This window comes from Achromobacter agilis (genome assembly GCF_900496965.1).
Lineage (GTDB): Bacteria > Pseudomonadota > Gammaproteobacteria > Burkholderiales > Burkholderiaceae_B > Achromobacter > Achromobacter agilis.
The window spans coordinates 1-54530 of record NZ_UFQB01000012.1; the positions used below are offsets into that span (position 1 = coordinate 1).

At 68.3% G+C, this 54530-nt stretch carries 56 protein-coding genes (1 of these 56 running past the window's edge); 31 read left to right on the forward strand and 25 right to left on the reverse strand.

Annotation, left to right across the window (positions count from 1 at the left end):
* Positions 1-152: 152 nt before the first annotated feature.
* On the reverse strand, positions 153-1001 hold the full coding sequence (locus tag AGI3411_RS15235) for an IclR family transcriptional regulator (RefSeq protein ID WP_129528209.1): 849 nt from the start codon (positions 999-1001) through the stop codon (positions 153-155).
* Positions 1002-1195: 194 nt separating this feature from the next.
* On the opposite strand from AGI3411_RS15235, the gene AGI3411_RS15240 reads away from it, so the two are divergent.
* Positions 1196-2833 (forward strand): GMC family oxidoreductase, encoded by a 1638-nt coding sequence (locus AGI3411_RS15240; protein WP_129528210.1) that lies wholly within the window; start codon positions 1196-1198, stop codon positions 2831-2833.
* 57 nt (positions 2834-2890) lie between these two features.
* A complete protein-coding gene (locus AGI3411_RS15245) occupies positions 2891-4225 on the forward strand; it encodes an MFS transporter (RefSeq protein ID WP_129528211.1) in 1335 nt (444 codons plus the stop codon).
* Between the two features lie 56 nt (positions 4226-4281).
* Here AGI3411_RS15245 and AGI3411_RS15250 read toward each other — a convergent pair whose 3' ends face one another.
* The 3 genes from AGI3411_RS15250 to AGI3411_RS15260 form a co-directional block, all read right to left on the reverse strand.
* Positions 4282-5292, reverse strand: coding sequence for an aldo/keto reductase (locus AGI3411_RS15250; RefSeq protein ID WP_129528212.1), 1011 nt, complete (start codon positions 5290-5292; stop codon positions 4282-4284).
* Between the two features lie 314 nt (positions 5293-5606).
* Positions 5607-6659, reverse strand: a complete 1053-nt coding sequence (locus AGI3411_RS15255; protein WP_129528213.1) for a serine hydrolase domain-containing protein — start codon at positions 6657-6659, stop codon at positions 5607-5609.
* Positions 6660-6768: 109 nt separating this feature from the next.
* Positions 6769-7944, reverse strand: a complete 1176-nt coding sequence (locus AGI3411_RS15260) for a pyridoxal-phosphate-dependent aminotransferase family protein (protein WP_129528214.1) — start codon at positions 7942-7944, stop codon at positions 6769-6771.
* Positions 7945-8143: 199 nt separating this feature from the next.
* Between AGI3411_RS15260 and AGI3411_RS15265 the strand changes: the two genes are divergently transcribed.
* From AGI3411_RS15265 to AGI3411_RS15295, 7 genes are all read left to right on the forward strand, one after another.
* Positions 8144-8878 (forward strand): GntR family transcriptional regulator, encoded by a 735-nt coding sequence (locus AGI3411_RS15265; RefSeq protein ID WP_129528215.1) that lies wholly within the window; start codon positions 8144-8146, stop codon positions 8876-8878.
* Positions 8879-9018: 140 nt separating this feature from the next.
* Positions 9019-10521: an ABC transporter substrate-binding protein gene (locus AGI3411_RS15270; RefSeq protein WP_244240365.1), complete on the forward strand. Its 1503-nt coding sequence runs from the start codon at positions 9019-9021 to the stop codon at positions 10519-10521.
* Positions 10522-10584: 63 nt separating this feature from the next.
* Positions 10585-11502 carry an ABC transporter permease gene (locus tag AGI3411_RS15275; protein ID WP_129528217.1) on the forward strand — a complete coding sequence of 306 codons (918 nt, stop codon included), beginning with the start codon at positions 10585-10587 and terminating at the stop codon, positions 11500-11502.
* Between the two features lies 1 nt (position 11503).
* The gene (locus AGI3411_RS15280) at positions 11504-12421 is read left to right on the forward strand and encodes an ABC transporter permease (protein ID WP_129528218.1); all 918 of its coding nucleotides are present in this window, start codon (positions 11504-11506) and stop codon (positions 12419-12421) included.
* A 2-nt stretch (positions 12422-12423) separates the two neighbouring features.
* Positions 12424-13413: an ABC transporter ATP-binding protein gene (locus AGI3411_RS15285; protein ID WP_129528219.1), complete on the forward strand. Its 990-nt coding sequence runs from the start codon at positions 12424-12426 to the stop codon at positions 13411-13413.
* Positions 13410-14399 (forward strand): ABC transporter ATP-binding protein, encoded by a 990-nt coding sequence (locus AGI3411_RS15290; RefSeq protein WP_129528220.1) that lies wholly within the window; start codon positions 13410-13412, stop codon positions 14397-14399. The genes AGI3411_RS15285 and AGI3411_RS15290 overlap by 4 nt, the downstream gene beginning before the upstream one ends.
* Positions 14396-15790 carry a M20 family metallopeptidase gene (locus AGI3411_RS15295; RefSeq protein WP_129528221.1) on the forward strand — a complete coding sequence of 465 codons (1395 nt, stop codon included), beginning with the start codon at positions 14396-14398 and terminating at the stop codon, positions 15788-15790. Before AGI3411_RS15290 ends, AGI3411_RS15295 begins: the two co-directional genes overlap by 4 nt.
* A gap of 72 nt (positions 15791-15862) precedes the next feature.
* On the opposite strand, the gene AGI3411_RS15300 is transcribed toward AGI3411_RS15295, so the two are convergent.
* A complete protein-coding gene (locus AGI3411_RS15300; protein ID WP_341867915.1) occupies positions 15863-16423 on the reverse strand; it encodes a TetR/AcrR family transcriptional regulator in 561 nt (186 codons plus the stop codon).
* 137 nt (positions 16424-16560) lie between these two features.
* On the opposite strand from AGI3411_RS15300, the gene AGI3411_RS15305 reads away from it, so the two are divergent.
* From AGI3411_RS15305 to AGI3411_RS15315, 3 genes are all read left to right on the forward strand, one after another.
* The gene (locus AGI3411_RS15305; RefSeq protein WP_129528222.1) at positions 16561-17013 is read left to right on the forward strand and encodes a carboxypeptidase regulatory-like domain-containing protein; all 453 of its coding nucleotides are present in this window, start codon (positions 16561-16563) and stop codon (positions 17011-17013) included.
* A gap of 118 nt (positions 17014-17131) precedes the next feature.
* Positions 17132-17665, forward strand: coding sequence for a hypothetical protein (locus tag AGI3411_RS15310; RefSeq protein ID WP_129528223.1), 534 nt, complete (start codon positions 17132-17134; stop codon positions 17663-17665).
* Between the two features lie 257 nt (positions 17666-17922).
* Positions 17923-18900, forward strand: a complete 978-nt coding sequence (locus AGI3411_RS15315; protein WP_129528224.1) for a Bug family tripartite tricarboxylate transporter substrate binding protein — start codon at positions 17923-17925, stop codon at positions 18898-18900.
* A 21-nt stretch (positions 18901-18921) separates the two neighbouring features.
* Here the strand turns inward: AGI3411_RS15315 and AGI3411_RS15320 are convergent, their stop codons facing one another.
* The 3 genes from AGI3411_RS15320 to AGI3411_RS15330 are packed head-to-tail and all read right to left on the reverse strand — an operon-like array spanning position 18922 to position 20041.
* Complete coding sequence (locus tag AGI3411_RS15320) at positions 18922-19236, reverse strand: hypothetical protein (protein WP_129528225.1); 315 nt, start codon at positions 19234-19236, stop codon at positions 18922-18924.
* The gene (locus tag AGI3411_RS15325; RefSeq protein WP_129528226.1) at positions 19226-19732 is read right to left on the reverse strand and encodes a 2-thiouracil desulfurase family protein; all 507 of its coding nucleotides are present in this window, start codon (positions 19730-19732) and stop codon (positions 19226-19228) included. Before AGI3411_RS15325 ends, AGI3411_RS15320 begins: the two co-directional genes overlap by 11 nt.
* A 42-nt stretch (positions 19733-19774) precedes the next feature.
* Positions 19775-20041: a hypothetical protein gene (locus AGI3411_RS15330; protein ID WP_043547935.1), complete on the reverse strand. Its 267-nt coding sequence runs from the start codon at positions 20039-20041 to the stop codon at positions 19775-19777.
* 94 nt (positions 20042-20135) lie between these two features.
* On the opposite strand from AGI3411_RS15330, the gene AGI3411_RS15335 reads away from it, so the two are divergent.
* On the forward strand, positions 20136-20960 hold the full coding sequence (locus tag AGI3411_RS15335; protein WP_129528227.1) for an AraC family transcriptional regulator: 825 nt from the start codon (positions 20136-20138) through the stop codon (positions 20958-20960).
* Between the two features lie 36 nt (positions 20961-20996).
* On the opposite strand, the gene AGI3411_RS15340 is transcribed toward AGI3411_RS15335, so the two are convergent.
* A complete protein-coding gene (locus AGI3411_RS15340; protein ID WP_129528228.1) occupies positions 20997-22664 on the reverse strand; it encodes an NYN domain-containing protein in 1668 nt (555 codons plus the stop codon).
* 103 nt (positions 22665-22767) lie between these two features.
* Here AGI3411_RS15340 and AGI3411_RS15345 point away from each other — a divergent pair, with 103 nt between their 5' ends.
* The 3 genes from AGI3411_RS15345 to AGI3411_RS15355 all read left to right on the forward strand — a co-directional run bounded on the left by AGI3411_RS15345 (position 22768) and on the right by AGI3411_RS15355 (position 25344).
* Positions 22768-23346 carry a GNAT family N-acetyltransferase gene (locus AGI3411_RS15345; protein WP_129528229.1) on the forward strand — a complete coding sequence of 193 codons (579 nt, stop codon included), beginning with the start codon at positions 22768-22770 and terminating at the stop codon, positions 23344-23346.
* Between the two features lie 172 nt (positions 23347-23518).
* Positions 23519-24394 carry a motility protein A gene (locus AGI3411_RS15350; protein WP_129528230.1) on the forward strand — a complete coding sequence of 292 codons (876 nt, stop codon included), beginning with the start codon at positions 23519-23521 and terminating at the stop codon, positions 24392-24394.
* The gene (locus AGI3411_RS15355; protein ID WP_129528231.1) at positions 24391-25344 is read left to right on the forward strand and encodes an OmpA/MotB family protein; all 954 of its coding nucleotides are present in this window, start codon (positions 24391-24393) and stop codon (positions 25342-25344) included. The genes AGI3411_RS15350 and AGI3411_RS15355 overlap by 4 nt, the downstream gene beginning before the upstream one ends.
* A 13-nt stretch (positions 25345-25357) precedes the next feature.
* On the opposite strand, the gene AGI3411_RS15360 is transcribed toward AGI3411_RS15355, so the two are convergent.
* Positions 25358-25702, reverse strand: a complete 345-nt coding sequence (locus tag AGI3411_RS15360; protein ID WP_129528232.1) for a glycine zipper 2TM domain-containing protein — start codon at positions 25700-25702, stop codon at positions 25358-25360.
* A gap of 192 nt (positions 25703-25894) precedes the next feature.
* On the opposite strand from AGI3411_RS15360, the gene AGI3411_RS15365 reads away from it, so the two are divergent.
* Together AGI3411_RS15365 and AGI3411_RS15370 are read left to right on the forward strand one after the other, a co-directional pair.
* Positions 25895-26437, forward strand: coding sequence for a helix-turn-helix domain-containing protein (locus AGI3411_RS15365; RefSeq protein ID WP_129528233.1), 543 nt, complete (start codon positions 25895-25897; stop codon positions 26435-26437).
* Positions 26434-26850, forward strand: a complete 417-nt coding sequence (locus AGI3411_RS15370; protein ID WP_129528234.1) for a VOC family protein — start codon at positions 26434-26436, stop codon at positions 26848-26850. The genes AGI3411_RS15365 and AGI3411_RS15370 overlap by 4 nt, the downstream gene beginning before the upstream one ends.
* Before the next feature lie 21 nt (positions 26851-26871).
* Here AGI3411_RS15370 and AGI3411_RS15375 read toward each other — a convergent pair whose 3' ends face one another.
* Both AGI3411_RS15375 and AGI3411_RS15380 read right to left on the reverse strand, forming a co-directional pair.
* On the reverse strand, positions 26872-27759 hold the full coding sequence (locus AGI3411_RS15375; protein WP_129528235.1) for a DMT family transporter: 888 nt from the start codon (positions 27757-27759) through the stop codon (positions 26872-26874).
* A 46-nt stretch (positions 27760-27805) separates the two neighbouring features.
* Positions 27806-28729 carry a bifunctional helix-turn-helix transcriptional regulator/GNAT family N-acetyltransferase gene (locus tag AGI3411_RS15380; protein ID WP_129528236.1) on the reverse strand — a complete coding sequence of 308 codons (924 nt, stop codon included), beginning with the start codon at positions 28727-28729 and terminating at the stop codon, positions 27806-27808.
* Positions 28730-28923: 194 nt separating this feature from the next.
* On the opposite strand from AGI3411_RS15380, the gene AGI3411_RS15385 reads away from it, so the two are divergent.
* Positions 28924-29277 (forward strand): YciI family protein, encoded by a 354-nt coding sequence (locus AGI3411_RS15385; RefSeq protein WP_129528237.1) that lies wholly within the window; start codon positions 28924-28926, stop codon positions 29275-29277.
* Positions 29278-29327: 50 nt separating this feature from the next.
* On the opposite strand, the gene AGI3411_RS30125 is transcribed toward AGI3411_RS15385, so the two are convergent.
* Positions 29328-29480: a hypothetical protein gene (locus AGI3411_RS30125; protein ID WP_165359185.1), complete on the reverse strand. Its 153-nt coding sequence runs from the start codon at positions 29478-29480 to the stop codon at positions 29328-29330.
* Between the two features lie 235 nt (positions 29481-29715).
* Between AGI3411_RS30125 and AGI3411_RS15390 the strand changes: the two genes are divergently transcribed.
* The 5 genes from AGI3411_RS15390 (at position 29716) to AGI3411_RS15410 (ending at position 33856) form a co-directional block, all read left to right on the forward strand.
* Entirely contained in the window at positions 29716-30126 is a 411-nt protein-coding gene (locus tag AGI3411_RS15390) for a YciI family protein (RefSeq protein ID WP_129528238.1), read from the forward strand.
* A gap of 73 nt (positions 30127-30199) precedes the next feature.
* On the forward strand, positions 30200-30607 hold the full coding sequence (locus AGI3411_RS15395; RefSeq protein ID WP_129528239.1) for a VOC family protein: 408 nt from the start codon (positions 30200-30202) through the stop codon (positions 30605-30607).
* Entirely contained in the window at positions 30604-31887 is a 1284-nt protein-coding gene (locus AGI3411_RS15400) for an RNA polymerase sigma factor (protein ID WP_129528240.1), read from the forward strand. Before AGI3411_RS15395 ends, AGI3411_RS15400 begins: the two co-directional genes overlap by 4 nt.
* Before the next feature lie 101 nt (positions 31888-31988).
* Complete coding sequence (locus AGI3411_RS15405; RefSeq protein WP_129528241.1) at positions 31989-32813, forward strand: AraC family transcriptional regulator; 825 nt, start codon at positions 31989-31991, stop codon at positions 32811-32813.
* Positions 32814-32893: 80 nt separating this feature from the next.
* Positions 32894-33856 (forward strand): DMT family transporter, encoded by a 963-nt coding sequence (locus AGI3411_RS15410; RefSeq protein ID WP_129528242.1) that lies wholly within the window; start codon positions 32894-32896, stop codon positions 33854-33856.
* A gap of 1 nt (position 33857) precedes the next feature.
* Here the strand turns inward: AGI3411_RS15410 and AGI3411_RS15415 are convergent, their stop codons facing one another.
* Both AGI3411_RS15415 and AGI3411_RS15420 read right to left on the reverse strand, forming a co-directional pair.
* Positions 33858-34526: an HAD family hydrolase gene (locus tag AGI3411_RS15415; RefSeq protein WP_129528243.1), complete on the reverse strand. Its 669-nt coding sequence runs from the start codon at positions 34524-34526 to the stop codon at positions 33858-33860.
* Positions 34527-34596: 70 nt separating this feature from the next.
* Positions 34597-35775: an MFS transporter gene (locus AGI3411_RS15420; protein WP_129528244.1), complete on the reverse strand. Its 1179-nt coding sequence runs from the start codon at positions 35773-35775 to the stop codon at positions 34597-34599.
* Positions 35776-35882: 107 nt separating this feature from the next.
* Here AGI3411_RS15420 and AGI3411_RS15425 point away from each other — a divergent pair, with 107 nt between their 5' ends.
* Entirely contained in the window at positions 35883-36791 is a 909-nt protein-coding gene (locus tag AGI3411_RS15425; protein ID WP_129528245.1) for a LysR family transcriptional regulator, read from the forward strand.
* Here the strand turns inward: AGI3411_RS15425 and AGI3411_RS15430 are convergent.
* Entirely contained in the window at positions 36788-37573 is a 786-nt protein-coding gene (locus AGI3411_RS15430; protein WP_129528246.1) for a DUF169 domain-containing protein, read from the reverse strand. The genes AGI3411_RS15425 and AGI3411_RS15430 overlap by 4 nt on opposite strands.
* Before the next feature lie 153 nt (positions 37574-37726).
* Between AGI3411_RS15430 and AGI3411_RS15435 the strand changes: the two genes are divergently transcribed.
* Positions 37727-38221, forward strand: a complete 495-nt coding sequence (locus AGI3411_RS15435) for a GNAT family N-acetyltransferase (RefSeq protein WP_129528247.1) — start codon at positions 37727-37729, stop codon at positions 38219-38221.
* Positions 38222-38227: 6 nt separating this feature from the next.
* Here AGI3411_RS15435 and AGI3411_RS15440 read toward each other — a convergent pair whose 3' ends face one another.
* From AGI3411_RS15440 to AGI3411_RS15460, 5 genes are all read right to left on the reverse strand, one after another.
* Positions 38228-39121 (reverse strand): alpha/beta hydrolase, encoded by an 894-nt coding sequence (locus AGI3411_RS15440; RefSeq protein WP_129528248.1) that lies wholly within the window; start codon positions 39119-39121, stop codon positions 38228-38230.
* Positions 39118-40977 (reverse strand): caspase family protein, encoded by a 1860-nt coding sequence (locus AGI3411_RS15445; protein ID WP_129528249.1) that lies wholly within the window; start codon positions 40975-40977, stop codon positions 39118-39120. Before AGI3411_RS15445 ends, AGI3411_RS15440 begins: the two co-directional genes overlap by 4 nt.
* Before the next feature lie 177 nt (positions 40978-41154).
* Positions 41155-43119, reverse strand: coding sequence for a TRAP transporter large permease (locus AGI3411_RS15450; RefSeq protein ID WP_129528250.1), 1965 nt, complete (start codon positions 43117-43119; stop codon positions 41155-41157).
* Positions 43116-43739: a TRAP transporter small permease subunit gene (locus tag AGI3411_RS15455; RefSeq protein ID WP_129528251.1), complete on the reverse strand. Its 624-nt coding sequence runs from the start codon at positions 43737-43739 to the stop codon at positions 43116-43118. The genes AGI3411_RS15450 and AGI3411_RS15455 overlap by 4 nt, the downstream gene beginning before the upstream one ends.
* A gap of 247 nt (positions 43740-43986) precedes the next feature.
* On the reverse strand, positions 43987-45108 hold the full coding sequence (locus tag AGI3411_RS15460) for a TRAP transporter substrate-binding protein (RefSeq protein WP_129528252.1): 1122 nt from the start codon (positions 45106-45108) through the stop codon (positions 43987-43989).
* A gap of 243 nt (positions 45109-45351) precedes the next feature.
* On the opposite strand from AGI3411_RS15460, the gene AGI3411_RS15465 reads away from it, so the two are divergent.
* On the forward strand, positions 45352-46086 hold the full coding sequence (locus tag AGI3411_RS15465) for a hypothetical protein (RefSeq protein WP_129528253.1): 735 nt from the start codon (positions 45352-45354) through the stop codon (positions 46084-46086).
* A gap of 40 nt (positions 46087-46126) precedes the next feature.
* Here the strand turns inward: AGI3411_RS15465 and AGI3411_RS15470 are convergent, their stop codons facing one another.
* The 4 genes from AGI3411_RS15470 to AGI3411_RS15485 all read right to left on the reverse strand — a co-directional run bounded on the left by AGI3411_RS15470 (position 46127) and on the right by AGI3411_RS15485 (position 50163).
* Positions 46127-46792, reverse strand: coding sequence for a Vgb family protein (locus tag AGI3411_RS15470; protein WP_129528254.1), 666 nt, complete (start codon positions 46790-46792; stop codon positions 46127-46129).
* A gap of 30 nt (positions 46793-46822) precedes the next feature.
* A complete protein-coding gene (locus AGI3411_RS15475) occupies positions 46823-48052 on the reverse strand; it encodes a helix-turn-helix domain-containing protein (protein ID WP_129528255.1) in 1230 nt (409 codons plus the stop codon).
* Positions 48053-48145: 93 nt separating this feature from the next.
* Positions 48146-49504 carry an ATP-binding protein gene (locus AGI3411_RS15480; protein ID WP_129528256.1) on the reverse strand — a complete coding sequence of 453 codons (1359 nt, stop codon included), beginning with the start codon at positions 49502-49504 and terminating at the stop codon, positions 48146-48148.
* The gene (locus tag AGI3411_RS15485) at positions 49501-50163 is read right to left on the reverse strand and encodes a response regulator transcription factor (RefSeq protein WP_129528257.1); all 663 of its coding nucleotides are present in this window, start codon (positions 50161-50163) and stop codon (positions 49501-49503) included. The genes AGI3411_RS15480 and AGI3411_RS15485 overlap by 4 nt, the downstream gene beginning before the upstream one ends.
* Before the next feature lie 137 nt (positions 50164-50300).
* On the opposite strand from AGI3411_RS15485, the gene AGI3411_RS15490 reads away from it, so the two are divergent.
* The 4 genes from AGI3411_RS15490 to AGI3411_RS15505 form a co-directional block, all read left to right on the forward strand.
* Positions 50301-51077, forward strand: coding sequence for a MipA/OmpV family protein (locus tag AGI3411_RS15490; protein WP_129528258.1), 777 nt, complete (start codon positions 50301-50303; stop codon positions 51075-51077).
* A 40-nt stretch (positions 51078-51117) separates the two neighbouring features.
* Positions 51118-52026 (forward strand): LysR family transcriptional regulator, encoded by a 909-nt coding sequence (locus AGI3411_RS15495; protein ID WP_129528259.1) that lies wholly within the window; start codon positions 51118-51120, stop codon positions 52024-52026.
* Positions 52027-52197: 171 nt separating this feature from the next.
* Entirely contained in the window at positions 52198-52974 is a 777-nt protein-coding gene (locus AGI3411_RS15500; RefSeq protein ID WP_129528260.1) for a DUF3348 domain-containing protein, read from the forward strand.
* Positions 52975-52988: 14 nt separating this feature from the next.
* Positions 52989-54530: the start of a DUF802 domain-containing protein gene (locus AGI3411_RS15505; RefSeq protein WP_129528261.1), read on the forward strand. The gene runs 2061 nt beyond the window's last position; the window shows 1542 of its 3603 coding nt (coding positions 1-1542); it begins with the start codon at positions 52989-52991; the stop codon falls past the right edge of the window.

Below are 54530 nucleotides of genomic sequence, written 5' to 3' on the forward strand. Positions count from 1 at the left end.
AACACCGGGGCATCCTCGACGCCACCCTCGCCCGCGACGCCGGCCGCGCCTGCGACCTGCTCGCCAGCCACATCCGGTTCACCTACGACGCCGTCGCCAGGCTGCCACCCGAGCTGTTCAAGCCTTCCGCCTGAAGCGCCCGCGGGCCGCGCTCAGCCCGCGCCCGCACGGTGCTGCGCCAGCACCTCGCGCATGGATTGCGCCGCGCGCTCCAGGATGGGCACCGCGCGCAGCAGGTCGTCGAGCATCACGCGGGCCGTGGGCGCATGGCAGGCTACCGCCGCCACGACGCGGTCGTCCGCGTCGCGCACCGGCACCGCCACCGCACTCATGCCGCGCACGAACTCTTCGTTGTCGATGCCGATGCCTCTTGCGGCCAGGCGCTCCAGTTCCGCTTCCAGGCTGGCCGGGTCCGTCAGCGTGCGCGGCGTATTGCGCGTGAGCGGCAGCCGCGCCAACACCCGGCCGCGCTCCAGGCGGCTCATGGACGCCAGGAACAGCTTGCCGCTGGCGGTGCAATGCATGGGCACGTGGCTACCCACCGCGAAAAACAGCCGCAAGGGCTCGGCGGTCTCCACGCGCTCCATGTAGACCACGCGGTCGCCATCGGGCGCGGTGAGGTTGCAGGTTTCGCCCAGCGTGCCGACCAATTGCGCAAGCACGGCGCGGCAGGCGCGCGTGAAGGCGGACGCGCGCAGCGTGGCCAGGGCGAGCATCGAGGCTTGCGGGCCCGGCACGTAGCCGTTCTCGGTAGGCGTGGCGGCGACGAAGCCCGCGCGCTGCATGGGCGCCAGAAGACGCATCAAGGTGGTCTTCGGCATGTCCAGCCGCTGCGCCAGCTGGGCCAGCGTGGGTGGATGCTGGGCGCGCGCCAGGTGTTCCAGCACCACCAGCGCGCGCAGCGAACGCGACGCTTCCTGCGTCTCGCCGGCCGCGCCGTCCATCGTTGGTTCCGATGCTGCACTGCGATTTTGAAACCGAATCTGCATATTCTGTTCCACTTTCCCGCCCTTGCGCTTGTTGTGCTTTGTTCCGCGCGACCGCTACCTAGAATCGCCACAAATGCACGAAGGCCCGCACAGTGTCGGACCCTCGATCCAGTATATAAGTGCGCCCCACAACGACAAGCAGGGTAAACGCGCCATCGGCTTTCGACCAGGCGCGCGGCGCCCTGGTGCAGGGAGAGCTCTCGGACATGTCCGATACCGTGGATTACATCGTGGTAGGCGCCGGCTCGGCCGGATGCGTCATGGCCAACCGGCTGAGCGCCAGCGGCAAACATGCCGTCTGCCTGCTGGAAGCCGGCCCCAAGGACAGCTATCCGTGGATCCATATCCCCATCGGGTATGGCAAGACGATGTTTCACAAGGTGGTGAACTGGGGCTACTACACGGATCCCGACCCCAACATGCTGGATCGGCGCATCTATTGGCCGCGCGGCCGCACGCTGGGCGGCTCCAGCGCCATCAACGGCCTGATCTACATCCGCGGCCAGCAGCGCGACTACGACGCGTGGGCCGCCGCGGGCAACCCCGGCTGGAGCTGGGACGATTGCCTGCCCTACTTCCGCAAGCTGGAGAACAATGACCTGGGCCCCGGCCCCACGCGCGGCACCGAAGGCCCGCTCAACGCCACCTCCATCAAGACGCCGCATCCGCTCGTTCAGGGCCTGATCGCCGCCGCGGAAAGCCTTGGCATTCCCCACGTGGACGACTTCAATACCGGCGACCAGGAAGGCGTGGGCTACTACCAGCTCACCACCCGCAACGGCCGCCGCTGCTCCACCGCGGTCGCCTACCTGCGGCCCGCCCAGAGGCGCCCCAACCTGCGCGTGGAGACCGACGCGCACGCGATGGCCGTCCTGTTCGAGGGCACCCGCGCCTGCGGCGTGCGTTACCGGCAGCACGGGCAGGTGCGCACGGTGCGCGCCCGCCGCGAGGTAGTGCTGTGCGCCGGCGCGCTGCAGTCGCCCCAGCTGCTGCAGCTATCCGGCGTGGGCCCCGCCGCGCTGCTGCGCCAGTTCGGCATCGGCATCGTGCGCGACCTGCCCGGCGTGGGCGAAAACCTCCAGGACCACCTGCAGATCCGGCTGATCTACGAGACCGCCCGGCCCATCACCACCAACGACCAGCTGCGCACGCTGTCCGGCCGCGCCCGCATCGGCCTGGAGTGGCTGCTGTTCCGTAGCGGCCCGCTGGCCGTGGGCATCAACCAGGGCGGACTGTTCTGCCGCGTGGATCCCGCCAGCCGCACGCCCGACACCCAGTTCCATTTCGCGACGCTGTCGGCCGACATGGCCGGCGGCAAGGTCCATCCGTTTTCAGGATGCACCTATTCGGTGTGCCAGCTGCGGCCGTCCTCGCGCGGCCACGTGCGCCTGCGCAGCGCGGACCCGTTCGAGGCGCCGTCGATGCAGCCGAACTACCTGTCGACGGAGCTGGACCAGCGCATGACGGTGGCCGCCGTCAAGTACGCACGCAAGGTCGCCTCCACCCCGCCGCTGGCCGGCATGATGAAGCGCGAATTCCGCCCGGGGCCCGACGTGCGCACGGACGACGAGATCCTGCACTTCTGCCGTGAGTACGGGGCCACGATCTTCCACCCGTCGGGCACCGCCAGGATGGGGCCGGCCAGCGATCCCATGGCGGTCGTGGACGAGCGTCTGCGCGTGCACGGCGTGACGGGGCTGCGCGTCGTCGATTGCTCGATCATGCCGACGCTCGTGTCCGGCAACACCAACGTGCCCGTGGTGATGCTGGCCGAACGCGCGGCCGATTTCATCTTGCAGGACCTCCGGCAGGACATCAGGCAGACGCAGCAGGTCGCCGCCTGACCCCCACGGCGCAGGACAACGCAGATTGGCCCGCCACTACACCAAAGGAGGCTAGACATGGCCAAGCAGAACGAAGCCGCGGTGCGCAGAGTCGTCGCCGCGTCGCTGATCGGCGCCACCATCGAGTGGTACGACTTTTTCTTGTATGGCGTCGTCGCGGGCATTGTGTTCAACAAGCTGTACTTCCCCGCCGGCGACCCGGTGATCTCCACCATGCTGGCCTACACCACCTTCGCGGTGGGCTTCATCACCCGGCCGCTGGGCGGGCTGATCTTCGGCCACTTCGGCGACCGCATCGGCAGGAAGAGCATGCTGGTGATGACGCTGATGATCATGGGCGTGGCCACCTTCCTGATCGGCCTGGTGCCCACCTACGCCAGCATCGGCATCTGGGCGCCCATTCTCCTGCTGCTCCTGCGCGTGTTCCAGGGCATCGGGCTGGGCGGCGAATGGGGAGGCGCGGTGCTGATGGCCTACGAGTACGCTCCACCCGGCAAGAAAGGGTTCTACGCGTCGCTGCCGCAGATCGGGCTGGCGATCGGGCTGTGCCTGGCGTCCGGCACGGTGGCGCTGCTGTCCACCCTGCTGACCGACGCGCAGTTCATGGCCTGGGGCTGGCGGATCGCCTTCCTCGTATCCGCGGTCATGGTGGCGGTCGGCATGTACATCCGGCTGAACATCAAGGAAACGCCGGAATTCGCGGCGGTCAAGAAGAACAACGCCGAAAGCCGCATTCCCTTTGCCGACATGTTCAAGCGCTACCCGGGCAACGTCTTCAAGGGCATGGGCGCGCGCTACATCGACGGAGTGTTCTTCAATGTGTTCGGCGTGTTCTCGATTTCGTATCTTACGCAGACCGTGCAGATCACGCGCACCGAGGCGCTCATCGGCGTAATGGCCGCGGCCCTGGTCATGTGCTTTTTCATTCCGTTCTTCGGCCGCCTGTCCGACCGCGTCGGGCGCACGCGAGTCTATTTCTGGGGCTCGCTCATTACCGCCTTGGCGTCCTTCCCAGGCTTCTGGCTGATGCTCAACAGCCAGGGCAGCGTCATGCTGATCTGGCTGGCCATCATCGTGCCCTTCGGCATCCTGTACGCGGCCGTGTACGGGCCGGAAGCCGCGCTGTTCTGCGAGCTGTTCGACGCCAAGGTGCGCTACACCGGCATTTCCTTCGTCTACCAGTTCTCGGGGATCTTCGCCTCGGGCATCACGCCCATCATCGCGACCGCGCTGCTCAAGACGGGCGGAGGCGAGCCCTGGCTGATCTGCCTGTACGTGCTGTTCTCGGGCGTGGTGTCGGCGGCGTGCGCCTGGCTGATCGGGCGCGGGGGGCAGCCCGCCGAGGCGGACGCCGCCGCGCCCCTGCCGCCGGCGAGCCTGCGCAAGGCATGACGCATGCGGCATGGGCCGCGACGCCCGCGATCGGGTTGGCGGCGGCGCGGCCCGCCTCAGGCGGCCGCGACGGGCCGGCCGTAGAAGGGATAGTTCGGGTCGTTGTAGCCATGCGAGGACGCATGGCCGGGAATGACCCAGCCGTTCACGACGGCTTCGTCCTCGGCCGTGATGGCGACGTCCAGCGCGGCATAGTAGTCGTCCATCTGCGCCAGGGTGCGAGGCCCGGCGATAACGGCAGTGACGACGGGATTGGCCAGCACCCAGGCCGTGGCGAAGTGCCCGGGCTGCACGCCGCGCGCCGCGCTGTGCGCCACCAGCTTCTGGGCGACCTGCAGCGATTCCTCGCGGAACTCGGTCGCCAGGATGCGGGCATCGCCGCGCCCGGCACGCGTGTCCGCCGCCGGCGCCTGGCCCGGCAGGTACTTGCCGGTCAACACCCCGCGCGCGATCGGACTGTAGGGCACCACGCCCAGGCCGTAGTGGCGGCAGGCCGGCAGGATTTCCACTTCGGGGCCGCGGTTGAGCATGTTGTAGTAAGGCTGGCACACCACCGGCTGCGGCACGCCCATCTTCTCGCACAGGCGCATCACTTCGGCGATGCGCCAGCCGCGGAAATTCGACAGGCCGAAGCTGCGCAGCTTGCCCGCGCGGATCAGGTCGCCCAGCGCCCACAGCGCCTCTTCCAGGTTCTCCTCGTGGAAGTCGCGGTGCAGGTAAAGGATGTCCATGAAATCGGTGTCCAGCCGCGACAGGCTGGTCTCTACCCCGCGGATCAGCCATTGGCGCGAATAGTGCGACAGGTTCGGGCCCTTGCCTACCGGATTGCCGATCTTGCTGGCGAGCACCCAGTCGTGGCGCTGGCCCTTCAGCAGCTTGCCCACCACTTCTTCGGAACGGCCGCCGTTGTAGACGTCGGCGGTGTCGATGAAATTCAGGCCGTGGTCGCGCGCCGACGCGACAATGCGCGCGGCTTCGTCGTCGGGCGTCTGTTCCCCGAACATCATGGTGCCCAGGCAGAGGGGCGATACCCGGAGATTGCTGCGGCCCAGTCGGCGGTAGTTCATGGCTAGCTTCCTCTCATTCACAGAAATGGATTAGACGCGAGCATGCAACGGCAAGCCCGCGCCCGTCAAATGCCGCGCCTTCGGCTTGCTGCCCCCCAAGGGGGCGTTTTGCCTTGGGGCGGCCCGGCGGCAAAAACACCATCGCATTAGGCCGCTGTCAGCCGAGGACCCCGGAGCCATCCGAAGCGCAGCCCCACCGGGGCGAGCATCGGAATGGCGCAGGGCAACCTCGGCGGTTTAGAACCCCGACATCCGCAAGCTCGAAGCCTCCCACATCCTAGATCCTGAACTTCAGAAGCCAAGCCAAAAACGCTCTAGACGCCCGCGTCCACCGCCGCCAGGATCTTGCCGAACAGCGCATCCGCATGGGCCGAGTCCAGCCAGCGCACGATCACGACCATCTTGCGTTCGGGCTCGACCCAGGTGAACGAACTGCCCGCGCCCACGCCGAAGAAGCTGGAGGCCGGCACGCTGGGGAACACCCGGCCTTCGTGGTTCAGCCAGATCAAATAGCCGTAGTACGGCGCGATCTCGCAAGGCGTTCGCATGGCCTGAATCCATTCGCTGGACAGGACCTGACGGCCGTTGGCCTGCCCGCCGTTCAGCAGCATCTGGCCGATCAGCGCCTGATCGCGGGCGCTGATGGACATGCCGCCGCCCCAATGCGAACCGCCCGGCACGGACGGCATGCGCTGGCCGTCGATCTCGACCCAGGCGTTGTCGTAGCCCACCCATTGCCAGTCTTCGCTGGCACCGATCGGGCGCGTGACGGCTTCACGGAAGACCTCGGGCAAGGGTTTGCGGAACAGGTGCAGCAGCGCATACGACAGCTGGTTGATGCGCACGTCGTTGTATTCCCAGTACGTGCCGGGGCGCTGCAGGGGCCGCGCATCGCCCTTCTTGCCGTCGGGCGGCACGCCGAAGGTGACGGCGCGGTAGCGGTCGGCCTGGTCGGACACGCCGAAGCGCTCGCCTTCCCATTCGCTCGTCTGCTGCAGCAGGTGGCGCCAGGTGATGTCGGCGTTCTGGCCGCTGTCGAAGCCGATGCCGGGCACGCGCTTGACGACCGGTTCATCCACGTCCGGCAGCAGGCCGCTATCGTGCGCCACGCCCGCCAGGATCGCCAGGTACAGCTTGGCGACGCTGAACGTCAGGTCGGCGCGATCGGGCTCGCCCCAGGAGGCGATGGTCTTGCCGTCGACGGCCACCACGCCCGACACCGGGCCGCGGTCGTGGATGGGGCCAAGAAGCCGGTTCCAGGGCGGCGGATCGTTCAGGTGCACGCCAAAATTGCCCTTGACGCTGCGGTCCCAGGCGGATTCATGGTCATTGGCGAACTGGATCGCCTGCTGCATGAGCGTATTCATTCGTTTTCCTCGTCATCATTACTGCGTGTTTTCAATCGGGGCGCCGCGGATCCAGCCCTGCCGGTGCCGCCCCCTTGGGGGCCCGCGCAAGCGGGTTGGAGGGGGCCCTCTACCCCTTCAGGAATTCCATCGCCGCGCGCACGCCGCCCGGGCGATGGGGCACGCCTGCCGCGGCCAGCCCCATTTCCACGCCCGCCAGCGTGCCGCACAGCGTCAGGTCGTTGAAATGGCCCAGGTGGCCGATGCGGAACACCCGGTCGGCCAGCTTGCCCAGGCCCTGCCCCAGCGACATGTCGAAGCGGTCCAGCACCACCTTGCGGAAGGCGTCGGCGCTGTGGCCGGCCGGCATCACCACGGCGGTCAGGGCCGGGCTGTGCGCGGCCGGATCCAGGCTCAGCAGTTCCAGCCCCCAGCCCTCCACCGCCAGCCGGGTGGCGTGGCCGTGGCGGGAATGGCGCGCGTATACCTGCGGCAGGCCTTCCTCCTGCAGCATGGCCAGGGCCTCGTGCAGCCCGTAAAGCAGATTGGTCGAAGGGGTGTAGGGGAAATAGCCGCGCTCGTTCGCCGCCAGCATTTCGCGCCAGTCCCAGTAGGAACGCGGCAGGCGCGCGCCGTCGGCCGCGGCCAGCGCCTTTGCGCTGACGGCGTTGAAGGCCAGGCCAGGCGGCAGCATCAAGCCCTTCTGCGAGCCGGCCACCGTCACGTCCACGCCCCATTCGTCGTGGCGGTAGTCGATCGACCCCAGGGACGAGATCGTGTCCACCATCAGCAGCGCGGGATGCCCCGCGCCATCGATCGCCCTGCGCACGGCCGCGATATCGCTAGTCACCCCAGTGGAGGTTTCGTTGTGCACCACGCACACGGCCTTGATCGCGCGCCCGGCGTCTTGCGCCAGCCGCGCGCCGATCGCCGCCGCGTCCACCGGATGGCGCCAGTCGCCTTCCAGGAAGTCCACCTCCAGGCCCAGCCGCCCGGCCAGCTTGCGCCAGAGGCTGGCGAAATGGCCGGTCTCCACCATGAGCACCCGGTCGCCGGGCGACAGCGTATTGACCAGCGCGGCCTCCCAGGCGCCCGTGCCGGACGAGGGAAAGATCACCACGGGCGATTGCGTCTGGAACACCTGCTTGATGCCGCCCAGCACCGCCAGCCCCAGCGCGCCGAATACCGGTCCGCGGTGATCGATGGTGGGCTGGTCGATGGCGCGCAGGACGCGGTCGGGCACATTGGTAGGCCCCGGAATCTGCAGAAAATGCCGGCCGGACGGATGGTTGTTCAGGGTAAGCATGCGTAGCCCCAAAGTGGAATTTTTTTGTATACCAATGGGAGGTGCCGGCAGACAAACAGCGTTTACCCGGCATTCGGACTTGCAGCATACGTCACTCTATCCCATTGTTTTTACGTAAATAACCTAGGGTATACACCCATCAGACCACGCGCCATCCAGGTTTATAGTTCCGCAAAACATGGGGAATATTTGTATACCAATGAGCAGCGTTCCTAGCCTGATGCCCGAGGCCGCGCCCACTGGCGGCGTGACCGAGGCCCGCGCCGGCGGCAGCCGCACGCTGCCGGCCACGGTGGCCGGGCAATTGCGCGAGCACATCATCCAGGGGGAATTCCCGCCCGGCTCGCGGCTGAACGAACGCGCGCTCTGCGACCTACTGGGGGTGTCCCGCACGCCCTTGCGCGAAGCGTTCCGCCTGCTGGCCGCCGAAGGCCTGGTGCAGATCGAGCCGAACCGGGGCGCTCAGGTGGTGGCGCTGTCCGAGGCCAACATCCGCGAGGCCTTCGAGGTCATCGGCGGCCTGGAAGCCATGTCCTGCCGGCTGGCCTGCGAACGGGCCACGGACCAGGAGATCGCCGAGATCCGGGCGCTTACCTACGAAATGATGGCCAGCCACGCGCGCCGCGACCTGCCCACCTACTTCCAGACCAACCGCGAGATCCACGAACGCATCAGCCTGGCCTCGCACAACAGCCTGCTCAAGCAGCTGTACGACGCCCAGAACGCGCGGATCCAGAACCTGCGGTTCGTGTCGAACGAGAACCGCCAGAAATGGGATCTGGCGATGCGCGAGCACATCGAAATGGCCGAGGCCCTGGAGGCGCGCGACGCCGACAGGCTGGCCGGCATCATGCGCCAGCATTTGCAGCGCAAGTGCGACGCCGCGCTCAAGACCCTGAGCCACGCGCTCGCCCCGCCCTCCGATTCAGACTGACACCCCTTACCCGCCCGACGGATACGCAGTAGATACGCAGTACGTGCAGTGACTTCCACAGGAGCCTCGCCATGGCCGATTGCCGCGTCCCCCCCGTATCATCCCCGCCTTTCCTCCGCCGCTTCCCCCCGCTGAAAGTCTTGGCCGCCGCCGTGCTGACCTGCGCCGCCGTGGCGTCCCAGCCGGCCCTGGCCGGCAAAAAGGACGACACGCTGCGCATGGCCTACGACCAGGCGCCCGAAAGCGTGGACCCCTACTACAACAACGTGCGGATCGGCGTCATCATCGCCGCCAACGTCTGGGACACCTTGCTCTACCGCGACCCGGTCACCAATGAGTACAAGGGGCAGCTCGCCAAGAGCTGGAAGCAGATCGACGACAAGACCATGGAGTTCGAGCTGCGCCAGGGCGTCAAATTCCACAACGGCGAGGAATTCGACGCCGACTCGGTGGTGTACACGCTGAACTACGTCGCGGATCCCAAGAACAAGGCCGTGACGCAGCAGAACGTGGCCTGGATCGACAAGGTCGAGAAGATCGACAAGTACAAGGTCCGCTTGACCACCAAGGAGCCCTTCCCCGGCGCCAAGGAATACCTGTCCACCACCGCTGCCATCCATCCCGCCAAGTACTACAAGGAGGTCGGCCCCAAGGGCATGAACGCCAAGCCGGTGGGCTCGGGCCCGTACAAGGTCGTGGATTACCAGCCCGGCAAATCCATCACGCTGGAACGCAACGCCGATTACTTCAAGGATTCGCCCAAGGCGCAGCCCAAGATCGGCAAGGTCGTCATCCGCTTCATCCCCGACCGCCAGACGCAGATGGCCGAGGTCATCTCGGGCGGCGAAGACCTGATCATGAGCGTGCCCAAGGACCAGGCCGAACAGCTCGGCGCGATGCCCTCGCTGCAGATGGTCACGGGCAACACGATGCGCATCGTCTTCATGCAGATGAACATCCTGGAAGGCACGCCCGCGCCGCAGCTCAAGGACGAACGCGTGCGCCGCGCCATCATCCACGCGATCGACCGCGAGTCCATGCTCAAGAACATCGTGGGCGAAGGCGGCGGCCTCATCAACACCATCTGCACGCCGTCGCAGGTGGGCTGCACCCAGGAAGGCGCCCCCGTCTACAAGTACGACCCGGCGCAGGCGAAGAAGCTGCTGGCCGAGGCCGGCTACCCGAACGGCTTCGACATCGACATCGTGGCCTACCGCGAGCGCAACCAGACCGAAGCCATCATCAACTACCTGCAGGCGGTCGGCATCCGCGCCAAGCTGAACTTCCTGCAGTACGCGGCCATGCGCGACATGATCCGCGCCAACAAGGCCTCGCTCACGCACCAGACCTGGGGCTCGAACCTGGTGAACGACGTGTCCGCCTCCACGCCGGTGTATTTCGCCTTCGGCAACGACGACATCACCCGCGACCCGCAAGTGCGGGACCTGCTCAACAAGGGCGACCACACGATCGAAAGCGGCGCGCGCAAGGCCGCCTACAAGCAGGCGCTGGACCTGATCGCGCAGAAGGCCTACGCGGTGCCCCTGTGGACACTGCCGGCCTATTACGTCGCCACCAAGGACGTGAACTTCAAGCCCTACTCGGACGAACTTGTGCGCTTCTGGGACATGAGCTGGAAGTAAGGCGCAGGCTGCGCCGGGCCGGCCGCGCGCCGGCCCGGCGCAGCGCAACGGAGAGGAAGTCCTATGCTTTACTTCACGATCAGGCGCCTGGGCCTGGCGGTGCTGGTGGCGCTGACCGTCTCGATCCTGGCGTTCCTGCTGCTGCACCTTTCGGGCGACCCGGCGCTGGCCCTGGCCGGCGAAGGCGCGCGGCAGGCCGATATCGAAATGATCCGCAAGACCTACGGCCTGGACCGGCCGCTGGCGGTGCAATACGCCGACTGGCTCTGGCATATCCTGCAGGGTGATTTCGGCACCTCGGTGTATTTCAAGACCGAAGCCGGGCCGCTGATCCTGTCCAAGCTCACGACCACGCTGATGCTGGGCCTGGCCGCCCTGGGCTTCGCGCTGCTGATCTCCATTCCGCTGGGCGTGCTGGCCGCGCTGTACAAGGGCAGCCTGATCGACCGCATCTGCCTGGCCATCGCGGTGCTGGGGCAGGCCCTGCCCAACTTCTTCTTCGCGCTGATCCTGATCATGCTGTTCTCGATCTCGCTGCGCCTGCTGCCGGTATCGGGCAGCGGCACTTGGCAGCATTTCGTGATGCCGGCGATCGCGCTGGGCTACTACGTAGCGCCCGCCTTCATGCGGCTGATCCGCGCGGGCATGATCGAGGTGCTGGCGGCCGACTACATCCGCACCGCCCGGGCCAAGGGCCTGCCGGCGCGCAAGGTCGTCTTCAAGCACGCGTTGCGTAACGCCATCGTGCCGGTGGTGGCGCTGGCGGCCGTGCAGCTGGGCTATCTGCTGGGCGGCTCGGTCGTCATCGAGACCATCTTCGCGCTGGACGGCCTGGGCTACCTGGCCTACCAGAGCATCACCTACAAGGACTACCCCGTGATGCAGCTGATCGTGCTGCTGCTGTCGGTGCTCTACGTGCTCCTGACCCTCGCCTCCGATATCGCCAACGCGTGGCTCGATCCTCGCATCCGGGTGTCCTGACATGACCACGCCCACCCTCACCCCGCCCGTGCCCGGCACGCCCTCGCAGGCGCCGCTGGAAATCTCCGCCTCCGCCCTGCGCTGGCGGCGCCTGCGGCGTAACAAAGCGCTGCTGGCCGGCGGCGGCATCCTGCTCGCCATCGTGCTGGTGGCGCTGTTCGCGCCCTGGATCTCGCCGCATGACCCCTACTTCCAGGACCTGGCGTACCGCACCGCGCCGCCCGTCTGGTACGCCAAGGGAACCTGGCTGCATCCGCTGGGCACCGACCAGCTGGGCCGCGACTATCTGTCGCGCCTGTTCTACGGCGCCCGCATCTCGCTGCTGATCGGCGTCAGTGTGGCGCTGATCTCCGGCCTGATCGGCACGGCCATGGGCATGGCGGCCGGCTACTTCGGCGGCAAGATCGACATGGCCGTCTCCTTCCTGGTTACCACGCGCCTGTCGATGCCCGTGATCCTGGTGGCGCTGGCCACGGTGGCCATCGTGGGCGGCTCGCTCTGGGTCGTCATCCTGGTGCTGGGGCTGCTCAAGTGGGACCGCTATGCGGTCGTCATGCGCAGCGCCACCCAGCAGGTGCGTTCGCTGGAATACGTGGCCGCGGCGCAGGCGGCCGGCGCCTCCACCTGGCGCATCGTCTGGGGCGAGGTGCTGCCCAACGTGGTGCCGCAGTTGATCGTGATCGCCACGCTGGAAGCGGCCAGCGCCATCCTGCTGGAGGCGTCGCTGTCCTTCCTGGGGCTGGGCGTGCAGCCCCCGCTGCCGTCCTGGGGCCTGATGATCTCGGAGGCCAAGGCGTACATGTTCTTCTCATTCTGGCTGATCGCCATTCCCGGGTCCGCGCTGGCCCTGCTGATCTTCGCCATCAACCTGGCGGGCGATGGGCTCCATCAACTCCTGACGCCTGAAGAGAGGGCCTGACCATGGCCGACAACGACATCGTCCTGGACGTGCAGGGCCTCACTGTCGACATCGCCACGCCGCGCGGCCCCCTGCACGCGGTGCGCGACGTGTCCTTCCAGGTCCGGCGCGGCGAAACGCTGTGCCTCGTCGGGGAATCGGGCTGCGGCAAGTCCATGACCTCGCTGGCCATCATGGGCCTGCTGCCCAAGGCCGCGCAGCGCCGCACGCGCCGGCTGGCGGTGCTGGGAGAAGACCTGTCCGCCGCACGCGGGCGACGCGTCAATGCCCTGCGCGGCAGCAAGATGGCCATGATCTTCCAGGAGCCCATGACGGCCCTGAACCCCGCCTACGCCATCGGCGAACAACTGACCGAACACTACATCCACCACTGCAAGGCAAGCGCGCAGCAGGCGCGCGACCGGGCCGTGGAGCTGCTGGAAAAAGTCGGCATCGCCTCGGCGGGGCAGCGGCTGGCCCAGTATCCGCACCAGCTGTCGGGCGGGCTGCGCCAGCGCGTGATGATCGCGATGGCGCTCATGTGCGGGCCCGAGCTGCTGATCGCCGACGAGCCCAGCACCGCGCTGGACGTCACCATCCAGGCGCAGATCCTGCGGCTGCTGGCCGACCTGCAGGCCGAGCTCGGCATCGCCATGGTGCTGATCACCCATGACCTGGGCGTGGTCGCGCGCATCGCGCGGCAGGTGGCGGTGATGTATGCGGGCCAGATCGTCGAGGAAGGACCGGTGGCGGAACTCTTCGCCACGCCCCGCCACCCCTACACGCAGGGGCTGCTGGGCTGTATTCCGGTGCCTGGCCGGACGCCGCCCGGCGCAGCGTTGGGCACGATTCCCGGCGTCGTGCCCGCGCTGGTGGGCGATCTGCAAGGCTGCGCCTTCCGTGACCGCTGCCCGCACGCGCAGGCGCGCTGCCGCGAGACCGTGCCCGTGCACGGCGCCGGCACCGGACAGCGCTGGCGCTGCATTCTCCATCCGGAAGGAGTCCTGGCATGAGCCCGACGCGCCCCCTGCTGCAAGCCGACGCCGTCAGCCGGCAGTTCTCGATCCGCTCGGGCATGTTCCGGCCGCGCAGCACCCTGCATGCCGTCAATGGCGTAGACCTGGCGGTGGAACGCGGCGCGGTGCTCGGCATCGTCGGCGAATCGGGCTGCGGAAAGTCCACGCTGGCTCGCATGCTGCTGGGCCTGACGCCCCCGACCGACGGCGCGGTGCGGCTGGACGGCCAGGACATTCGCAGCCTGGACCGGCGCGCGCTTGCCCGCCGCGTGCAGCCGATTTTCCAGGACCCGTATTCCTCGCTGAACCCGCGGCGCTCGATCGCGTCGATCGTCTCCCTGCCCCTGGAAGTGCACGGCATCGACAATCCCAGGCAGCACAAAGCCATCGAGATGCTCGAACGCGTGGGGCTGCCGCCGCGGCTGGCCCACAACACGCCGGGCCAGCTGTCCGGCGGGCAGCGCCAGCGCGTGGCCATCGCGCGGGCGCTGGTGATGCATCCCGAGATCGTCATCTGCGACGAGCCCACTTCCGCGCTGGACGTATCGGTGCAGGCGCAGATCATGAACCTGCTCATGGACCTGCGGCGCGAATTCAACCTGACCTACGTCTTCATCAGCCACAACCTGGCGGTGGTGGAGCATATCGCCACCCACGTGGCGGTGATGTACCTGGGCAGGGTCGTGGAATCCGCCGCCACCGCGCAGCTCTTCCACGATCCCCGCCACCCCTACACGCAGGCGCTGCTGGCGTCGGTGCTGACGCCCGAGCCCGGCCTGGGCATTCCGGACATGGGTCTCGGCCTGTCGTTTCCGGATCCGCTGCGCCCGCCCCCCGGCTGTCCGTTCCATCCGCGCTGCCAGCACGCCATGGCCCAGTGCAAGACGGAGCGCCCGGCGCTGGCCGATCGCGAACACACCCTGGTGGCCTGCCACCTCTATCCCCTTCCCCCCTCTTCCCCGACCGGAGCCAACCCATCATGACCCGCGCACATGCCATCTCCCAGGCGGAACAGTGTTTCGATTCCGGCGCCTTCCGCTCCCTGCTGGCGCGCCGCCTGGCGATGCCCACCGAAAGCCAGAACCCCGACCGCGCCGCGGTCCTGGCCGACTATCTGGAATCCGAGATCCGCCCGGCCTTCGAAGCCCTGGGTTTCAAGTGCCGGACGCTGACCCACCCGAAAGCGCTGGCGCCCTTCCTGTATGCCGAACGCATCGAGGACCCGGCCTTGCCCACCGTGCTGGGCTACGGCCACGGCGACGTCATCCGGGGGCTGGAGCGCGAATGGAAGGAAGGCCTATCGCCCTGGGCGCTGACCGAATCGGAAGGCCGCTGGTACGGCCGCGGCATTGCCGACAACAAGGGCCAGCACACCATCAATATGGAAGCCTTGCGGCTGGTGCTGGAAACGCGCGGCAAGCTGGGGTTCAACGCCAAATACCTGATCGAAATGGGCGAGGAAACCGGCTCCATGGGCCTGCGCGAGCTGTGCGATGAACACCGCGCCCTGCTCTCGGCCGACCTGCTCATCGCTTCGGACGGGCCGCGCCTGAGCGCGCAACGCCCCACCGTCTTCCTGGGCGCGCGCGGCAGCCTGAACTTCGACCTGAGCATCGACGCCCGCGCCGGCGGCCACCATTCCGGCAACTGGGGCGGCCTGATCTCCAACCCGGGTATCCAGCTGGCCCACGCGATCTCCACGCTGGTGTCGCCCACGGGCCAGATCCGCGTCCCGGAATGGGTGCCCGCGGAATTGCCCGCCGCGGTGCGGCGCGCCCTGGCCGATTGCCAGGTAGACGGCGGCGCGGACGGGCCCGAAATCGAACCCGGCTGGGGCGAACCCGGGCTGTCGCCCGCGGAACGCGTATTCGGCTGGTGTTCGTTCGAGGTCCTGGCCTACAAGACCGGCAACCCCGACACCCCCGTCAACGCCATTCCCCCCAAGGCCTGGGCGCGCTGCCAGCTGCGTTTCGTGGTGGGCGTCGATCCGGACGGACTCATTCCCGCCCTACGTCGCCACCTGGACCGCCAGGGCTTCCCCATGGTCAAGATCACCCTCACGCGCGAAAGCATGTTCCGCGCCACGCGCATCGACCCCGAAGACGCGTGGGTGCGCTGGGCGGTCGAATCGCTGGAACGCACCTCGGGCGCCAAGGCAGCCGTGTTGCCGAACCTGGGCGGATCGCTGCCCAACGACATCTTCACGGACGTGCTGGGACTGCGCACGATCTGGGTGCCGCACTCCTACCCCGGCTGCTCCCAACATGCCCCGAACGAACACCTGCCGCCGGAACTGCTGCGCCAGGCGCTGAGCCTGATGACAGGGCTGTACTGGGACTTGGGCGCAGGCGGCACGCCCGCGCTGGCGCGCTGAACGTATCAGGGAGTGATGAATGCCTTGATAAGGCCTAAGAAACAGGAACGAACCCCAAAAAAAAGCCTCCGGCTAGGAGGCTGATCCGGGCGGCTGCCGTATTCGCATGCCGTCGAGAAAAAGGTCTGTGATGAAATCCGCCTGGGCCTCGCGCTGCTCCGCGTCGGGGGCTTGCCGGGTGAAGCGCTCGATGGCGCCCATCAGCGATTGCGCGAACCAATCGGCGCGGACCTCCGACCTGAATAGGCCCGCCTGCTGTTCCGCCCGCACGTTGTCGGCGATCATCGCCACCAGCTCGTCCTTCAAGGCCTCCGCGGCGGCGACCTGGAAGAAACCGATGCGGGTGAGGTTGGGATCTTCCTGCAGGATGCTCAAGAGGCCGTTCACGCCCCGGCGGATGCGGCCGGCCAGTTCTGCCCCGGCCAGCCCGGCCGGCAGGCGCGCCTGGCCGACGGCGTGGCGCAGGCGCTGGGCGAACATGCCCACCAGTTCATCGTAGGCGGCTTGCTTGCTGGTGAAATACTGATAAAAGACGGGTTGGGTCACGCCGGCGCGGGCGACGATGTCGCTGATCCGGGTATGCTGGAATCCGCGTTCGGCGAACTCCGCAGCGGCGACCTCCAGGAGTTGCAAGCGGGTGCGTTCACCTTTAGTGAGACGCTTGTCTTGCGATGAAGTGGGGGGCGGGGCCGTAATCATCGCGAGAAAATACTACCGTTCAGCACTTTTAGCCACTCCTTCAGAAGCGATACTTTCCGTCGATGACCTTGATGTTGCGCGTTTGGCCCGCCGCCCTTGCGATCCCCCTTGCCGTCCTCGGTTCCGGTTGCGTGCCCTACCCCGTCTACAAGACGATGCAGCCCGATGCGCGCATCACCGTGCTGGACCCAGGCTCGCAGCCCGTGGCGGATGCCCGGGTCGTCCTGATCAGCAGTTCCTATCCCTATGGCCGGGAGCGTTTCCGCAATGAAGCGCGCAGCGGATCCGATGGCGTAGCCACTTTCCAGGCGATCCGCGAATGGCGCGCGGAATCCATGATGCTGCATGGATCCCAGGTCTATTTCTGGAACTGGTGCGTGGAGAAAGAGGGTTACGAAACGTACGCAACCCTGAACCGCGAACCCTCGGGTTTCGACGACGAGGCGCGGATCCAGTTGCAGGCCGGCAAGTCCCGTCCGTGCAACAACGAGCAACTGCCGCAGGCTCCGCGCCGCAAGTCCTGAAACGGGTTGAAATCCCGGTAGCGCTTGAGACAGGTTGTCGCGCCGGGGGCGGCGGTAAAGTAACGGTATCGCCCCGGGCAGCGCAACGCGCCCGCCCGGGCGCACAAGGAGCGGAATCATGAAGCGGTTTTCGAGCCGGGCGGCCATCGCGGCGCTGGCTCTGGCGGTGGCCAGCGCGCCCGCGATCGCGGGCGGCAGACATGGCGGTTATTGGGGCGGCGGCCATGGCGGCGGGTATCACCATCACCACAGCGGCAGCAGCAGTTCCAGCGGCTGGTGGATAGGCGGCGCGTTCGCGCTGGCCGCGGTCGGCCTGATGCTTGCGGCGGACTCCGGCCCGTCCTACGCGCAGGCGGGCGTCTACGCGCCCGGCGTGGGCTACACCAGCCCGCCCGTGTATGCCTCCCCCGTCTATGACGCGCCTCTGTATGAGCCGCCGCCCGCCTACGCGTCCGCGCAGCCGCAGTACGCGCCGGCGCAGCAATACGAATCCGCGCCGCCCATCGATGCGGCGCAGGCCGGCGCCAGCACGGACTGCCGGCGCTGGGCCATGAACCAGAGCGGCTATGACCCGGCCACCCCGACGCAATGGACCACCCAGGTCACGGTGGACACCTACAACCGCATGCTGGATTCCTGCATGAAGAGGTAGGCTCTCCCCCTACCCGCTACGCGGCCCCCCACAGGGGGCGGCGCTGGCGGACCGGCGGAGCCGGATCCGCTGCGCGGCGGTTCGAGGAGGCCGCTTTGATGCAAAGGCCCCTATCGCTGCATCCCCGTGTCCTTCTCTGCGGGTATACCCGGTTGTCTCTGCGCGCCGGCATGCACAAACTGCATGCCGGCGCGTCGCGTTGGACGGCCGTCATTGCGCCCAGGCGTAGACCGCCGGGCATCAAGGGGAAAGAAAGCATGTTGAATTTCAAGCGGATCGCCGGGCTATGCGCGCTCGGCGCGGCCTGCGCGCTCTCTGGCGCCGCACACGCCCAGACCGACGCCAAGGGCCAGTCCATGACCATCGTGGTGCCCTACGGCGCCGGCGGCATCGTCGACAACACCGCCCGCGCGTTCGCCCAGAAGCTGGCGGCAGAACTGGGCAAGCCCGTCGTGGTGGAGAATCGTGGCGGCGCGGGCGGCATGATCGGCATGAACGCCGTAGCCCGCGCCCATGACGAAAACACGCTGGGCTTCACCGCCGTCAGCCCCGTGACTTTGTCGCCGCATGTGATGAAGACCCTGTACGACCCGCTGAAGGACCTGGCGCCCGTGGCCGCCGTCATGTATTCGCCGGTCTATCTGGTGGGCGGCCCGAAGTTCACGGGCAAGACGTTCAAGGACATGCTTTCCCAGGCCAAGGCCGACCCCGACGGCCTGTCGCTGGCGACGGCCGGCGTCGGTTCGCTGGGCCATCTGATGCTCGAACAGATCAACGGCCAGGCCGGCGTGCGCATCGCCCACGTGCCGTACAAGGGCATGGCGCAAATGGTGCCCGACGCGCTGGGCGGCCAGTTCACGCTGATGCTGGTCAACGCCTCCGGCCCGATCAACGCGCTGATCGACGAAGGCAAGCTGAAGCTGCTGGCGGTGGGCTCGCCCGTGCGGCTGCCGGCCCGGCCGGACACCCCCACCCTGGCCGAACTGGGCTACCCCATGGCCAATATGACGTCCACCTTCGGGTTCTTCGCCCCGGCCAGCACCAGCCCGGAGTTCCGCGCGCGCATGAACGGCCTGATCAACAAGATCGCCGCGATGCCGGACATCAGCAAGCCGCTGACCGACGCGCTGAACATCATGTCGCCGGGCACCATGGAACAGTTCGCGGCCCAGGTGCAAAAGGAATACGCGGACAACGGCAAGATCGTGAAGGAAGCCAAAATCGGCAGCGAATAGACGCGGCGGCGGGCTGGCGGATCAGCGCCGCCCTGCCCGCCAGAGGCACAGCAGGCCCGCGATCAGCAAGGCGCCGGCCGGCAGGATCCAGACGAATCCCGAGTCGGTATAGACCACTTGGTCGACCGGATCGTAGTAGCGGCCCAGTTCATTGAAATCCCATTTCAGGTATTGCGCGTACCAGGCATAGAAGCTCAGCCCGGACAGGCCCATGCAGACCCCGCCGGCCGCCCGCAGCAGCCAGCTGCGCCCGGCGCGCCCCGCCATCTTCCATGCCAGGGCCGCGCCGCCCGCCACGGCCAGCAGCGCCAGCCACGCCGCCACGCTAGCCGCCATCGTCCGCCTCCAGGCCGGCCAGCCAGGCCTGGGCCTCGGGCCACTGCTTTTCGCTGAATACGCGCACACCCTCCCGGCCCAGCAGTTCGGCCGTCACGCCCATGCCGGGCTGTTTGCGGCCGGCGAAATGGCCATCGTAGACATAGCCGCTGCCGCAGGACGGGCTGCCTTCTTTCAGTACCGCCATGCGGATTCCATGCCGGCGCGCGGCGGCCAGCGCCTCCTGGGCGCCCCGCACGAACGGGGCCGTCACGTCCTCTCCGGACGCCGCCATGACGCGAGCGCGGCCGGCCAGCACGGCGGCCGCATCGGCGTCCGGCTCGATCTCGGCGGGCGGCCGGGGCACCGGCAGGCCGCCCGCCATTTCCGGGCAGACGGACACCACCCGGCCTTCCTCCAGCCAGCGCGCCAGGACCGTGTTGTCATGGGAAACGCCGCGCCCGTCGTAGCGCACGGGCTTGCCCAACAGACAGGAGCTGACCAGAACGTATTGCATGCCCGAATCCCGGATCCAAAGCCGGGATGATAGAACACGGCATCACGCGCCGCCCGCGTCCTGCGCCCCCAGCCACGCCCGCAATGCCGGATCGCGCACCTCCAGCACTTCGAACAGGCCCAGCGCGCGCAGCGCGGGCAAGGCCTCTTGGATATCGCGCCTGGCGGCGGCTACGGCGCTTGCCGGGGCTTCCGGATCGATGCAGACGCGCGCGTTGGCCAGGAATGCCCCGACCGTGCCCTTGCGCACCTTCACGCCATTGAAATCGCCTTGATCCCTGCCATCCGGCAGAACGTCCTGTGCCCGCATGATTGCTCCCGCTGTTCCGATACAGGCGTTACGATAGACCCGCCACCCTGGCTAGTCTGCGTTATTCCGGTCAATCAATACGGTATTTTTGCCAATGCCTACTTCCGCCCTTTCGCGCCCATTGCTGGATCCTGGGCGCGCCCGGTCGCGCGGGGGCCCACGCCTGATCGCCGTCAGCCGCCACGACGGCGCGCTGCGGCACACCGCCACGCACCAGCATGCGCGCGGCCAGTTGCTGGGCGCCTATCAGGGCCTGCTGACCGTCTATGCCGGCGAAAGCCAATGGGTGGTGCCCGCGCAGCAGGCGGTATGGATTCCTCCCGGCCAGCCGCATGGGCTGCGCTCCCATGGCCCCTATGCGGGCTACAGCGCGTACCTCAGCCCCTCCGCCTGCGCCGGCCTGCCGCAAGCGCCTTGCGTGCTGCAGGCTTCGGCCCTGCTGCTGGCGGCCGTCGAGCGCGCCGCGGGCTGGCACGAGGGCGCGGCCGAATCGTCCGGCCCTTCGGGCCGCCGCATCGTGGAGTTGATCCGGGATGAGATCCGCACCCTGCCGCGCGCCGGCGCAGCCCTGCTGCTGCCCCGGGAACCCCGGCTGCAGCGCCTGGCGATCGCGCTGTCGGACCAGCCTTCGGACACCCGGTCGCTGGAAGATTGGGCTGGCGCCATCGGCATGGCGCCGCGCACGCTGGCGCGCCGCTACCTTGCGGAAACCGGATTGACGGTGGGGGCCTGGCGGCAGCGCGCCCGCCTGATGCGGGCGCAGGAAATGCTGGCGGGCGGCGCCGCCGTGACCGCCGTGGCGCTGGAGCTGGGCTACGACAACGTCAGCGCCTTCATCGCCATGTTCAAGCGCGAGCTGGGCACCACGCCGGGTCGCTACGGCGCCTCGGCGGATCAGGAAGGGCCGGTACGCCCCTGAGCCGATCGACGGCCCTACCCGGCGTTACGGGCGCGCTCAGGATTCGGCGGCCGCCTTCTTCGGGCGGCGGGCCGCGGTCTTGCGGGCGGGCTTGGCGGGAGCCTCCGCGGCGGCCTTGGCTTGCGGCTCAGGCGTGGCGGCGGGCTCGGCGGGGGCCGCCGTCTTGGCCGCGGCGGCCTTGGTGGCAGCCGTCTTGCTTGCTGCCGTCTTGGCGGCGGTGCGGCTGCGGGCCGTGCTGCGCTTCGCGGCGGGCTTGTCCTCCGCGGGCTGGCTGGCCTCGGGCTTGTCGCCGGCCCTTGCCACGCCGCCTTCGAACGGGTCTGCCGCCTTGGCCTTGCCGGCAGGCTCGCGGCGCGTTTCCGCTGTGGGCTCGGCAAAGGTCCATTCGGCAAGATTCACCGCGGGCAAGGGCTGGCGAGCCTGCGGCAAGGGCTTGGGCATGGGCGGAAGGCGCGACACCTGCGCGGGCTTGGGCGCTTGCGCCCGCGCCAGGGCGTCTGCCCGCATCGCTTCAAGCGCGGCGGCTTCCTTGGCAAGCTCCCGGGCAGCTTCGGCGTCCCTGTCGTCCTGGGAGGCCACGGCAGCGGGCGCTTGCACGGGAACCGGCGTGGCGGCCGGCGATTCGGACGGCGCATCCGGCACCGTAGCGGCGGTTTCCTTGCCCGCGGCCTGCTCGGCGGACTGGCCTGGTGCCCTGTCCGCGCCGCCCTGCTTGCGGCCGCCGCGCGACTTGCGGGCGGAGCGGGAACGGGATTCTTCCTGGGCCGCGCCCGCCTCCTGCGCCTCGTCAGCCTCGGGTGCCGGCGAACGGGCCGGCGCAGGACGGGAGCCGCCATTGCCAGCGGCCCGGTTCACGGGCGGCGCGCTGCCCGTGCTGTCCCGATACACATAGGTGCCCGCGTTCTCTTCGCGCCCCACTTCCAGCAGGCCGCGCGATTGCGCTTCGTCCAGCAGGTTCCCGAAGGCGCGGAAACCGTAGTAGGACTCGTTGAAATCCGGCCGGCGGCGCTTGAGCGCGTCCTTCAGCGCCGAAGCCCAGATCTTGCCGCTGTCGCCGCGTTCGGCCACCAGCGCTTCGAAGGTCTCGACCACCATCTCGACCGCCTGGGTCTTGCGGGCCTCTTGCTCTTCCTTGCGCCGGCGCTCCTCTTCGGGGGTGCGGCGCTGGCCACCGGCCGCGCCGCCGGCGCCGCGGTTATCGCGCCGGGCCTCGGCGTTGCGCTGGCCCTCGCGCGCCAGGTCGTCGTAGAAAATGAATTCGTCGCAATTGGCGATCAACAGGTCCGAGGTGGATTGCTTCACGCCCACCCCGATCACCTTCTTGTTGTTCTCGCGCAGCTTGGACACCAGCGGCGAAAAATCGGAATCGCCGCTGATGATCACGAACGTGTTGACGTGGGACTTGGTGTAGCAGAAGTCCAGCGCGTCCACGACCAGGCGGATGTCCGCCGAATTCTTGCCCGATTGGCGCACGTGCGGGATCTCGATCAGCTCGAAATTGGCCTCGTGCATGGGGGCCTTGAATTCCTTGTAGCGCTCCCAGTCGCAATAGGCTTTCTTGACGACGATGCTGCCCTTGAGCAGCAGGCGCTCCAGCACGGGCCGGATGTCGAATTTGTTGAATTTCGTGTCGCGCACGCCCAGCGCCACGTTCTCGAAATCGCAGAAAAGCGCCATGCTGACGCTTTCGTTGGGGTTGTTCATGTTTTGCTCCGGTTCAGAGGCGGCCGCCGGGCGAGACGCCGCCATATGTCGCCCATGATATACATATCCGTCGATCCACCACGGCGCCACCGCCCCGCTCCCTATGTCCGACGGCCATTTACCGCCCGCGCTCGCCACCGGCCGCCTCCTCCTTCCGCCCCTGGCCATCCAGGACGCGGACGCCATCCAGCGCGTCTTTCCGCAGTGGGAAGTGGTGCGTTTCCTGGCCGATCAGGTGCCCTGGCCCTATCCGCCGGACGGCGCCCGCGTCTATCTTGAACAGGTAGCGATTCCCGCCATGCGCCAGGGCACGCAGTGGCACTGGTCCATCCGCACGCGGGCGGAGCCGGACGTCCTGATCGGCATCGTCAGCCTGATGGACGACGACACCGGAAACAACCGCGGCTTCTGGCTGGACCCCGCCCACCATGGCAAGGGCTACATGACCGAGGCCAGCGAGGCCGCCACCGCCTACTGGTTCGAGGTGCTGGGCAAACCCGTGCTGCGCGCCCCCAAGGCCGTTGCCAACACCGCCTCGCGCAATATTTCCCGGCGCGGCGGGATGCGCTTGGTCGGCACGGAGGAACGCGGCTACGTCAGCGGGCGCCTGCCCACCGAGATCTGGGAGATCACCCGCGAAGAGTGGATCGCCCGCCATCCGCGCCCGCCCGCCTCCGCCTGACCCGGCCCCGTTTTATCCGCCGCCGGATCCTGTCCGTCTGTCCGGGGCAAGCCGGCGCTTACCGCCCTTTTCGCCCCGCTTTCCGGCCGATTGAGCGGCGCCGGTCCTGGCTAGAATTCCCGAAAATCCGGCATTCCGCACACGGGGATGCCTTCGTTATCGGGCAAGATCCATGAATCCGTCTACCGTCATCGGCGCCGCCGTCGGCCTGCTCACCGTGGTCATCGTCGTGGCGCTGGCCGCCACCGACCCCGGCCTCTACATCAACCTGCCAGGCCTGGCCATCGTGCTGGGCGGCACCTGCGCCGCCCTGTTCATCGCCTACCCCCTATCGGAGGTGATACGCATCTTCAAGCTGGTACGCACCGTCTTCCGCAACGACCAGCACGACCAGCAGCGCGACATCGAAGAACTGGCCGCGATGGCCCAGCTGTGGATGAACACCGATGTCCGCAAGGTCGAAGAGGAGCTCAAGAAGGTTTCCAACCCCTTCCTGCGCACAGGCGTGCAGTTGATCATCGACAACACGCCCGAAGACCAGATCATCGAACTGCTGCAATGGCGCGTGGCGCGCCTGCGCGCCCGCGAACAGGCCGAAGCCCAGATGTTCCGCGTCATGGCCACCTTCGCGCCCGCCTTCGGCATGCTGGGCACCCTGGTCGGGCTGATCAACCTGATGTCGGTGCTGGGCGACGGCAGCATCCAGACCATCGGGCAGCAACTGGCCATCGGCCTGATGACCACCTTCTACGGCATCCTGCTGGCGAACCTGATCTGCAAGCCGATCGCCCTGAAGCTGGAACGCCGTACCGCAAAGCGGGTCGAGTCCATGAACATGGTGCTGCAAGGTATCGCCATGATGTGCGAGAAACGCGGCCCCGCCGTCGTGCGTGAAACCCTGAATTCCTTCGTGATGCACGTCGAAGACGAAATCTACGACGGCGGCGTCGCCGCCAAGCCGAAGGGCGCGCCGGCCAAGGCCGAAGGCCAGGCCAAGCCCGCCGCCAAGCCCGTCTCCATCGCCCGCCCCGCCGCCGCGCGCCAATGAGCCTGATTTCCCCCACCCTGGCCGAGCGGATAGAGCAGGCCCGCCAGGCCCAGCTGCGCGCCCAGAAAGCATCCGCCGACAGCGGCTGGCGCCAGGACAAGAGCGGCCGCCAGGACCGCCACGCCCGCTGGCACGTCGAGGAATCCGTCGAGCAGGATTCCGAGAACTGGCTGCTGAGCTACCTTGACCTCATCACCCTGCTGCTGGCGCTGCTGGTCGTCCTGCTGGCGCTCACGCGCCTGCACGGCCAGCCCTTCGGCAACGCCGAGCAGCCGGTGGAACTGGTGGGCACGCTGGCCGCCACCGGCCTGCCCGCGTATGACGGCGAATACGCCGAATTCGACGCGGTCGCCATCCCCGCCAGCTGGGCCGAGCTGCCCGCGCCGGCCGCGGCGCCCAGCGTCGCCGTCGCCAGCGCGCAAGCGCCCCAGGAGGGCGAGGTTGTCGCCGAAGCCGCCCCGCCGCTGCGCGCGCCCTCCAAGGAATCCCTGGGCCTGGCCGATCTCGGCAACTCGGTGGACGTCATCATCAACGAGCAGTCCGTCAGCTTCCGCATCAGCAACGAACTCCTGTTTCCCTCGGGCCAGGCCACCCTCAGCCCCGCCGGGCTGGACGTCATCAAGCGCCTGGCCGGCATCCTGGGCAAGAACGAATACCAGGTTTCCGTGGAAGGCCACAGCGACCCGGTGCCTATCCAGACCCGCCAGTTCGCCTCCAACTGGGAACTGTCCAGCAGCCGCGCCACCAGCGTGCTGCGCGAGCTCGTGCGCGATGGCGTGGCGCCCCAGCGCCTGCGCGCCGTCGGCTACGCCGAAACACGCCCCCTCGAGTCCAACGACACCCCGTCGGGCCGCGCCGCCAACCGCCGCGTGGAACTGATCATGGACATCACTGCGCCGCAGAAGGCGGCGCAAAGCGCGGCGCCGGCCGCCGCGCCCGCCCGGTCCTGAGCGGCCGCCCCGGTCAGTGGCGGTGGCGCCGGTTCCCGCGATCGTGGCCCCGATAGCTGTCGTGGCCGCGATAGCCGGTACGGCGATAGGAATGGTCGCGCCCGCGATCGCGGTCCCAATGGCGACGATGGCCGCGGCCATCGTCGCCCGTAATGACGTTCCCCAGCACCCCGCCCGCCGCGGCGCCGCCCAGGGTGGCCCAAGGGTCGCCATCCGACAGCAGCGCGCCGGCCACGCCGCCCAGCCCGGCGCCGATGACCGTGTTGCGGGTCTGCTTGTCGGCCAGCGCCGTCGTGCCGAAGCCCAACGCCAACACACTCGCGAGCACCACTTGAATCAATCGTTTGGTGATGGCCATAATTATTCTCCCGTAGCTGGCTGGTCCTGCGATGCCTGCGCATCCGGGCCGCTAATCACACTATCGGGAGACAACTTAGCACTTCAGCTGTGTGTCAGTCCTGCAGCCTGGGATACGGGGTGTATAAGCTGTTTCAGTCGCTTTCCCCTCGGACCTACACTAGGCGGATCCCTGTCCGCGCCCTAGACACTCATGGCTCCTCGCGAATGCCGCAGCGCCACGCCGCCAGCCCCGCCCTCCGCGCCGGCCGGCGCGGCCCCATTGCAGGACCCGGCCCTGCTGCGCCGCCTGCTGCGCGCCAAGGATCGCATGGATGCGGCCTCGCACGAGGCCTGGCCCGTCGAACGCCTGGCCGCAATCGTGGGCGTCACCCAGGCCCATTTCGCCCGCTCGTTCAAGCAGGCCTTCGGCATTCCGCCGCACCGCTATCTGCTCACGCGGCGCATCGAGCAGGCCATTGCGCTGCTGCGGGACACGTCCCTCAGCATCACTGACATCGCCTTCGCCACGGGCTGGGAAAGCCTGGGCACCTTCGGCCGCATCTTTCGCGACATCACCGGGCGCAGCCCCGGCGCCATGCGCCGGGAATCGCTGGCCGCGGGGCATCAGCCCGGCGGCATCCCCGCCTGCGTCCTGAAGGCCGCGCTGCGCCCGGATCTCAACACCGCAGTTTTGGAGAAGCGCCGCCGCATGGCTGGCGATACAGTCCGGTCTTCAACCCAGGAGGTCACATGAACCAAGGAATCAGCGTGGTGGGCTTGTACGTCGGCGACCAGGACGAAGCGCTCGCCTTCTATGTCGGAAAGCTCGGATTCACCGTCCACACGGACGTGCGCAACGGCCCATACCGGTGGCTGACGGTCCAGCATCCGGACCAGCCCTCGTTCCAGCTCGGCCTGTTCGCGCCCGGCCCGCCCGTCCACGACGACGCGACCGCGCAGACCCTGCTCGCCATGGTTGCAAAGGGCGCCATGCCACCGCTGGTCCTTCATGTGGCCGATTGCCGGGAAAGCTACGCCCGGCTGAAAGCCGCCGGCGTCGAGTTCACACAGGAGCCGGTGGACCGCTACGGCAGCGTGGACGCGGGGTTCCGCGACCCCGCCGGCAATGGCTGGAAGATGATCCAGGCCCCGGGCGGCGCGGCGTAAACGCTGGCGGATGCGCCGTCGTCACGCACTGGCGCCAGGCGCCGCGCGGCGGTCGCGCGTGCCGAACCAGACGCCCGACAGCACGAGAACGAAGGCGCCCACGAGGCGCCAGCTCAGGGAATAGGAGGCACCGAGCAGCTCGATGGCCATCGCGGTGACCGGGGCAAGCGCCTGGAACGCCATCACGCGGCTGGCGTCCAGGCGGCCCAGCGCCCACAGCAAACAGAAATAACCCAGGCCGCTGGACAGCCCGATAAAGACAACATTGGCCCACTGCACGGCCGACAGACTGGGCACTAGCGGCGCGCCGCTAGCGGCGCACACGCCCGCCAGGAACACCACGGAAACGAACATCGCGAACGCGCTGACGCACAGCGCCGGGTACTTCCTGAGATAAGGCCGGTACAGGAGACTGCATGCCGCGCCGATGAATGTCGCCCCCAGCAGCGACGCCCAGGCGCCGGCGTCATGCGCCGCGGGCGCGGCGGATGGCGCCAGCAATACGGAAACGCCGAAGATCGCGACGCCGGCGCCGGCCATCCGGGGCCAGCTGAACAGCTCCCGCCCCGTGCCGATCGCCAGGCACATCGTCAGCAGCGGCACCGTCGAAAACACCAAGGCGCAGGTCGCCGCGGGCAAACTCGCAAGCGCATGGTTCAACAGCAGCATCAGTATCGCGAACTGGAAAATCCCCAGGCCCGCCACCGCAAGCAGGTCTTTCGCGGAAAAAGGCACCGACCAGCGCCGCAGCACCGGCGGCGCCAGCAGCGCCAGGCCGATTGCATAGCGCAGGAACGCGAGCGTTTCAGCCGTGGTATCGGCCGACACGATGCGCGTGGAAACCATGGCCGCGCCCACGAGCATGCCGGTCAGCGCGGCGGCGCAGGTTGCCTTGGCGAGGTCGTTCATCGCTAGCCTGGCTTGTTCGCCGGTCCGGCCGGCGCTTCCCGCGGGCTCACAAGTCGCGGGCCCAGACCTGTCCGACCAGATCCTGGCCGAAACTGTGATGCGCTTCTTCTTCGATCAACCGGAACCCCGCTTTCTCGTAGATCCGGCGGGCATCCGTCAGCACGCTGTTGGTCCACAGCATCATGCGCGTGTAGCCCGCCTGCTTCGCGAACCGCAGGCATTCCTCCACCAGCCGGCGGCCGATGCCCAGGCCGCGCGCGCCCGCGTCGACGTACAGCAACCGCAGCTTCGCCGTCGTCTCATCCTGCCGCACCACAAAAACCGAACCGGCCATCTTTCCGTCTTTCTCGGCGATCCAGCAGCGTTCGCAAGTCCGGTCGAATTCGCGGATGAATTTGGCCACGATCTCGGCCACCAGGGCTTCGTATTCGGCGTTCCAGCCGAATTCCCGGGCATATACCACCGCCTGGTTGGCCACCACGAGGCCCATGTCGCCGGGCAGCGGATCGCGCAGCACATAGCCCGCGGGCGCCGGGCTGCCAAGAAGGTTATGGATGTCGTTCATGGCGTCGACCAGCTGCTTCTGCGCCGGCTCCGGCAGTTGTTCGAGGACAGCGATGATTTCGTTTCTGGAGGCGTCGTTAAGCGGCGCAAACGCGGCCCGCCCGGCTTCGGTCAGTTCGAGCTCGGCAACGCGCGCGTCCGCCGCCGATCGCGTCTTGACGATCAGGCCCTGCTTCTCGAAGCCCGATATCACGCGGCTGACGTAGCCCGCATCGAGGTTCAACTCCCGGCAGAGATCGGACGTGCTGAGGGCCAGGCGGTGCGCCAGCTCGTAGAGGATGCGGACTTCGGTGAGCGAAAACGCGCTGGCCAGCAGGTGCTCATGAAGCACGCCGATGTGCCGCGTATAGAAGCGGTTGAACCGCCGCACCGCCTCGGCACGGTCGTAAAGCGCCTGATCCGTCATGGCTCTCTCCAAATACTTGCTTAAGGCATATTATTAATTGCTTTTGGCAAGTATTCAAGGGTTATCCGGCGGCTGGCCGGCGCGCGAGCCAGGCACCGGCGGCATGAAGAACCGGTGCCCGGAAAGGGATGGCGAAAACGCGGGAATCGGCGGTAATCTGGCGGGTCCGATCCGTCGTCCGCACAGGAAGATCCATGTCCTACCTGCTTTTCATCGTCGAACCGGTGGGCCAGCGCGCCCAGCGCACGCCCGAAGAAGGCCGCGCAGCCTATGCGCAAATGGTGGACTACGCCGAAGACCTGAAATCGCGCGGGCTGCTGGTGCGCGCGGAATCGCTGAAATCGGAGTCGGAAGCCGTGCGGCTGCGGATCCGGGGCGACGAGCGTTCGCTGGTGGACGGCCCCTATGCCGAGGCCAAGGAAATGATCGGCGGGTTCTTCCTCCTGACCTGCGAGACGCGCGAAGAAGCGCTGGCGCTTGCGGCGGAGTGCCCTGCCGCCCAATGGGCCACGGTGGAGGTTCGGGAGCTGGGCCCCTGCTTCCTGTAGGCGCCGCGCCCCCGGGGCCCGCCATATCGGCGGGGCCGGCGGCCTGGGTATTAGCAGTTTCCTTTCTTGGCCTGCCCGGGCGGACAGAAGCCGCCGCGGCCGCCGCCGTCGTGCGGATCGACGATGACCGCGCCGCTGGGGGTATAGACGGCACAGCCGGAAAGCAAGGACGCCACCAAGGCAAGGCTACAGAGGATTTTCATATCGGTGTTCAGAGTTACGGACGCTGCGAGTGTAAGAACGCGCCGTGAAACCAGGCCCGAGCCTTGGTAACAATCTGCTTACCGCGGGGACCGCCAAAAGCCCGAACGCCGCCTCCAATCGGGTACTTACCCTAGGTTTTCCATTTTCCTGTCGATTCGGCATGTTGCGGTTCGTCGTACCTGTACAAGCCCCGGAACATGGGGGCTGCGTTTTCCCAACCAAGGAGACTCAGGAATGCGATTCATGATCCTCGTGCGGGCCACGCCCGACAGCGAAGCCGGCGTGATGCCGGAAGAAAGCCTGTTCGCCGCGATGACGACGTACCATGAAGCCCTGGCCAAGGCGGGCGTGCTGCTCGATGCCAACGGCCTGCAGCCTTCGTCCAAGGGCTGGCGGGTGCGCTACGAAAACGGTCAGCGTTCGGTGGTGGACGGTCCCTTTGCCGACACCAAGGAATTGATTGCCGGCTACACCATGATCCAGGTGCGCTCGCGCGAAGAAGCGATGCAGTGGGCGCTGCGCTTTCCCGAACCCTTCGTCGGCCAGCCCTGCTCGATCGAAGTGCGCCAGATGTATGAGCTGGACGATCTTCCGCCAAGCAAGGCGGTCGAACGGTTCCGGCAGATATCGGTCAATGGCCGCTGAGCGGCCGGCCTCTCTCGACGCGCCGGCCGCCCACGGCCGGATACGAACAGAAACCACACGGAAACCAGACATCATGCCCAAGCAGATCTTCGTCAATCTCCCCATCTCCGACATGCAGAAATCTCAGGCTTTCTTCAAGAGCCTGGGGTTCACGTTCAATCCGCAGTTCACCAATGACCAGGGCGCGTGCATGGTCGTCAGCGACGACATCTACGTCATGCTGCTCGTGAAGGACTTCTTCCAGACCTTTACCGGCAAGCCCGTGGCCGATGCCACCAAGACCACCGAAGTACTGATCGCGCTGTCCTGCGACAACCGCGCCGAGGTGGACGACCTGGTGGCCCGGGCGCTGACCGCGGGCGGTACCGCGCCACGCCAGCCGCAGGACCACGGCTTCATGTATGCCCACGGCTTCGAGGACCTGGACGGCCACGTCTGGGAACTGGTGTACATGGTTCCCGGCGAAGTGCCCGTCGTATGACGGCGCAGGCGGCCACGCATCGCGCCATCGAGGCGGTCTGGCGGATCGAGGCCGCCAGCGTCATCGCCGGCGTCGCGCGCCTGGTGCGCGACGTCGGGCTGGCCGAAGAACTGGCGCAGGATGCCCTGGTCGCCGCCCTGGAACGCTGGCCCGAGACCGGCGTGCCGGACAACCCGGGAGCATGGCTGATGACCACCGCCAAGAACCGCGCCCGCGACCGCTTGCGGCTGGACGCGCTGCACACTCGCAAGCACGAGCAGATCGGCCACGAGCTGGAGGCCTTGCAGGCCGACGTGGAGCCCGATTTCGTCGAGGCCCTGGACGCCGCGCGCCAGGACGACATCGGCGACGATCTGCTGCGCCTGATGTTCACCGCCTGCCACCCGCTTCTGTCCACCGAGGCCCGGGTCGCCCTGACGCTGCGCCTGCTGGGCGGGCTGTCCACCGCCGAGATCGCGCGCGCATTCCTGGCGTCGGAATCCACCATCGCGCAGCGCATCGTGCGGGCCAAGCGCAGCCTCAGCGCCGCGCGCGTGCCCTTCGAAGTGCCGCGGGCCGAAGAACGGGCGCCGCGCCTGGCCTCCGTGCTGGAGGTCATCTACCTGATCTTCAATGAAGGTTATTCGGCCACGGCGGGCGATGACTGGACCCGCCCCGCGCTGTGCGACGAAGCGCTGCGCCTGGGCCGCGTGCTGGCGGAACTGGTCGCAGGGGAAAGCGAGGTGCACGGGTTGGTGGCGCTGATGGAATTGCAGGCTTCGCGCCTGCATGCCCGCGCCGATGCGCAGGGCCGCCCCGTGCTGCTGATGGACCAGGACCGCGGCCGCTGGGATTCCCTCCTGATCCGGCGCGGCCTGGCGGCGCTGGCGCGGTCGGACGCGCTGGGCGGCGCGCGCGGCCCGTACGCGCTGCAGGCCGAGCTGGCCGCCTGCCACGCCCGGGCGCGCGCGCCCGAAGACACCGATTGGCCCCGCATCGTGGCGCTGTACGACGCGCTGGCGCAAGCCCAGCCTTCGCCCGTGGTGGAACTGAACCGCGCCGTGGCGGTCGGCATGGCGTTCGGCCCCCAGGCCGGGCTGGACCTGGCCGACGCACTGGCGCAGGACCCGGCGCTGGCCAACTACCACTGGCTGCCCAGCGTGCGCGGCGACCTGCTGGCCAAGCTCGGCCGCCAGGCGGAGGCCCGCGTCGAATTCGAGCGCGCGGCCGGCATGACGCGCAATGCGCGCGAACGGGAACTGCTGCTGGCGCGGGCCGAAGCGATGCGCCCGGACGCATGACGCCTCGGCAAGCCCAACCCGCCCCTGCCGACGCCGGACGTGCTTAAATTCCGTCCATGCATCCCGCCAACGCCGCTCCGCCGGATTCTGGCGCGCCCGCCATGCCTGGGGTGCCGGCGGCGTTCGACCATCCCGGCGACCGCGCCGAGTTCAGGCAGGCGCCGCACCTGCCGGGCGTCGAGCTGTACCGCGCCCACATCATCCGGCATGCCTTCGAACCGCACACCCACGAAGCCTACGGGCTCGGCGCCATCGAATCCGGCGTCGAGCGCTTCCGCTACCGCGGGTCGGATCATCTTGCGCCGCCCGGCTCGGTGGTGCTGATGAATCCCGACGAACTGCATACCGGGCGCGCCGAAACCGAAGGCGGCTGGCGCTACCGCATGGCCTATCTGGATCCGGACGTGGTGGCGCGCGTGACGGGCGACAGCCGCTGGTGGTTCGACGCCGCGGTAGGCGCCGACGCTGCCGGCGCGCAGCGCGTGACCACCCTGCTCGATACCCTGTGGCAGGCGCGCGAGCCGCTGGCCTTCGACAGTGCGCTCTACGCGCTGCTGGCCGAATTCCGCCGCCACGCGCGGATGGCACGGCCCGCCCGGGCCGAAGGCGCGCCGCGCTTCGCGCCCGTGATCGATTACCTGCGCGCGAACCTGTCGCGGCGGCTGACGCTGAACGAACTGGCGGCCGTGGCCGGGCTCAGCCCTTTCCATTTCCTGCGCCGGTTCCAGGCCCAGTATCACGCCACGCCGCAGCAAATGCTGATGGCCCTGCGGCTCTTCGAGGCTAAGCGCCGGTTGGCCGCGGGCGAGCCGCCCGCCCAGGTGGCGCTGGCCGCCGGCCTGACCGACCAGGCCCACCTGACCCGTGCTTTTTCGCACCGCTACGGCGTCACGCCCGCCCGCTACCAGAAACAGGTCCGTTCCTGAACCCCGGACAGCAAGCTGGTACAAGACGCGCCGGTTCCGCCCCGGCTAGATTGGGGCCTGACTGACCTGGAGCGCTTGGTATGTGGGCTGGAACCCTTTACGCCCTGGCCGCCGGCCTGATGTGGGGGCTGGTGTTCGTGGGCCCCTTGCTGTTGCCGGAATATCCCGCGGCCCTGCAATCGGTGGCGCGCTACCTGGCGTTCGGCCTGATCGCCCTGCCGCTCGCCTGGCTGGACCGCCGCGCCCTGCGCCAGTTGCGCCGCGCCGATTGGATCGAGGCGCTGAAGCTGGCCGCCATTGGCAACCTGTTGTACTACCTGTGCCTGGCCAGCGCCATCCAGCGAGCGGGAGGGCCCTTGCCCACCATGCTCATCGGCACACTGCCCGTAGTGATCGCCATCAGCGCCAACCTGCGCAACGCGCGGCGCGACGGCAAGCTGCCCTGGAAGCGGCTGGCGCCCTCGCTGGCGCTGATCGCGCTGGGCATCGCCTTCGTCAACCAGGTAGAGCTGCAGGCGTTGCGCCAGGAAGCCGATGCCGACCTGCGGCGCTACGCCGTGGGCGCGCTGCTGGCGCTGGGCGCCGTGGCGTGCTGGACCTGGTACCCGTTGCGCAACGCGGACTGGCTGCGCGCGCACCCGGACCGCAGCCCGCGCACCTGGGCCACCGCGCAGGGCGTGGCCACCCTGCCGCTGGCGTTCGTGGGCTATGCCGCGCTGTGGGGCGGCATGGCCGCCACCGGCAGCGCGTTTCCGATGCCCGCGGGCCCGCGTCCCGAGGTATTCCTGGGCTTGATGGCCATCATCGGCCTGTTCGCGTCCTGGCTGGGCACCCTGTGCTGGAACGAGGCCAGCCAGCGCCTGCCCACCGCGCTGGCCGGACAGCTCATCGTGTTCGAAACGCTGGCGGCCCTGGCCTACGCCTTCATCCTGCGCGGGCAGATGCCGCAACCCCTGACCCTGGCCGGCATCGCCTGCCTCATGGTCGGCGTGCTGCGCGCCGTGCGCGTGAAGCCCGAACCGCTGCCCGCCGCCGCGGCCTGAACTACAGGATCTCCGGCAGCCGGCGCAGGTCGTCGATCACCTCGGAGGCGCCTTCGTCCAGGAGCCGCTGGCGCTGGTCCGGCCCGTTGTGCGACGCGCCCACGAAGCCCACGGCGCGCATGCGCGCGGCGCGGGCCGCGCGCATGCCGGGCACACTGTCTTCCACCACCACGCAATCCAGGATCGCGGCGCGCATCTGCCGTGCCGCGAACAGAAACACGTCCGGCGCCGGCTTGCCGCGCGCCACCTGCGCCGTACTGAAAACATGGGGCGCGAACGCCTCCCACAGGCCCACCATCTTCAGGGCGGCCTCGAGCTTGGCGGGCATGCTGCTGGAGGCCACGCAGACCTGCATCCCGCGCTCGCGCAGCGCCGCCACCGTCTCGGCCGCGCCGGGCAGCGCGCGCAGCTCCTCGCGGAACGTGGCTTCCAGCCTGTCGGCGTACTGCCGCGCGAACCCGTCCGGCAGGCTGCGTTCGTTTTCCTGCTGCAGGGTGCGCCACATGTCCGCATCGGGGATACCGGCGAAACGGCGCGCGGCCTCTTCGGGCGTGATGGCGATGCCATGCGCGGCCAGCGCCCGCGATTGGGCGCGCGCCGCGATGATCTCGCTGTCGATCAGCACGCCGTCGCAATCGAAGATGACCAGGCGGGGGGCAGGCGTATGCATAGGAACTCCACAAAAGGCGTCCCTTAATGATAGGCCCGCGGCATGACAGCACTGCGCGCGGCCGGGCCGCCTAGAGCGCGGCGCCCTTGAGGCGCCGCAGGCGCCATGCGAGCGCCACGCCGCCCAGCCCTGCCGCCGCCACGATAAACGAGGCCGATGCCCAGCCATAGCGGTCGATGGCGCCGCCCACAGCCAGCGGCCCGATCACCTGCCCCAGGTTGCTGCCCTGCATGACCAGCCCGACGGACGCTGCCGTCAGCCCGGGCCGCGGCGCCAGCATGGGCGCGGTGCCCAGCAGGGTCGCCGGTATCAGGCCGCCGACCGCCGAGAACAGCACGCACAGCAGGAAGGTAGGCATGGCGGGCAACACGGAACGGAAGATGAACAGCGCCACCGCCGCCATCGCCAGGCTGGCGCAGGCGATGAGCGTGGACCGCCGCCAGCCGCGCGCCAGCAGCACGCCCGCGCCCAGATTGCCGATCACGTTGGCGGCGCTGGCCATCGCGGTGTACAGGCCGGCCGTGGGCAAAGACAGCCCCAGTTGCTCGGTCAGCAGGACCGGCAGGAAAGTAAATAGCGCGAAGAACATCAGGCTGTACAGCGTGAACGACAACGCCAGCAATCCCGGCCCGGGCGCGCCCACGGTGTCCACCGTGTCCTGCCGCAGGCCCCGCCACGACAGGCTGGCGCCCGCCGGCGTGACCGGCGCCAGCGCCGCCACGCTCACCAGCGCCACGGCCACCGCCCCGCCTGCGCACCACCAATAGGCGCGCCATTCGCCGAACGCCTGCGAGGCCAGCATCGCGATGGCCATGCCCGCCGGCATGTAGCAGCTCCACAGCGCGAAGGCGAAGTCCCGATTGGAGGCCGACACCATGCGTTGCAAGGCCGCGGGCCCCGCCACCGAGATCATCAGGAAACCCAGCCCCTCGACCACGCGCGAGGCCAGCAGCACGCCATAGGCCGGCGCCATGGCGCCCATGACCGCGCCCACCGCCGTGGCCGCCAGCCCGGCCAGCAGCATGCGCCGCGCGCCGTAGCGCGTGATGACGCCGCCCGCCGCGATCCCGCCGAACATGCCCAGGATGGAAAACACGGCGGCCAGCGCTCCGATGGATGCGAGATCCAGCCCCAGGTCCTTGCGCAACAGCGGCGCGGCAATGATGAGCTTGCCGACCTGCAGCGCCGCCACCACGCCCGCCCCGACGATCGCCAGCACCGCCCCCCAGCGCGTCCCTTCCTTGCCCATCCTTGTCTCCCCTTGCCTGGAACTTCGCCAGGATGCCATCGCAGGCCGATCCCGGTAAGTGATAATCTTGTGATTGGACTGATCGATTCAATAGATCGACTGGCACGATGATAGACGCCCTTACCCTGGATCAGCTGCGCGTGTTCACCGCCGTGGCCGACACCGGCAGTTTCCGCGCGGCGGCGCGCCGCCTGTCGCGCGTGCAATCAGCCGTCAGCCACGCCATCGCCAATGCAGAATCGCAGCTGGGCGTCACGCTGTTCGACAGAAGCGGCCACCGGCCCGTCATGACGCCGCAGGGCGAGGCGCTGCTGGCCAATGCCCGCGACATCCTGCTGCGCGTGGACGCCATGCGCGCCCGCGCCCAGGGCCTGGGCGAAGGCGTCGAACTGGAGCTGTCCCTGGCGGTAGACACCTTGTTTCCGATTGCGGAAATCGGCGCCGCCCTGAACGCCATGCACGCGGCCTATCCATCGGTGGCCGCGCGGGTTTCCGTGCTGCCCCTGGGCGGCCCGATCGACGCCCTGCTGGCGCGCAGCCACACGCTTGGCGTCATCGCGGGAGAGCATTTCCGCGATCCGCGCATCGCCATGCAGGCGCTGTCTTCCGTGCAGATGGTGGCCGTCGTCGGCGCCGGGCATGCCCTGGCGCGGCACGCCGCGGCGAATGCGCCGCTGGGTCCGCCAGAGCTTGCCGACCACGTGCAGATCGTGCAGTCGGACCCGTCCACGCTGACGCAGGGCCGCGACTTCGCGGTGCTGTCGCCGCAAACCTGCCGCGTCAACGGCCAAGACGCCAAGCACGCACTGATCGTTGCGGGCGTGGGCTGGGGCCGCCTTCCCTTGTGGCAGGTCGAACGCGACCTGGCCGAAGGCCGCCTGCTGCGCCTGCCGACCGACAGCCTGGGCCGCGGCAGCCAGGTGGCCACCGAGACCTATCTGGCGCACCGCATCGACCAGCCCCTGGGGCCGGCGGCCCGCGTCCTCGCCGCGGCGCTGCGGGCCGCGGCGCGCTAAGGCTTGGGCGCCTGCTGCGCGTAGCTCGCGCCCATGCCGGCCCGCACATCGTTCTGGATGCCGTAAGGCGGGATGGGATAGCGCAGCCCGTTGGCCGACAAGGCTTTCACACCTTCGATGGCGATGGGCAAATAGCGCGGCGGCAAAGCCATCAGCATTTCCTCGTCCGGCACGCCGCCGTAGCGGCGCTCCGCGAAACAGGGCAAGGACAGGCTGGGTTCGCCGGAGGCCAGCGCCCGGCCCCAGGAATCCGCACAGGCGGTTTCACCGACGACGCTCCAGTCGAAGCGCCGGTAGTTTTTCCATTGCAGGCCGTTGATCAGGATGATCATCTGGCCGGGCGTGGCATAGACCAGGCAGATATCCGGCGGATCGAGCCGGCCCGAGGCCAGAGGCGAAACCACCATGCCTCGGTATTTGCCTGCCGGCACGCAGGACAGCGCCTCCTGGCGGGCCCGGGCGTCTTCCGGCGTGGCATGCCATACGCCCACGTAGTCCTTGCCGCTCTTCCAGGCGTCGTCCTGCGGCCCCAGGCCGATCACGGCGCGGCACTGCGCGCCGACCAGGTCGTCGCCCGTGATCCCCACCGTCCAGCCCAGGCGGGCCGCCATGCCCACGATCTGGTCGGTGGTGTGGGTGGCCTGCGGACGCCGCAGGCCCTTCACCGCCGCCATGTCTTCTTCGCGTTCGTAGAGTTTCATGCCGATGACCGTGGTCTTCAGGCGCAGCAGCTTGTTCAGGTCATCGACCAGCGATGCCCAATTCAGTGTCGTCTCTTCCATGCCCGTCCTTTGGACTGTTATGCGCGGACTTTGCCGCGGTGCCGCGGGCGACCCGCGGGCTGGAACGACTATACCGAATTGGACACCGCCCATAGGCCGATCGACCGTCGCAGCCGCTATCATGGCCGCAGGCCCAGCCACCGGTACCCGCCCATGCCCCTCCTATCCGCCAGCGTGACCCTGCGCCGCCTGCGCACGGACGACGTGCCCATGATTCTCGCCATGGAGTCCGATCCTGAAGTCATGCGCCATAGCACGGGCGTCAAGCCCGCCACCGAGGCCCGGCGCCACGAATTGCTGGCCTGGCTGCGCGAACCGCCGACGGATATCGGACATTGGGCCGTGGTCGCGCAGGAACGTGCCGTCGGATGGATCAGCCTCACTCCGCTGGAAGCCACGGGCGGCATCCAACTCGCCTACCGACTCTGCCGCGATGCCTGGGGCCGCGGCTATGCCAGCGAGGCGGGCCGCCAGCTCTGCGCCCACGCCTGGCGCGCGCTGGACGTGCCCGAACTGGTCGCCGTCGCCTGGCCACGCAACCTCGGCTCGATCCGGATCCTGGAGAAGCTGGGGTTCGCGTTCAGGGGCATGGAGCGGCACTACCAGCGCGAGACCGCCGTCTACGCGCTCGCTCGCCCGGGGTCTTGAACACGGTCAAGCGGCCAGCGCGTCATGGATGCGCCTGGCGACTTCCGGGTCTTCCAGGTATCCCTCGATGCCGTGCCGGTTGCTGCTGGAATTATCGACGTCGATCTTGTTCTCGATGGCCGGGACGACCCCGAAATGCCGCTCGTCCAGGGAATACAGGGCGACCACGTCGCGGGGATCCCGGGCGTTGAACCAGCGGCCCACGCAGTCAGGGTGCCGCACGCCGCCCAGGCGCCCCCGTATCGCCTTGATGCCCAAGGGCGAGCCCAGGGTGATCAGGGCAGGCACGCGCCAGCCGGCCTCGCTGCCGTCTTTCCCCAACAGCAGGTACGCGACGATGGAACCCAGCGAATGCGCGACCACCACCTTGTCCCGAGGACGCTCGAATGCCTGGCGGACGCCGCCATTGATCGCGCCGCGCACATTGGTATTGCGCAAGTAGAGGGAGACATCGCTGGTCAGCAGGCCGATCAGGACGCCGCTGCCCGGCACGCGCTGGTCGATGGCCCGCAGCACGGCCTGCACCCAGCGCCAGTTCTGCGGTCCGCGCTCGACCGCAAGCGGACCGGCGGCGGGCGGCAGATGGCGTCGTATCTCATCTTCGCCTATCCCGCAGGCGTCGATGTATTCATTCAATAAGCCCAGCAGCAGGCCCGCGGCGATATCGTCTTCACGGGCGCCGCGCACGATGATCTTCGCGGCATCCGCTTCGGAAATACCCTCAAGCAGATCCCGCAGCGTGTCGCCATAGTACGGAAAGCGGATCCGCTCCTCGGGGATGGGCAGGGTCAGTCCCGCCGCCGCCAAGCCCCTGCCCCAGGCCTCGATCCAGGCGCGCTTGAGCGCCTTCGAATCCTTGTCCTGCTGCGACCGGCCATGGATCAGCACGAGTTCCTTCATGCCCTGGGCGCCTCCATCTCGTACACCTCGGCCGGGCCGGACGCCGGTTGCAACCAGGCTTCCAGGATTCGCACCCCTTCCGGCGTGTAGTGCGTCCACAACGAGCCGGTGTCGTACTGGCGCAGCTCGCGCACCTCCGGCGGCAGCTTGCATCCCAGCGAATCCATCAGCACCCATCCCGTCGATAGCAAAGGCGCCGCGGGCATGACCCCGGCCCCCGCATAGTCCTCCCGCAGCAGGTCTCGCGACAGCAGTGCCAGGTCGAACAGGCGCACGTCCAGGCTCCGCCAGAGATAGTCCTGCAAGGCCAGGATGCGGTCGATCTCACCGATCTCGCGGTAGGCGTACGCGGCATGCAGCGCCAGGACGGGATCCAGGAAGCGGAGTCCTCTCATGCGGGACTCCAGCATCCGCGCGCTGGCCGGCTCGAGCGCGAAGATCCCCTGCCTGGCGGATTCGGCCACGGCCGCGCGCAGCCACCGCAGTTCCCGCAGGTCCTCCGCGCCGGCTTGCCCTTCCAGGGGTTCGTAGCGCAGCGTGAAACCGCCCTCGGCGTCGAACTCCACGATGCCCGCGCATCTGGGGAAGACGGGCAGCAACGTTCCGGAGCCGTCGCGAAAAATCAGCAAGGCTTGCGCAGGTCTTGAAAGATGGGGGAACTCCCAGGCCGTATACGGTTCGAGCCTGGCGCCGGGGGCTGGATGGTACACATCGGCGCGCGATCCGATCCTGCCGCCGTAGTCGTGGCACACCACGCGCCGGACCTCGCGGCCGCGCAGGATGAAGCCCGGCTCGCGCAAGGCGGGCTCCTCGCCGATGGCGCGGCGGATCACGCTGTGGAGCAGGCTGCCGGCCTGGTCCGACAAGGTCCGCGACACCTGAAGCTCCAGGCCGGCGACATCCGACGGGTGCGTGAGCAGGTAATCGACGAGGCTGCCGACAGGCAGCGGCGGCATCCCGTCTTCCGGCGTGTCGTCATCCGGCGTTCCGTCCTCGGGCCGCCCGGCTTCGCCGTCGATCCCCTTGCCGGGTCCCGCCGACCCGGGCCCCGGCGGGCGCTGGCGGGGCAGGCCCTGCGGCTTCCTGAGATCGAAGCGGGCGATCCAGGCGCGATCGTCCGAGCTGATGCGCGCGTCCGTCTCCTGGCCGACCCGGATGGGCATGCCGCGCCTGAGCAGATCCTTCGGCACCAGCGCCATCAACGCGTCGCCCAAGGGCCGCGGCCGGATGAAGCCGTCGACCACCAGATCCGGCTCGCCGCCGCCCAGCGCATCGCAGAGCACTTCGGTATAGACTGCCTGATAGACCTCGTTCACCCCGGCCAGCGTCGGCAATTCGAGCGCGGGCGCGCCCGGGCGGGTCGCGTAGAAGATATCGACCCCGCGCCCGGGGCCGCCGTCGTTGAAGCTTGGAAAGATGCTGGCGCCGTAGATCCGGCTCTGGAGCACGTCTTTGGCGACAGTCCTGCACGCATCCGAGATGAGCACCACGTGCGGAATCCTGCCGTACCGCGCCAGGTCGAAGCAAACCTCCAGGTTGACCGCGGCGTTCGGGTCGGTCGGCGCCTCCGACAGGAGCCAGAACTCGCTGCGGCCCAGCATGCAGCCATGCCCGGAGAAATAGACGATCAGCTGCTCCAGCCCATCCAGATCGATCAGCCGATCGATGGCGCGGTAGATCCGCCGCACCGTGACGGGTCGGTCCGCAGCATCCGTGAGCCGGACGATGCGGTCCTCGGGGATGCCCTGTTCCCGTGCCCACGATTCCATGCGGTCCACGGCGCTTTCAACCGCTTCCAGCCGGCCCAGGTCTCCCTGGGTGCGGCTCACGCCGACAAGCACGATTGCCCGGTCCATGCTGCCTCGCTTTGGCGCGACGCCCGCGTCTCTGAGGGTTGGCGGTTCCCGCAAGCCGAACCAGGAAGAAGCTTACGTCCGCGCGCAAGGCCGCCGCAATGATGCATCCGTACTAGGTCCCGAGACCTGTGAACGGCGGCCTCCGGGGCCGGGGCAAGCCCCGGCGCCCGCCCCGCCCTAGCGGTACAGCACGGTCGGCAGCCACAGGCCGATCTCGGGGAACACGTAAAGCAGGAAGATCGCGATCAGCTGGATCCCCATGAACGGCATCATGCCCATGAAGATCTGGTTCAGGGTAACGTGCGGCGGCGACACGCCCTTGAGGTAGAAAGCGGACATCGCCACCGGCGGCGACAGGAACGCCGTCTGCAGGTTCAGGGCCACCAGCAGGCCGAAGAACAGCGGATCGATCCCGAAGGTATTGAGCAGCGGCACGAAGATCGGCATGAAGATCACGATGATCTCGGTCCATTCCAGCGGCCAGCCCAGCAGGAAGATGATGATTTGCGCCAGCAGCAGGAACTGCAGCTGCGACAGCCCCAGCGACAGCACCCATTCCTCGATGATGCGCTGCCCGCCCAGCAGCGCGAAGGCCGCCGAGAAGATCGACGAGCCCACGAACAGCCAGCACACCATGGCGCTGGTCTTAGCCGTCAGGAAGACCGACTCGCGCAGCACCGGCAGGTTCAGGCGCCGGTATGCCAGGGCCAGCAGCGCGCCGCCCATAGCGCCCATGGCGGCGGCCTCGCTGGGCGTGGCCAGGCCGAAGGCGATCGACCCCAGCACCGCCGCGATCATCACGGCGAGCGGGAAGAACGAGGACATCAACATCTTGAAGATTTCAAGGCGTGCCCACGTCAACATCGCATAGAAGACCAGCATGGCCATCGCGCATATGCCGGCGAATATCCAGAACCCCATGGGCGCGGCGAGGCTGTCGCCCGCCTCCGCCGGAGCGCCAGGCGCTGCGGGCGCGGCAGCGCCTGCAGCGGCGGCCGGAGCGGCGGGCGTGCCGGGCGGCTCGGACAGGCCGCCGGCCGCCGGCGCCTCGTTCGAAGGAGGTTCGGCCAGCTCGCCCGATGGCGGCTCGGCCAGCCCCCCGGAAGGCGGCTCGCTGAGGCCCGAATCGAAATCCCCCGAGCCCAGCTGCAGTTCCGCGGGGATGTCGTACACCACCTCGGGCCGCGTCGTGGCCTGGTAGACCACGGCCACCAGCAGCACCGTAACCGCCAGCGGGGCCAACGCCATCGCCATGTAGCGCAACAGGGCGCCGAACGGCACGTCGCGGTTGCGGCGTCCCTTGAACAGGGCCGCCACCATGCCCGACAGCGCGCGCACGTGGCCTCCTGAGGCCAGCGCGGCGGACTCGGGAGACAAGGGCACCCCCCGTTCCTCCATGGGCAGCGGCGGCGCCATGGAAGGCCGCACCTTGGCGACAAGGATCACATAGCCCATGTACAGGGCCGCCAGCATGATGCCGGGGAACAGGGCCCCCGCGTACAGCTGCACGACGGACACGCCTGTCGTCGCCCCGTACACGATCAGCATCACGGACGGCGGCAGCAGAATGCCCAGGCAGCCGCCCGCCGTGATGGAACCGGCGGTCAGCCGCACGCTGTACCCCGCCTTCAGCATGGCGGGCATGGCCAGCAGGCCCATCAGCGTCACCACCGCGCCCACGATGCCCGTGGCGGTGGCGAAGATCGCGCATGTCGCCAGCGTGGCCACCGCCAGCGCGCCCGGCACGCGCGCCAGCGCCAGGTGCATGGACCGGAAGAGCTTTTCGATCAGGTTGGCGCGTTCGACCAGATAGCCCATGAACACGAAGAGCGGGATCGATATCAGTGAATCGTTCGTCATCGTGGCGTACGTGCGCTGCACCATCAGGTCCAGCGTCTGCCCGATCGATCGTGCTGGATCGGAACTCTGCATGTAGTACGCCAGGAACGTGAACAGCACGCCCATGCCCATCAGCGTGAACGCCGTCGGAAAGCCCAGCATGATTGCCACGACGATCAGCGCGAGCATCAGCAGGCCGATGTGCCCGGTAGTAAGGTTGTCCCAGGGAGTCAGGAACGCAATCATCAGGATCACCAGCCCGATGCACGACAGGCCGAACCACAATGCCTTGTGGATTTTCATTTGCGAGGCTCCCCGGGAGTGACATAGCGGTCCAGACGGGCGATGTCCTCGTCCTTCACATGCACCATTTCCTTCAGCTTGTCGACGTCCACTTCCTCGACGTCCTCTTCACGCGACGCCCAGGCGCCGCGCCGCAGGCACAGCAGGCAGCGCATCACTTCCGCCACGCCCTGCACCAGCAGGACCGCGCCCGCTATCGGGATGAAGGCCTTGAAGGGATAGATGGGCGGCCCATCGGCCATCAGCGAGGAATGCTCGCGGATGGCGATGGAATAGCCGGCGTAGTACCAGCCCGCCCAGACCAGCGCGATCACGCCGGGAAAGAAAAACACGATATAGAGCGTCAGGTCCAGCCCCGCCTGCACGCGCGGCGGCAGGAATCCGTACAGGATGTCCCCGCGCACGTGGCCGTTCTTGGCCAGGGTGTACGCGCCAGCCATCATGAAGAGGATGCCGTAATACATCATCTGCAGGTCGAACGCCCACGCGCTGGGCTGGTTCAACAGGTAGCGCGCGGCGACCTCCCAGCACACGTGCAAGGTCAGGATGACGATCAACCAGGCAAAGGCCTGCCCGACAAAAGTAGAGATACGGTCTATGAAACGTATGATTCGGATCATCTGACGTCCTGGTCAAGGCGCACGGCGCCGCAGCGCGCCGATGGACGGCGCGCTGCGTGGGAGACAGGTGTGTCAGTCTTTCGAGGCACGTGACACCCGAAGCCCATCAAGCAGACGTTCTCTGCGCAACAGGATTGCTCCGCCCAATCAAGATGCTCTACCCAATCCAGGGCACCACGGATCCGGCTCTGCCGGTCCGTCGGTGCCGCCCCCTTGAGGGGGCCCGCGCAAGCGGGTACTGGGTGGGTCAAGCCTTGTTGCTGCGCGAGAAGTAATGGTTGTAGGCCATGCGGAAGTTGACCGAGGTATCCCCGTGCCAACGCCCCACCCGTTCGGCGAACGCGCGCTGAGACTCCAGCACCTTCTTGAACAGGGGGTTCTCGGCCGAGCGCTTGGCGATCATCTCGTCCCAGATCTTCAGCTGCTGCTGCAGGATCGCATCGGGCGTCTTGTAGAACTTGACGTTGTGGTCCTTCTGCAGCTTGATGTAGTCCTGCGAATAGCGGTTCGCTGCCTTCCAGGACATGTCCGCGCTGGAAGCCTGCGCGGCATAGCTCAGGATGTGCTTCAGATGCTCCGGCAAAGCGTCGTACTTCGCCTTGTTGAACAGGATCTCGAATTGCTCCGCGCTCTGGTGGAAGCTCTGCAGCATGCAGATCTTGGACACGTCCTGGAAACCCAGCGCCAGGTCCGATGACGCATTGTTGAATTCGGCCCCGTCCAGCAGCCCGCGGTCCAGCGCCGGCACGATTTCGCCTCCCGGCAGCGCATTGACCGCCGCGCCCATGGCCGTATACATATCGATGGCCAGGCCGACTGTGCGGAACTTGAGGCCCTTGACCTCTTCCATCTTCGTGACCGGACGCTTGAACCAGCCGAAGGGCTGGGTGGGCATCGGCCCGTACATCAGCGACACCACGTTCACACCCATGGCCTTCTGGATTTCGGTCAGCAGCTCCTTGCCACCGCCGTATTCGTGCCAGGCGAGCAGCATGTTCGCGTCCATGCCGAAAGACGGCCCCGAGCCCCACAGCGCCACGGCGGTGTTCTTGCCGTACCAGTAGGCCACCACTCCATGCCCGCCATCCAGCGTGCCGGCGGACACGGCGTCCAGCAGATCGAACGCCTTCACCACCGCGCCCGCGGGCAGCACCTCGATCTTCAGCTGGCCGCCCGCCATTTCGTTGACCTTCTGGGCATAGTCGCGGGCGAACTCGTGGAAGATGTCGTTGGCCGGCCACGTGCTCTGGAAACGCATGGAAATCGGGGCATTCTGCGCCCGGCCGACTGCCGGGAATCCCAGGGCTGCGGCGCCGGCGGCGGCTGCGCCGGAGATGAACTTGCGGCGGGGTTTTGTAACGTGTTGCATGGCTTGTTGTCTCCTGAAAGGACTACATGGACCAGCTTGTAGTTACTTCTCCTGCGTGGACGCGGGATGGCGACGCCTGCTTCGCGTTCCCGGTACCGGGCTGCGGATGATGCGAAACTGTGTGCTGATTAAACCTTTCTGACTAATCGCTGACAATCAGCTTTATGTCAGGACTTACCCTAGACGCCGGATTAGTGCCAATGCGGTAGGCAAGAGGCCGGGAAGTCCAAAATGAGGATTCGAATGCACCAAAAGCAGCGCACCGCGGGCCGCCGTCGGATACCACGCAAGGCCATCGTCTTCGGCGTGATCGCCGTCGGGGCGGCGGGTTTTTTCGCCTGGACGAAATCCCCGCTGGGGCCCGGTCTCACCGAAGGCAAGATACGCGACATCCTGGTCGAAGCCATGGCCACGCCCACGAACGCCCCGCGCAGCGCCTGCGTGAGCGTATTGGGCGTGCCGCCGCTGCCCAGCGAGGCCTCCGCGGCCCTGCTCGAAGAACAGAGCAAGGTCGTGCAGGGCCTGGTCAAGCACCAGCTCATCACCGTGGATCCCGTCGGCGGCGGCAAGCCGGGCGCGCCGCCAGACGGCGCCGAAGCCGAAACGGCCCTGGTCCGCGTGGCGCTGACCAGCAAAGGGAGGGCGTTTTACACGGATGGCGAAGCGCGGATCGGATCCCACCTGATCTATACGGCGGTCTTCTGCGCCCCGGGCCTGCAGGTCGGCAAGATCCTCGACTACAGCAAGCCGGTCAAGAATCCGTTCGACGACAACCCCAACATCGTGTCCGCGGCGAAGTTCGAATGGCGGCTGGACCGCGCGACCGCCGGTTGGGCAGCCGACCCGGCATTCCAGCCGCAAATATGGGGCTTTCCGTCCGAGGACCGGCCGGATGAATGGGAAACGCGGCACATCATGCTGGAACGGAAGGACGGGATCTGGGGACTGGGGGACGATCCCTACACGATCCGCTGGTGAATCCGCCGGCGGCCTCGGCGGGCGGCCGGCAGGCTGGCGGTTACGCCGGCACCTTCCCGGCGTTCTTCGTGGCGCGGGCCGGCCGTTGCACCACCCTCACCTTGCCGCTTTCTCCGCCGCCGCAGAAAAAGCGTTCCGCGCCGTCGGATTCCAGCCCTGAAACGCCGGTGCCGGCCGGCATCTCCACGCTTTGCAGCACCTCGCCCGTGCGTGCATCGAGCTGCCGCAGCTCGCTCGCGTCGCTTTCCCAGGTGCCGTGCCACAGCTCTCCGTCCACCCAGGTCACGCCCGTGACATAGCGGCTGGACGCGATGGTGCGCAGCACGCGGCCGGTTTCCGGATCCAGTTGATGGATCTGGCGCTGCCGGTACTCGCCCACCCACAGGCTTCCTTCGGCCCAGGCCAGGCCCGAGTCGTCGCCCGCGCCCGGCGCGGGAATGGTGGACAACACCTTGCCGCTGCCCGGGTCGATCTTCTGGATGCGCCCGTCGGCGATCTGGTAGAGGTGCTTGCCGTCGAAGGCCGTGCCGGCGTTGGCCGCCACCGCGATCTCGCGCGACGTGGCCCCGCTGTCGGGGTCCAGGGCGAGCAATTTCTCTCCAACGGCGAACCACACCTGGCGGCCGTCGTAGGTCAGGCCATGCACGGCGTCCGCGCCCGGGAAAGGGCCATATTCACGGATGATTTCAGCTTGAGAGCGTTTCATGTCAGTGTCCTCGTATAGGTGTCCCCCATGCTAGCGGCCTGCGAGCGCGGCTGGGAGTAACAAGGTTGTCGTGAATCCGGGCATGGGCGGCGTCATCCAGCGCCGGGCGCGCCCTTGCCCGCAGGGCTGCACCTTGCCGGCCGCCGCCAATGCGTCGAGCGTGCGCTGCACCGTGCGCTGGCTTGCATTCAGCGCAAGCGCCAGCGCCGAACTCGACCACGCTTCGCCGTCCGCCAGGAACGCCAGGATTGCGCCCTGCTCCCGGTCGGCGTCGTCCACCGGCCGGGCCAGCACCACGACCTCCCGCCCCGCCTTCGGCTTGAGCGTAAACCCGTTGCGCGTGGCGACGATACCCGCCACCGGACGCAGCGCGGCGCGCAGCCGCCCTATCTCGACGCGCAGCCGCGCGCGGTGCGTCTCGTCGAAGTACGCGGTGCGAAAGGCCTGCGCGATCAACGTTTCGCGGGGCGCGGCCTGCGGCCAGGCCTCCCCCAGCGCGTGGGCCAGCGCGAACAGCACCGGCCGGCTCGCCAGCGGCACCACGGCGTCCGCCTCGCGGACCGCGTGGCGGCACGCGTCGACGACCAGCGTGTCCGACGCCAGCAGCGCTTCCACTTCATCCAGCAGCAAGGGGCGCTGCGCCCCCCGCCCGATCAGGCGCGCAGCCGGCGAGGAAAGGATCAGGGACGCGCTTTCGACCTCGGCCATCAGCGCGGGAATGCCGGCATGGCCGGCGGCCAGCTCGGCCTGGGCCAGCGCCGCGCGCGCAGGCTGCATCCGCAGGCGGCGCAAGGCAATGCCGGCCGCGATCAGTTCGTGGACCGCCCGTGCCGCGGGCGCCAGGGATGCCGGGTCCAGCGCGGCCAGCGCGCGTTCCGCGTCGTCAAGGCGGCCGATCAGAAGCTGGCGGCGGGCCTGCAGGTGCCGGGCGTGCGCGGCGTTGGCCGGATCCCCGTGCGCCTGCAACGCGGCGCGCGCGGCCTCCAGCGCCTTCTCGGGCCAGGCCAGTTCGCGCGACACGAGCGCGATCTCGGCCTCCGCCACGACGCAGCGGGCGCGCGACAGCGCATCTTTCGGGTCGAAGCCGCGGGCGGCGCTGCGCAACAGGGTTTTCGCGCGCCGGAAATCGCCCAGCTGCGCCATGGCGATGCCGCGCAAGGCCAGCGCGGACGCGTCCCCACGCAAGGCGATGTGGTTCAGGGCGCCCAGGGGATCGCCGGCCGCCAGCGCGCGCGCCGCCGAGGCGATCAGAAAGTCCATGGGCGTCCCGCCACTTGCGCCGCTCCCCCGTTAGGTGACCGGACTAATCTACCACCAAGCGGGGCGCCGGATCGAGGCCCCGGCAGCCGCTTTTCAGGCGCCCGCGGCCGGGAACGTCACCGTCAGCGCCACCCCGGCACCGCGCAGGCCTGGCCCCAGGGCCACGTCGGCGCCATGCTGTCCGGCGATCTGCGCCACCAGCGACAGGCCGATGCCGCTGCCGCCGCCGGCGGTGCCCGCGGCACGGTAAAAGCGATCGAAGACGCGCTCGCGTTCCGCGGGCGCGATGCCCGGGCCGTCGTCCGCCACGCGCACGAACGCGCCGCCGTCCGGTGCCGGCCCGCAGGAGACGGCGATCTGCCCGCCCTCCGGCGTATAGCGGACCGCGTTGTCCAGCAGGTTGCGCAGCAACACGCCTATCGCGTCGAGCCGCCCCGTAACGACGCAGGCCTGCACATCGAGCTGGATGCGCTGCCGCTTGCGGGTGGCGTCCATTTCCCAGTCCCGCACCAGCAGGACGAGCAGCGCGTCCAGCTCGATTGCCGCGGGCGCATCCGCGCTTGCGCTCATGGCGTCCATGCGGGCCTGGTCCAGTAGCTGTTCCGACAGGCGCGAGGTGCGCTGGGCGACCAGGCGCAGCTTCTCGATCGACGCCGCGGCGGCCCCACTGCCGGCGTTGCGCGCCACCAACTCCGCGTGCGCGCTCAACGCGGCCAGGGGAGTCCGCAGCTCGTGCGCCGCGTCCTCCAGGAAGCGGCGCTCGCGATCCATGCCGCCCTTCACGCGCAGCAGCAGCTGGTTGATCGATTGAATGAACGGGCGCAGCTCGCCTGGCATCCCGGCCGAAGGCAGCGGCGCCAGGTCGAACGGGCCGCGGCGCGAAATGGCCTCGCCCGCCCGGTCCACTTTGCGGAACGCGCGGCCGACCACCGCACAGCTCACCGCCGCCAACAGCACGAAGAGGACGGAAACGATGATGAACCCGCGTTTGAGGCTGTACCAGGACTGGGCTCGCCATTCGCTCGTGGGTTTGGCCACCTGCACCTGCACGCGCCCGCTGATGTCGCTAAGCGCGAACACGCGCCAATCCGTGCCGTCGGCCACCACGTCGGCATACCCGTCCGCGAATTCCCCGCTCAGGGGCTGCGCGGGCGACTCCGGCGAGCGCAGCAGCAGCCGCCGGTCGGCCAGCGACCAGACGTGGAACCTGACCTTGTCGCCGTCGACATGGCCGGACATGGGCGGCGCGAAACGTTCGGTGGGCGCGACGCTGCGCAGCAGGCTGACCGGCATCGACGCCAGCATCTGGTTCGCCGCGTCGTACAGCCACTGGTCGCGCACGCCGGTCTGGGACCGCAGCGTTTCATACTGCTGGTAGGCGGACACGCCGAGCCAGGCCAGCAACAGCGTGACCAGCAGCGTGACCGTCAGTTGCCTGCGCAGCGTCTTCATGGCTCCGCCTCGATGCGATAGCCCAGGCCGTGGACAGTGGTGATCAGCTTGTCGCCCAGCTTGCGGCGCAGCTGATGGATGTACACGGCGACAGTGTTGCTTTCGATCGCGCCGCTGTCGCCATAGACCGCGGCCTCGAGCTGCTCGCGGTTGACGGTGTGGCCGATGCGCTCCATCAGCGCCAGCAGCGTGCGGTACTCGTGCGCGCTGAGGCTGACCTCCGCGCCGCCTCGGGTCACCGCCCGCCTGGCGGGCTCCACGGCCACGTCGCCGCAGCGCAGCGCCGACACGACGGCATTGCTGCTGCGCCGGACGACGGCGCGCAGCCTGGCCATCAGTTCATCGAGCTGGAACGGCTTGACGATGTAGTCGTCGGCGCCCAGGTCCAGGCCTTGCACGCGCTCGCTCAGGCGGTCGCGGGCGGTCAGGATGAGCACCGGCGTTGCATCGTAGCGGGCGCGCAGCTGCTTCAGCACCGCCAGGCCGCTGCCGTCGGGCAGCCCCAGGTCCAGCAGCACGGCATTGAAGCCGTGTTCGACCAGGGCCAGTTTCGCCTGGGCGACGTCGCGCACCCACTGCACGTCCACGCCCGACTGGATCAGACTGGTATGCAACGCGTCGCCCAGCATGGCGTCGTCTTCCACTAGCAGGACACGCAAGGGCGCTCCAAGGCAATCAAACGAAGCCAGAGAATGTCGGCACCGCTTTAAAAAATTATTAAAACCCCATGCCGACAATGCGGACCTCGGACGGCGAGGCAAGCTGCCCGCCCGAAAAACGCACAGGAAGCAATGGAATGAAGCGAAAGATTTTAGCAAGCGGGCCGGCGATGGCGTCGGTCCTGCTGGCCGCCCTGGCAGGCAACGCGCGCGCCGAAGGCGGCAGCACCAACTTCATCGGATTGGGCGTGGGGGCCGTGCCCGTGTACGAAGGCTCGCGCGAATACCGCGCCCTGCCCGTGCCCCTGATCAACTACGAATCGGGCAATTTCTTCATTTCCCCACGCGCCGGGCTGCCGGCCATGGGCCTGAAAATGGATCTGGCCCCCGATTGGACCACCGGCGCGTTCGTCGGCATGGCGCTGGGGCGGAAAGCGGATGATTCCGACCTCACCAAAGGCCTGGAAGACATCGACTTCCACGGCACCTATGGCGCCTTCATCGAATGGTCGCCGGGCCGCTACTCGCTCATGGCGGCGTACCGGCAGGCCGCCCATAGCGGCTACGGCGGGACGCTGGACCTGCGTGCGACCTACACCGCCTGGCAGGATTCGCGCAACCGCGTCACGCTGGGTGCCAACACCCAATGGGCCAACGACGACGCCATGCAGACCTGGTTCGGCGTGACGACCTCGCAGGCGGCGCGCAGCCGCGCCGGGCTGGAAACGTACTCGCCCTCGTCCGGTTTCAAGTCGGTGGCGCTCTTCGGCACCTGGGCCCATCGCATCGATACGCATTGGAGCGCGGTGACGACGCTGGGCGTCAACACCCTGGTGGGCGATGCCCGCGACAGCCCGCTGACGGAACGCAAGACGAACGTCTTTGCCAACGTGGGCGTGATCTACGCATTCTGACGGCACGGGTCCGGCCGGGCCGCGCGTGGGAGATCCTCTGATGAAACGCCTTCATGGCATGGAATTGTTCGCCGAAGTAGCGAAGGCGCACAGCTTCAGCCGGGCTGCCGCCGCGCTCGGCGTTCCGACGTCCACGGTATCGCGCCACGTGGCGGAGCTGGAGCGGGCGGTTGGCCTGCGGCTGCTCAACCGCAATACGCGGCGCGTGGAACTGACCGATGCCGGACGCCTGTATTTCGAACGCTGCCGCCGCATCGTGGCGCAAGCCGAAATCGCGCACGAAGAACTGCGCGACCAGCTCGAAACCCCCAGCGGCCCGCTGCGCGTGCAGTTGCCCGCCGCCTACGCGCTGGACGCGTTGATGCCCGCGCTGGTGGCGTTCGGGAGCCGGTATCCGGAAATCCGCCTCCAGCTGGGCGTGGCGGACCTTGGGCCGGCCGACCGCGCGCCCGACATCGGCGACGTGTCGATCCGCCTGGGCGAACTGCCCGACTCCTCGTTGGTGGCGCGCCGCCTGGGCACGGTGCAGGCCGGGCTCTACGCCTCGCCCGCGTACCTGGCATCGCGCGGCGCGCCCCAGACGCCCGCCGACCTGGAGCACCACGATTGCATCGGCCTGCGCATTGGCGCGGGCCAGGCGGCGCCGTGGCTGCTGCAGTACGGAAACGAGCGGCGCCGGGTACCGGCCGCCCAACGCTACGGCGTCAACGACGCCTGCATGGCGAGGCAGCTTGCCGTCCTGGGGGCCGGCATCGCGGCGCTGGGCGGCGAGGCGGACGGGCTGGTGCGCGTGCTGCCGGACTGGAGCCTCGGACCAGCCGAGGTCTACGCGGTCACCGAGACCCGCCTGCTGCCCGCCAAGACGCGCTACCTGATCGACTTCCTGGCCCACCGCCTGGATCCCCTCGCGCATCTCCCGGAAACGGACGCGGCGGCCGGCTCGGCATAGGTCCCCCGCGCGCCCCGTTTCAGAGGCAAGCGGGCCGAGTTCCGGCGTCACAATATTGCAGCCGGCGGGTGATACGCCCCCTTTTTACTGCCCATCCGCCCCTTCCCCCCCGTCCCGGGCCCTTCCCCTGCCTTCCACCGTGTAAACTCCCCCCTTTTTGACTCTGGTGGTATGTTGCAAGCCCCACAGCGCACAGGTTTAAGCGGCCCGACGCTCATTCGCTTGCTGACTCGCCTGACGGATGTCGATGTTCCGGAATCCAGGCAATCGCTCTCGGACCATCTGAGCCAATGGCTCGGCTGGACGGACGCGATCGCGCTGTCGGCGGCGCTCAATACCAGCCCGCCGGTAATCGCCCCCGGCGCGCGCCTATTCAGCAGCGCCGAGGAACGCGAATGCGCGCGGGTCCGGACCACGCTGGCCGACGCGATCGCCAGCGATACCGCCGCCACGGCCGCCAAACGGCCCATGCCCGGGCAGACGCCAGTGAAAAAACTGGCGGCCCTGGCCGAAGCCGAAGCCGACTACGCGAATTTCCGCCAGCGGTATCTATCGTTGCAGCACACGATGGAAACCAGCGTGGGCAATCTGCGCAGCCGGCTGCGCGGCATGGTGGCGGCCAGGAACGGCGAATGGACGCGGCTGGCGGTGGTGGATGCCATCATGGACCGGGCCCTGCTGCCCAAGGAGCGCGCCCTGCTCGGCGCGATTCCCAAACTGCTGCAGAGCCATTTCCAGCGCCTGCGCCAGGCCGAGGCGGCCGCGCTGGCCGAAGCCGAGGCTGCGATGGAAGAAGCCGGGGCCGAAGGCCCCGCCGCGCCGGCGCCCATCGCGTCCGGCGCTTGGCTCGATACGTTCCGCAAGGATATGCGGAGCGTCTTGCTTGCCGAATTGGATGTTCGTTTACAACCGGTCGAAGGGCTGCTTGCCGCCCTTCGTGCCAGCTAGGGCCTGTTGACACTATGTCCAGATATTTGATCAGTATTGTTGTTTTCCTGGCAGGCCTGGCCGTCGCAGGCTGGATCGGCATGGGCTATGCGTCCACCAATCCGCTAGCGCTGGCAGTGACCCTGCTCATCGGCGTCTGCTATCTCACGGGCGCCTTCGAGCTGTGGCGCTACCAGCAGGCGACCTCGTCGCTGACCCGCGCCCTCTCCGGCCTGTCGGAGGCGCCCGGCAACCTGGGCACCTGGCTCGACCAGCTTGCGCCCAGCCTGCGCAACGCGGCGCGCCTGCGCATCGAAGGCGAGCGGGCGGGCCTGCCCGGGCCGGCGCTTGCGCCGTATCTGGTGGGCCTGCTGGTGCTGCTGGGAATGCTGGGTACTTTCTTGGGCATGGTCGTCACGCTGCGCGGCACGGGCCTGGCGCTGGAAAGCGCCACGGACCTGGCCGCCATCCGCGCGTCGCTGGCCGCGCCCGTCAAAGGCCTGGGCTTCGCGTTCGGCACCTCGATCGCCGGCGTGGCCACCTCCGCAATGCTGGGGCTGCTGGCCGCTCTGTGCCGGCGTGACCGGATCCGCGCGGCACAATGGCTCGACACCAAGGCCGCGACGACCTTGCGGGTGTATTCCCAGGGTTACCAGCGCGAAGAGTCCTTCAAGCTGCTCCAGCGGCAGGCCGAAGTCATGCAGCGCCAGGCCGACGCCATGCCCGCGCTGGTCGACAAGCTGCAGACGATGATGGACGGCATGGCCCGACAGAACCAGTCGCTCAACGACCGGCAGCTGGCCAGCCAGGACGCGTTCCAGGGCAAGGCCGAGGCGGCCTACGCCCGCCTGGCGTCCGTCATGGAGCAGTCCATGAAAGACGGCGTGGCGCAGACCGCGCGCTCGGCCGGCGAGGCCTTGCAGCCCGTGGTGCAAGCCACGATGGCGAGCCTGTCGCGCGAAACGGCGTCCTTGCAGGACACCGTCACGCAGGCCGTGCAGCGGCAGCTGGACGGCCTCACGGCCGGGCTCCAGGCCTCGACCGCCAACGTGGCCGACATCTGGAACCAGGCCCTGGCCGGGCAGCAGCGTGCCAGCGAGGCGCTGGCCCAGGACCTGCGCGCGTCGCTGGACCGCTACGCGCAGACCTTCGAGCAGCGTTCGGCCACCTTGCTGGACAGTGTTTCCGCCCGCCTGGAGGCCTCGTCCGGCACGATGTCGGATGCCTGGATGCATGCGCTGTCCCGCCAGGAACAGGCCAGCGAAAAGCTCGCCGGCGACAATCTGCAGGCGCTGACGGCCGCGGCCGCGAGTTTCGAGCAGCACTCGGCCTCGCTGCTGCGCACCTTGAACCAATCGCATACGGCGTTGCAATCCGAATTGGCTTCGCGCGACCAGCAACGCCTGGCCGCCTGGACCGAAACGCTGGGCGCCATGGGCGCGACGCTGCGCCAGGAATGGCAGCAGTCGGGCGCCCAGGCCGCCGACCGCCAGCAAGCCATCGCCGAAACGCTGGCCCAGACGGTGCGCGACATCACCTCGCAGGCAGCCGTCCAGGCCAGCCTGCTGGAAGGCGTG

What these genes read in the sequence shown, in the direction of transcription:
- AGI3411_RS15240 (WP_129528210.1), top strand. Translation starts at nt 1,196, where the DNA reads ATGTCCGATACCGTGGATTACATCGTGGTAGGCGCCGGCTCGGCCGGA.
- AGI3411_RS15245 (WP_129528211.1), top strand. Translation starts at nt 2,891, where the DNA reads ATGGCCAAGCAGAACGAAGCCGCGGTGCGCAGAGTCGTCGCCGCGTCG.
- AGI3411_RS15250 (WP_129528212.1), bottom strand. Translation starts at nt 5,292, where the DNA reads ATGAACTACCGCCGACTGGGCCGCAGCAATCTCCGGGTATCGCCCCTC.
- AGI3411_RS15255 (WP_129528213.1), bottom strand. Translation starts at nt 6,659, where the DNA reads ATGAATACGCTCATGCAGCAGGCGATCCAGTTCGCCAATGACCATGAA.
- AGI3411_RS15260 (WP_129528214.1), bottom strand. Translation starts at nt 7,944, where the DNA reads ATGCTTACCCTGAACAACCATCCGTCCGGCCGGCATTTTCTGCAGATT.
- AGI3411_RS15265 (WP_129528215.1), top strand. Translation starts at nt 8,144, where the DNA reads ATGAGCAGCGTTCCTAGCCTGATGCCCGAGGCCGCGCCCACTGGCGGC.
- AGI3411_RS15275 (WP_129528217.1), top strand. Translation starts at nt 10,585, where the DNA reads ATGCTTTACTTCACGATCAGGCGCCTGGGCCTGGCGGTGCTGGTGGCG.
- AGI3411_RS15280 (WP_129528218.1), top strand. Translation starts at nt 11,504, where the DNA reads ATGACCACGCCCACCCTCACCCCGCCCGTGCCCGGCACGCCCTCGCAG.
- AGI3411_RS15285 (WP_129528219.1), top strand. Translation starts at nt 12,424, where the DNA reads ATGGCCGACAACGACATCGTCCTGGACGTGCAGGGCCTCACTGTCGAC.
- AGI3411_RS15290 (WP_129528220.1), top strand. Translation starts at nt 13,410, where the DNA reads ATGAGCCCGACGCGCCCCCTGCTGCAAGCCGACGCCGTCAGCCGGCAG.
- AGI3411_RS15295 (WP_129528221.1), top strand. Translation starts at nt 14,396, where the DNA reads ATGACCCGCGCACATGCCATCTCCCAGGCGGAACAGTGTTTCGATTCC.
- AGI3411_RS15305 (WP_129528222.1), top strand. Translation starts at nt 16,561, where the DNA reads ATGTTGCGCGTTTGGCCCGCCGCCCTTGCGATCCCCCTTGCCGTCCTC.
- AGI3411_RS15310 (WP_129528223.1), top strand. Translation starts at nt 17,132, where the DNA reads ATGAAGCGGTTTTCGAGCCGGGCGGCCATCGCGGCGCTGGCTCTGGCG.
- AGI3411_RS15315 (WP_129528224.1), top strand. Translation starts at nt 17,923, where the DNA reads ATGTTGAATTTCAAGCGGATCGCCGGGCTATGCGCGCTCGGCGCGGCC.
- AGI3411_RS15320 (WP_129528225.1), bottom strand. Translation starts at nt 19,236, where the DNA reads ATGGCGGCTAGCGTGGCGGCGTGGCTGGCGCTGCTGGCCGTGGCGGGC.
- AGI3411_RS15325 (WP_129528226.1), bottom strand. Translation starts at nt 19,732, where the DNA reads ATGCAATACGTTCTGGTCAGCTCCTGTCTGTTGGGCAAGCCCGTGCGC.
- AGI3411_RS15330 (WP_043547935.1), bottom strand. Translation starts at nt 20,041, where the DNA reads ATGCGGGCACAGGACGTTCTGCCGGATGGCAGGGATCAAGGCGATTTC.
- AGI3411_RS15335 (WP_129528227.1), top strand. Translation starts at nt 20,136, where the DNA reads ATGCCTACTTCCGCCCTTTCGCGCCCATTGCTGGATCCTGGGCGCGCC.
- AGI3411_RS15340 (WP_129528228.1), bottom strand. Translation starts at nt 22,664, where the DNA reads ATGAACAACCCCAACGAAAGCGTCAGCATGGCGCTTTTCTGCGATTTC.
- AGI3411_RS15345 (WP_129528229.1), top strand. Translation starts at nt 22,768, where the DNA reads ATGTCCGACGGCCATTTACCGCCCGCGCTCGCCACCGGCCGCCTCCTC.
- AGI3411_RS15350 (WP_129528230.1), top strand. Translation starts at nt 23,519, where the DNA reads ATGAATCCGTCTACCGTCATCGGCGCCGCCGTCGGCCTGCTCACCGTG.
- AGI3411_RS15355 (WP_129528231.1), top strand. Translation starts at nt 24,391, where the DNA reads ATGAGCCTGATTTCCCCCACCCTGGCCGAGCGGATAGAGCAGGCCCGC.
- AGI3411_RS15360 (WP_129528232.1), bottom strand. Translation starts at nt 25,702, where the DNA reads ATGGCCATCACCAAACGATTGATTCAAGTGGTGCTCGCGAGTGTGTTG.
- AGI3411_RS15365 (WP_129528233.1), top strand. Translation starts at nt 25,895, where the DNA reads ATGGCTCCTCGCGAATGCCGCAGCGCCACGCCGCCAGCCCCGCCCTCC.
- AGI3411_RS15370 (WP_129528234.1), top strand. Translation starts at nt 26,434, where the DNA reads ATGAACCAAGGAATCAGCGTGGTGGGCTTGTACGTCGGCGACCAGGAC.
- AGI3411_RS15375 (WP_129528235.1), bottom strand. Translation starts at nt 27,759, where the DNA reads ATGAACGACCTCGCCAAGGCAACCTGCGCCGCCGCGCTGACCGGCATG.
- AGI3411_RS15380 (WP_129528236.1), bottom strand. Translation starts at nt 28,729, where the DNA reads ATGACGGATCAGGCGCTTTACGACCGTGCCGAGGCGGTGCGGCGGTTC.
- AGI3411_RS15385 (WP_129528237.1), top strand. Translation starts at nt 28,924, where the DNA reads ATGTCCTACCTGCTTTTCATCGTCGAACCGGTGGGCCAGCGCGCCCAG.
- AGI3411_RS30125 (WP_165359185.1), bottom strand. Translation starts at nt 29,480, where the DNA reads ATGAAAATCCTCTGTAGCCTTGCCTTGGTGGCGTCCTTGCTTTCCGGC.
- AGI3411_RS15390 (WP_129528238.1), top strand. Translation starts at nt 29,716, where the DNA reads ATGCGATTCATGATCCTCGTGCGGGCCACGCCCGACAGCGAAGCCGGC.
- AGI3411_RS15395 (WP_129528239.1), top strand. Translation starts at nt 30,200, where the DNA reads ATGCCCAAGCAGATCTTCGTCAATCTCCCCATCTCCGACATGCAGAAA.
- AGI3411_RS15400 (WP_129528240.1), top strand. Translation starts at nt 30,604, where the DNA reads ATGACGGCGCAGGCGGCCACGCATCGCGCCATCGAGGCGGTCTGGCGG.
- AGI3411_RS15405 (WP_129528241.1), top strand. Translation starts at nt 31,989, where the DNA reads ATGCCTGGGGTGCCGGCGGCGTTCGACCATCCCGGCGACCGCGCCGAG.
- AGI3411_RS15410 (WP_129528242.1), top strand. Translation starts at nt 32,894, where the DNA reads ATGTGGGCTGGAACCCTTTACGCCCTGGCCGCCGGCCTGATGTGGGGG.
- AGI3411_RS15415 (WP_129528243.1), bottom strand. Translation starts at nt 34,526, where the DNA reads ATGCATACGCCTGCCCCCCGCCTGGTCATCTTCGATTGCGACGGCGTG.
- AGI3411_RS15420 (WP_129528244.1), bottom strand. Translation starts at nt 35,775, where the DNA reads ATGGGCAAGGAAGGGACGCGCTGGGGGGCGGTGCTGGCGATCGTCGGG.
- AGI3411_RS15425 (WP_129528245.1), top strand. Translation starts at nt 35,883, where the DNA reads ATGATAGACGCCCTTACCCTGGATCAGCTGCGCGTGTTCACCGCCGTG.
- AGI3411_RS15430 (WP_129528246.1), bottom strand. Translation starts at nt 37,573, where the DNA reads ATGGAAGAGACGACACTGAATTGGGCATCGCTGGTCGATGACCTGAAC.
- AGI3411_RS15435 (WP_129528247.1), top strand. Translation starts at nt 37,727, where the DNA reads ATGCCCCTCCTATCCGCCAGCGTGACCCTGCGCCGCCTGCGCACGGAC.
- AGI3411_RS15440 (WP_129528248.1), bottom strand. Translation starts at nt 39,121, where the DNA reads ATGAAGGAACTCGTGCTGATCCATGGCCGGTCGCAGCAGGACAAGGAT.
- AGI3411_RS15445 (WP_129528249.1), bottom strand. Translation starts at nt 40,977, where the DNA reads ATGGACCGGGCAATCGTGCTTGTCGGCGTGAGCCGCACCCAGGGAGAC.
- AGI3411_RS15450 (WP_129528250.1), bottom strand. Translation starts at nt 43,119, where the DNA reads ATGAAAATCCACAAGGCATTGTGGTTCGGCCTGTCGTGCATCGGGCTG.
- AGI3411_RS15455 (WP_129528251.1), bottom strand. Translation starts at nt 43,739, where the DNA reads ATGATCCGAATCATACGTTTCATAGACCGTATCTCTACTTTTGTCGGG.
- AGI3411_RS15460 (WP_129528252.1), bottom strand. Translation starts at nt 45,108, where the DNA reads ATGCAACACGTTACAAAACCCCGCCGCAAGTTCATCTCCGGCGCAGCC.
- AGI3411_RS15465 (WP_129528253.1), top strand. Translation starts at nt 45,352, where the DNA reads ATGCACCAAAAGCAGCGCACCGCGGGCCGCCGTCGGATACCACGCAAG.
- AGI3411_RS15470 (WP_129528254.1), bottom strand. Translation starts at nt 46,792, where the DNA reads ATGAAACGCTCTCAAGCTGAAATCATCCGTGAATATGGCCCTTTCCCG.
- AGI3411_RS15475 (WP_129528255.1), bottom strand. Translation starts at nt 48,052, where the DNA reads ATGGACTTTCTGATCGCCTCGGCGGCGCGCGCGCTGGCGGCCGGCGAT.
- AGI3411_RS15480 (WP_129528256.1), bottom strand. Translation starts at nt 49,504, where the DNA reads ATGAAGACGCTGCGCAGGCAACTGACGGTCACGCTGCTGGTCACGCTG.
- AGI3411_RS15490 (WP_129528258.1), top strand. Translation starts at nt 50,301, where the DNA reads ATGAAGCGAAAGATTTTAGCAAGCGGGCCGGCGATGGCGTCGGTCCTG.
- AGI3411_RS15495 (WP_129528259.1), top strand. Translation starts at nt 51,118, where the DNA reads ATGAAACGCCTTCATGGCATGGAATTGTTCGCCGAAGTAGCGAAGGCG.
- AGI3411_RS15500 (WP_129528260.1), top strand. Translation starts at nt 52,198, where the DNA reads ATGTTGCAAGCCCCACAGCGCACAGGTTTAAGCGGCCCGACGCTCATT.